The 56,035-nt window shown below is 59.5% G+C and carries 60 protein-coding genes (1 of these 60 only partly in view); 23 read left to right on the top strand and 37 right to left on the bottom strand.

Annotation, left to right across the window (positions count from 1 at the left end; genetic code table 11):
- The 4 genes in view from SLH47_RS18040 to SLH47_RS18025 are tightly spaced (each overlapping or abutting the next) and all read right to left on the bottom strand, a layout consistent with a single transcriptional unit that may run on beyond the window.
- On the bottom strand, positions 1–180 hold the start of the coding sequence (locus SLH47_RS18040) for a pyridoxamine 5'-phosphate oxidase family protein (protein ID WP_320241399.1). It extends 429 nt beyond the left edge of the window; 180 of the gene's 609 nt are visible here — the first part of the coding sequence; its start codon is at positions 178–180; the stop codon falls past the left edge of the window.
- A complete protein-coding gene (locus SLH47_RS18035) occupies positions 173–901 on the bottom strand; it encodes a lysophospholipid acyltransferase family protein (RefSeq protein WP_320241398.1) in 729 nt (242 codons plus the stop codon). Before SLH47_RS18035 ends, SLH47_RS18040 begins: the two co-directional genes overlap by 8 nt.
- Positions 898–1,791: a cell division protein FtsX gene (locus tag SLH47_RS18030; protein ID WP_320241396.1), complete on the bottom strand. Its 894-nt coding sequence runs from the start codon at positions 1,789–1,791 to the stop codon at positions 898–900. The genes SLH47_RS18035 and SLH47_RS18030 overlap by 4 nt, the downstream gene beginning before the upstream one ends.
- Entirely contained in the window at positions 1,788–2,462 is a 675-nt protein-coding gene (locus SLH47_RS18025; RefSeq protein WP_320241395.1) for a cell division ATP-binding protein FtsE, read from the bottom strand. Before SLH47_RS18025 ends, SLH47_RS18030 begins: the two co-directional genes overlap by 4 nt.
- 167 nt (positions 2,463–2,629) lie before the next feature.
- On the opposite strand from SLH47_RS18025, the gene SLH47_RS18020 reads away from it, so the two are divergent.
- Positions 2,630–3,421 (top strand): zinc-ribbon domain-containing protein, encoded by a 792-nt coding sequence (locus SLH47_RS18020; protein WP_320241393.1) that lies wholly within the window; start codon positions 2,630–2,632, stop codon positions 3,419–3,421.
- Between the two features lie 6 nt (positions 3,422–3,427).
- Here the strand turns inward: SLH47_RS18020 and SLH47_RS18015 are convergent, their stop codons facing one another.
- The 5 genes from SLH47_RS18015 to argH are packed head-to-tail and all read right to left on the bottom strand — an operon-like array spanning position 3,428 to position 9,335.
- Positions 3,428–6,052, bottom strand: coding sequence for a TIGR02302 family protein (locus SLH47_RS18015; protein WP_320241391.1), 2,625 nt, complete (start codon positions 6,050–6,052; stop codon positions 3,428–3,430).
- Between the two features lie 44 nt (positions 6,053–6,096).
- Positions 6,097–7,365, bottom strand: coding sequence for a diaminopimelate decarboxylase (gene lysA / locus SLH47_RS18010; RefSeq protein ID WP_320241389.1), 1,269 nt, complete (start codon positions 7,363–7,365; stop codon positions 6,097–6,099).
- Between the two features lie 60 nt (positions 7,366–7,425).
- Positions 7,426–7,761, bottom strand: coding sequence for a DUF2834 domain-containing protein (locus SLH47_RS18005; RefSeq protein ID WP_320241388.1), 336 nt, complete (start codon positions 7,759–7,761; stop codon positions 7,426–7,428).
- A complete protein-coding gene (locus tag SLH47_RS18000) occupies positions 7,761–7,934 on the bottom strand; it encodes a hypothetical protein (RefSeq protein WP_320241386.1) in 174 nt (57 codons plus the stop codon). Before SLH47_RS18000 ends, SLH47_RS18005 begins: the two co-directional genes overlap by 1 nt.
- 9 nt (positions 7,935–7,943) lie before the next feature.
- Positions 7,944–9,335 (bottom strand): argininosuccinate lyase, encoded by a 1,392-nt coding sequence (gene argH, locus SLH47_RS17995; RefSeq protein WP_320241384.1) that lies wholly within the window; start codon positions 9,333–9,335, stop codon positions 7,944–7,946.
- A gap of 14 nt (positions 9,336–9,349) precedes the next feature.
- Between argH and SLH47_RS17990 the strand changes: the two genes are divergently transcribed.
- The gene (locus tag SLH47_RS17990; protein WP_320241382.1) at positions 9,350–9,910 is read left to right on the top strand and encodes a TlpA disulfide reductase family protein; all 561 of its coding nucleotides are present in this window, start codon (positions 9,350–9,352) and stop codon (positions 9,908–9,910) included.
- A 13-nt stretch (positions 9,911–9,923) separates the two neighbouring features.
- Here the strand turns inward: SLH47_RS17990 and SLH47_RS17985 are convergent, their stop codons facing one another.
- Positions 9,924–10,493 (bottom strand): YqgE/AlgH family protein, encoded by a 570-nt coding sequence (locus tag SLH47_RS17985; protein ID WP_320241380.1) that lies wholly within the window; start codon positions 10,491–10,493, stop codon positions 9,924–9,926.
- A 104-nt stretch (positions 10,494–10,597) separates the two neighbouring features.
- On the opposite strand from SLH47_RS17985, the gene SLH47_RS17980 reads away from it, so the two are divergent.
- On the top strand, positions 10,598–11,398 hold the full coding sequence (locus SLH47_RS17980) for a protein-disulfide reductase DsbD domain-containing protein (RefSeq protein ID WP_320241378.1): 801 nt from the start codon (positions 10,598–10,600) through the stop codon (positions 11,396–11,398).
- Here SLH47_RS17980 and SLH47_RS17975 read toward each other — a convergent pair.
- From SLH47_RS17975 to SLH47_RS17955, 5 genes are all read right to left on the bottom strand, one after another.
- Positions 11,395–14,790, bottom strand: coding sequence for an efflux RND transporter permease subunit (locus SLH47_RS17975; RefSeq protein WP_320241376.1), 3,396 nt, complete (start codon positions 14,788–14,790; stop codon positions 11,395–11,397). The genes SLH47_RS17980 and SLH47_RS17975 overlap by 4 nt on opposite strands.
- Entirely contained in the window at positions 14,787–16,241 is a 1,455-nt protein-coding gene (locus SLH47_RS17970; RefSeq protein WP_320241374.1) for an efflux RND transporter periplasmic adaptor subunit, read from the bottom strand. The genes SLH47_RS17975 and SLH47_RS17970 overlap by 4 nt, the downstream gene beginning before the upstream one ends.
- Positions 16,242–16,313: 72 nt before the next feature.
- Positions 16,314–16,856, bottom strand: coding sequence for a molybdenum cofactor biosynthesis protein B (gene moaB / locus SLH47_RS17965; RefSeq protein ID WP_320241373.1), 543 nt, complete (start codon positions 16,854–16,856; stop codon positions 16,314–16,316).
- A 7-nt stretch (positions 16,857–16,863) separates the two neighbouring features.
- Positions 16,864–17,424: a hypothetical protein gene (locus SLH47_RS17960; protein ID WP_320241372.1), complete on the bottom strand. Its 561-nt coding sequence runs from the start codon at positions 17,422–17,424 to the stop codon at positions 16,864–16,866.
- A 2-nt stretch (positions 17,425–17,426) separates the two neighbouring features.
- Positions 17,427–18,212 (bottom strand): uracil-DNA glycosylase, encoded by a 786-nt coding sequence (locus SLH47_RS17955; protein WP_320241484.1) that lies wholly within the window; start codon positions 18,210–18,212, stop codon positions 17,427–17,429.
- 102 nt (positions 18,213–18,314) lie between these two features.
- On the opposite strand from SLH47_RS17955, the gene SLH47_RS17950 reads away from it, so the two are divergent.
- Genes SLH47_RS17950 through SLH47_RS17920 form a run of 7 tightly spaced genes read left to right on the top strand, consistent with a single transcriptional unit; the run spans position 18,315 to position 23,909 of the window.
- Positions 18,315–19,271: an aspartate carbamoyltransferase catalytic subunit gene (locus tag SLH47_RS17950; RefSeq protein WP_320241371.1), complete on the top strand. Its 957-nt coding sequence runs from the start codon at positions 18,315–18,317 to the stop codon at positions 19,269–19,271.
- Positions 19,268–19,846, top strand: coding sequence for a hypothetical protein (locus tag SLH47_RS17945; RefSeq protein ID WP_320241369.1), 579 nt, complete (start codon positions 19,268–19,270; stop codon positions 19,844–19,846). The genes SLH47_RS17950 and SLH47_RS17945 overlap by 4 nt, the downstream gene beginning before the upstream one ends.
- Positions 19,843–20,361: a hypothetical protein gene (locus tag SLH47_RS17940; RefSeq protein ID WP_320241367.1), complete on the top strand. Its 519-nt coding sequence runs from the start codon at positions 19,843–19,845 to the stop codon at positions 20,359–20,361. Before SLH47_RS17945 ends, SLH47_RS17940 begins: the two co-directional genes overlap by 4 nt.
- Positions 20,358–20,897: an aspartate carbamoyltransferase catalytic subunit gene (locus SLH47_RS17935; RefSeq protein WP_320241365.1), complete on the top strand. Its 540-nt coding sequence runs from the start codon at positions 20,358–20,360 to the stop codon at positions 20,895–20,897. Before SLH47_RS17940 ends, SLH47_RS17935 begins: the two co-directional genes overlap by 4 nt.
- Positions 20,894–22,174: a dihydroorotase gene (gene pyrC / locus SLH47_RS17930; protein ID WP_320241364.1), complete on the top strand. Its 1,281-nt coding sequence runs from the start codon at positions 20,894–20,896 to the stop codon at positions 22,172–22,174. The genes SLH47_RS17935 and pyrC overlap by 4 nt, the downstream gene beginning before the upstream one ends.
- Positions 22,175–22,179: 5 nt before the next feature.
- A complete protein-coding gene (gene plsY / locus SLH47_RS17925) occupies positions 22,180–22,788 on the top strand; it encodes a glycerol-3-phosphate 1-O-acyltransferase PlsY (RefSeq protein ID WP_413785655.1) in 609 nt (202 codons plus the stop codon).
- Complete coding sequence (locus SLH47_RS17920; protein ID WP_320241360.1) at positions 22,785–23,909, top strand: glycosyltransferase family 61 protein; 1,125 nt, start codon at positions 22,785–22,787, stop codon at positions 23,907–23,909. Before plsY ends, SLH47_RS17920 begins: the two co-directional genes overlap by 4 nt.
- Here SLH47_RS17920 and SLH47_RS17915 read toward each other — a convergent pair.
- From SLH47_RS17915 to SLH47_RS17885, 7 genes are all read right to left on the bottom strand, one after another.
- Entirely contained in the window at positions 23,901–24,647 is a 747-nt protein-coding gene (locus tag SLH47_RS17915; RefSeq protein WP_320241358.1) for a hypothetical protein, read from the bottom strand. The genes SLH47_RS17920 and SLH47_RS17915 overlap by 9 nt on opposite strands.
- An 80-nt stretch (positions 24,648–24,727) precedes the next feature.
- On the bottom strand, positions 24,728–26,098 hold the full coding sequence (locus SLH47_RS17910; protein WP_320241356.1) for a glutamate--cysteine ligase: 1,371 nt from the start codon (positions 26,096–26,098) through the stop codon (positions 24,728–24,730).
- A gap of 57 nt (positions 26,099–26,155) precedes the next feature.
- Positions 26,156–26,674 (bottom strand): hypothetical protein, encoded by a 519-nt coding sequence (locus tag SLH47_RS17905; RefSeq protein WP_320241354.1) that lies wholly within the window; start codon positions 26,672–26,674, stop codon positions 26,156–26,158.
- Positions 26,667–27,506, bottom strand: a complete 840-nt coding sequence (locus SLH47_RS17900; RefSeq protein ID WP_320241352.1) for a GNAT family N-acetyltransferase — start codon at positions 27,504–27,506, stop codon at positions 26,667–26,669. Before SLH47_RS17900 ends, SLH47_RS17905 begins: the two co-directional genes overlap by 8 nt.
- Complete coding sequence (locus SLH47_RS17895) at positions 27,503–28,330, bottom strand: GNAT family N-acetyltransferase (protein WP_320241350.1); 828 nt, start codon at positions 28,328–28,330, stop codon at positions 27,503–27,505. The genes SLH47_RS17900 and SLH47_RS17895 overlap by 4 nt, the downstream gene beginning before the upstream one ends.
- Positions 28,327–29,040 carry a hypothetical protein gene (locus SLH47_RS17890; RefSeq protein ID WP_320241348.1) on the bottom strand — a complete coding sequence of 238 codons (714 nt, stop codon included), beginning with the start codon at positions 29,038–29,040 and terminating at the stop codon, positions 28,327–28,329. Before SLH47_RS17890 ends, SLH47_RS17895 begins: the two co-directional genes overlap by 4 nt.
- Positions 29,037–29,762 carry a 16S rRNA (uracil(1498)-N(3))-methyltransferase gene (locus tag SLH47_RS17885; RefSeq protein WP_320241347.1) on the bottom strand — a complete coding sequence of 242 codons (726 nt, stop codon included), beginning with the start codon at positions 29,760–29,762 and terminating at the stop codon, positions 29,037–29,039. The genes SLH47_RS17890 and SLH47_RS17885 overlap by 4 nt, the downstream gene beginning before the upstream one ends.
- Before the next feature lie 11 nt (positions 29,763–29,773).
- Between SLH47_RS17885 and ubiA the strand changes: the two genes are divergently transcribed.
- The 3 genes from ubiA to SLH47_RS17870 are packed head-to-tail and all read left to right on the top strand — an operon-like array spanning position 29,774 to position 33,023.
- A complete protein-coding gene (gene ubiA / locus SLH47_RS17880) occupies positions 29,774–30,739 on the top strand; it encodes a 4-hydroxybenzoate octaprenyltransferase (RefSeq protein WP_320241345.1) in 966 nt (321 codons plus the stop codon).
- Between the two features lie 56 nt (positions 30,740–30,795).
- On the top strand, positions 30,796–32,682 hold the full coding sequence (locus SLH47_RS17875) for an OmpA family protein (protein ID WP_320241344.1): 1,887 nt from the start codon (positions 30,796–30,798) through the stop codon (positions 32,680–32,682).
- Positions 32,683–32,696: 14 nt separating this feature from the next.
- A complete protein-coding gene (locus SLH47_RS17870) occupies positions 32,697–33,023 on the top strand; it encodes a hypothetical protein (RefSeq protein ID WP_320241342.1) in 327 nt (108 codons plus the stop codon).
- A 169-nt stretch (positions 33,024–33,192) separates the two neighbouring features.
- Here the strand turns inward: SLH47_RS17870 and SLH47_RS17865 are convergent, their stop codons facing one another.
- The 7 genes from SLH47_RS17865 to SLH47_RS17835 form a co-directional block, all read right to left on the bottom strand.
- Positions 33,193–34,158, bottom strand: a complete 966-nt coding sequence (locus SLH47_RS17865; protein WP_320241341.1) for an oligopeptide/dipeptide ABC transporter ATP-binding protein — start codon at positions 34,156–34,158, stop codon at positions 33,193–33,195.
- Positions 34,159–35,133 carry an ABC transporter ATP-binding protein gene (locus tag SLH47_RS17860; RefSeq protein WP_320241339.1) on the bottom strand — a complete coding sequence of 325 codons (975 nt, stop codon included), beginning with the start codon at positions 35,131–35,133 and terminating at the stop codon, positions 34,159–34,161.
- Positions 35,130–35,432: a hypothetical protein gene (locus SLH47_RS17855; protein ID WP_320241338.1), complete on the bottom strand. Its 303-nt coding sequence runs from the start codon at positions 35,430–35,432 to the stop codon at positions 35,130–35,132. Before SLH47_RS17855 ends, SLH47_RS17860 begins: the two co-directional genes overlap by 4 nt.
- Positions 35,432–36,391 (bottom strand): ABC transporter permease, encoded by a 960-nt coding sequence (locus SLH47_RS17850; protein WP_320241336.1) that lies wholly within the window; start codon positions 36,389–36,391, stop codon positions 35,432–35,434. Before SLH47_RS17850 ends, SLH47_RS17855 begins: the two co-directional genes overlap by 1 nt.
- Entirely contained in the window at positions 36,391–37,371 is a 981-nt protein-coding gene (locus tag SLH47_RS17845) for an ABC transporter permease (RefSeq protein ID WP_320241335.1), read from the bottom strand. Before SLH47_RS17845 ends, SLH47_RS17850 begins: the two co-directional genes overlap by 1 nt.
- Positions 37,372–37,417: 46 nt before the next feature.
- Positions 37,418–38,983, bottom strand: coding sequence for an ABC transporter substrate-binding protein (locus SLH47_RS17840; RefSeq protein WP_320241333.1), 1,566 nt, complete (start codon positions 38,981–38,983; stop codon positions 37,418–37,420).
- 90 nt (positions 38,984–39,073) lie between these two features.
- Positions 39,074–40,654, bottom strand: a complete 1,581-nt coding sequence (locus SLH47_RS17835) for an ABC transporter substrate-binding protein (protein ID WP_320241331.1) — start codon at positions 40,652–40,654, stop codon at positions 39,074–39,076.
- Between the two features lie 208 nt (positions 40,655–40,862).
- Here SLH47_RS17835 and dapE point away from each other — a divergent pair, with 208 nt between their 5' ends.
- The 3 genes from dapE (at position 40,863) to rnr (ending at position 44,760) form a co-directional block, all read left to right on the top strand.
- Positions 40,863–42,008, top strand: a complete 1,146-nt coding sequence (gene dapE / locus SLH47_RS17830) for a succinyl-diaminopimelate desuccinylase (protein ID WP_320241329.1) — start codon at positions 40,863–40,865, stop codon at positions 42,006–42,008.
- Positions 42,005–42,418 carry a GNAT family N-acetyltransferase gene (locus SLH47_RS17825; protein ID WP_320241328.1) on the top strand — a complete coding sequence of 138 codons (414 nt, stop codon included), beginning with the start codon at positions 42,005–42,007 and terminating at the stop codon, positions 42,416–42,418. Before dapE ends, SLH47_RS17825 begins: the two co-directional genes overlap by 4 nt.
- An 86-nt stretch (positions 42,419–42,504) precedes the next feature.
- Complete coding sequence (gene rnr, locus SLH47_RS17820; protein ID WP_320241326.1) at positions 42,505–44,760, top strand: ribonuclease R; 2,256 nt, start codon at positions 42,505–42,507, stop codon at positions 44,758–44,760.
- A gap of 65 nt (positions 44,761–44,825) precedes the next feature.
- On the opposite strand, the gene SLH47_RS17815 is transcribed toward rnr, so the two are convergent.
- Positions 44,826–45,233 carry a DUF1801 domain-containing protein gene (locus SLH47_RS17815; protein ID WP_320241324.1) on the bottom strand — a complete coding sequence of 136 codons (408 nt, stop codon included), beginning with the start codon at positions 45,231–45,233 and terminating at the stop codon, positions 44,826–44,828.
- On the bottom strand, positions 45,230–45,922 hold the full coding sequence (locus SLH47_RS17810) for a glutathione S-transferase family protein (RefSeq protein ID WP_320241322.1): 693 nt from the start codon (positions 45,920–45,922) through the stop codon (positions 45,230–45,232). Before SLH47_RS17810 ends, SLH47_RS17815 begins: the two co-directional genes overlap by 4 nt.
- A 74-nt stretch (positions 45,923–45,996) precedes the next feature.
- Between SLH47_RS17810 and SLH47_RS17805 the strand changes: the two genes are divergently transcribed.
- Both SLH47_RS17805 and SLH47_RS17800 read left to right on the top strand, forming a co-directional pair.
- The gene (locus tag SLH47_RS17805; protein WP_320241320.1) at positions 45,997–46,731 is read left to right on the top strand and encodes a YafY family protein; all 735 of its coding nucleotides are present in this window, start codon (positions 45,997–45,999) and stop codon (positions 46,729–46,731) included.
- A 110-nt stretch (positions 46,732–46,841) separates the two neighbouring features.
- Positions 46,842–47,975 (top strand): lytic murein transglycosylase, encoded by a 1,134-nt coding sequence (locus tag SLH47_RS17800; RefSeq protein ID WP_320241482.1) that lies wholly within the window; start codon positions 46,842–46,844, stop codon positions 47,973–47,975.
- Here SLH47_RS17800 and SLH47_RS17795 read toward each other — a convergent pair.
- The 3 genes from SLH47_RS17795 to SLH47_RS17785 are packed head-to-tail and all read right to left on the bottom strand — an operon-like array spanning position 47,955 to position 49,542.
- A complete protein-coding gene (locus SLH47_RS17795; RefSeq protein ID WP_320241318.1) occupies positions 47,955–48,440 on the bottom strand; it encodes a hypothetical protein in 486 nt (161 codons plus the stop codon). The two genes, SLH47_RS17800 and SLH47_RS17795, sit on opposite strands and share 21 nt — an antisense overlap.
- A gap of 56 nt (positions 48,441–48,496) precedes the next feature.
- Positions 48,497–49,000, bottom strand: coding sequence for an RNA pyrophosphohydrolase (locus tag SLH47_RS17790; protein WP_320241317.1), 504 nt, complete (start codon positions 48,998–49,000; stop codon positions 48,497–48,499).
- A gap of 47 nt (positions 49,001–49,047) precedes the next feature.
- Positions 49,048–49,542 carry a L,D-transpeptidase family protein gene (locus tag SLH47_RS17785; protein WP_320241315.1) on the bottom strand — a complete coding sequence of 165 codons (495 nt, stop codon included), beginning with the start codon at positions 49,540–49,542 and terminating at the stop codon, positions 49,048–49,050.
- Positions 49,543–49,675: 133 nt separating this feature from the next.
- Between SLH47_RS17785 and SLH47_RS17780 the strand changes: the two genes are divergently transcribed.
- The gene (locus SLH47_RS17780) at positions 49,676–50,224 is read left to right on the top strand and encodes a pyridoxamine 5'-phosphate oxidase family protein (RefSeq protein WP_320241313.1); all 549 of its coding nucleotides are present in this window, start codon (positions 49,676–49,678) and stop codon (positions 50,222–50,224) included.
- Here SLH47_RS17780 and ribA read toward each other — a convergent pair.
- A complete protein-coding gene (gene ribA, locus SLH47_RS17775; RefSeq protein WP_320241481.1) occupies positions 50,221–51,297 on the bottom strand; it encodes a GTP cyclohydrolase II in 1,077 nt (358 codons plus the stop codon). The two genes, SLH47_RS17780 and ribA, sit on opposite strands and share 4 nt — an antisense overlap.
- 155 nt (positions 51,298–51,452) lie before the next feature.
- Here ribA and SLH47_RS17770 point away from each other — a divergent pair, with 155 nt between their 5' ends.
- The 3 genes from SLH47_RS17770 (at position 51,453) to SLH47_RS17760 (ending at position 53,375) form a co-directional block, all read left to right on the top strand.
- Positions 51,453–52,139, top strand: coding sequence for a response regulator transcription factor (locus tag SLH47_RS17770; protein ID WP_320241311.1), 687 nt, complete (start codon positions 51,453–51,455; stop codon positions 52,137–52,139).
- A 164-nt stretch (positions 52,140–52,303) separates the two neighbouring features.
- Positions 52,304–52,981, top strand: coding sequence for a hypothetical protein (locus SLH47_RS17765; protein WP_320241309.1), 678 nt, complete (start codon positions 52,304–52,306; stop codon positions 52,979–52,981).
- Between the two features lie 19 nt (positions 52,982–53,000).
- Positions 53,001–53,375 (top strand): rhodanese-like domain-containing protein, encoded by a 375-nt coding sequence (locus SLH47_RS17760; RefSeq protein ID WP_320241308.1) that lies wholly within the window; start codon positions 53,001–53,003, stop codon positions 53,373–53,375.
- Here SLH47_RS17760 and SLH47_RS17755 read toward each other — a convergent pair.
- The gene (locus SLH47_RS17755) at positions 53,372–54,496 is read right to left on the bottom strand and encodes a trans-sulfuration enzyme family protein (RefSeq protein ID WP_320241306.1); all 1,125 of its coding nucleotides are present in this window, start codon (positions 54,494–54,496) and stop codon (positions 53,372–53,374) included. The genes SLH47_RS17760 and SLH47_RS17755 overlap by 4 nt on opposite strands.
- A gap of 339 nt (positions 54,497–54,835) precedes the next feature.
- Here SLH47_RS17755 and SLH47_RS17750 point away from each other — a divergent pair, with 339 nt between their 5' ends.
- Positions 54,836–55,036, top strand: coding sequence for a hypothetical protein (locus SLH47_RS17750; protein WP_320241304.1), 201 nt, complete (start codon positions 54,836–54,838; stop codon positions 55,034–55,036).
- A gap of 103 nt (positions 55,037–55,139) precedes the next feature.
- Here the strand turns inward: SLH47_RS17750 and serB are convergent, their stop codons facing one another.
- Positions 55,140–56,015 carry a phosphoserine phosphatase SerB gene (gene serB / locus SLH47_RS17745; protein ID WP_320241302.1) on the bottom strand — a complete coding sequence of 292 codons (876 nt, stop codon included), beginning with the start codon at positions 56,013–56,015 and terminating at the stop codon, positions 55,140–55,142.
- Positions 56,016–56,035 lie beyond the last annotated feature (20 nt).

Genomic DNA, 56,035 nt, shown 5'->3' with positions numbered 1-56,035 from the left:
GCGCGGGCTGCCATCGGTGCCTTCGGGCCCGACGGTCGAGACCATGCAAAGGCGCGAGGCCATGATCCATTTGGCATAAAGCGGGGTCACGTGATCTGCGACTTTGATCAGTGATGCTTTGCCGGGTTGGCCGTAAAGCGCCTCTAGCGCTGCGATATCGGTGATCACGTGGTCATCCATGAAAGCCTGCCTCTTTGTTCAGCTTGTCTGATGCAGTTTCGATGTCGTGTTCGAGCCGCGACATGAACTCCTCAACCGCGAGCCCCGGTTCAATACGCGGCAGAAATTCGAAGATTGCCGTCCCTTGTTTGCGCATCACGCCGCGCTTGGGCCAATACACCCCCACATTCGTTGCCACCGGAACGACCGGTTGCCCGAGCTCCTTATAAAGCGCGCCGGTGCCAATCTTGTAAGGCGCCTTGACCCCCGGTGCGATACGCGTGCCTTGCGGGTAGATGATCAGCTGCCCAGGCAAGACGCGGCCCGCGCGGACATCCTCAACCATTTTGCGGATCGCCTGACCGCGCTTGCCCCGGTTGACGGGAATGCACCCAATCCGCAACCCGAATTGCCCGATGATTGGCGCATATTGCAGGATGGATTTCATGATGAACTTTCCGCGCGGAATTGCGCCATAGATCATCAGCACGTCCAGAAACGACTGGTGCTTGGGTGCGACCATCACCTCGTCTTTCGGCGGTTCACCACGGATTTCCACCTTCAGCCCGATCATCCAGGACGCGGTCCAGCGGATCCAGAAGCAATAGGCATGACAACCCGCTATCGCTCCTCTTGGCGAGATGATGGCGGGGATCAGATAGATCACCCCACAGACCAGCATCGCGACATACATCTGCCCATTGAAGATCAGCGACCGCACCCACTGCACCGGATTACTCATATCTGTTCCCTTAACCTTGCAAACGCGGCCGCCCTTGTCGCGATGAACGCGACGATAGCCGATAGGGGTGGAATAACCAGTGGCCACAACCAGCCAAAGCCCTGAAACCCGATATTGGTCATCAGCCCACCAACGTCCTGGCTGTCGGGCAACAATGATATCGCGATCAGACCAAGCAGAACTCCACCCGTCGCACCAAGGCCCGCGCGCAAGGTAAAGCGCCGCACGAAAGCGCGTGCGATGTAGACGTCACGCGCGCCGACAGCACGCAAAACCCGGATCACTTGCGCATTGGCGTTGAGCGAGGCCTGAGCGGCAAGCGAAATCATTGCGGCCACAACCCCGCCGATGAGCAGAACGATCAGCCAGCCAAGCCACCTGACCCGTGATGCAGCCTGCAGCAAAGGCGCGCGCCAGGCGCTGTGATCGTCAAGCACCGCGCCGGGAACCTGCCCGCTGAGCCGCGCGCGCAAACCGGCCGCGTCATAGCCTTCATCTGTGGCGATCACCTCGATCAATTGCGGAACAGGCAGAGTGTCAATCGGTAAGTCGGGGCCGAACCAGGGCTCCAGCAGGGCCTGTTGCTCATCAGCCGATAATGCTCGCGCAGAGGCGACGCCGGGCGTGGTTTGAAGAACCTCAAGTGCCTCGTCCAGCAATGCATTGGCAAGGGCAGGATCGGCAGGCAGGCGCAGCGTGGCTGATTGCGCGAGGTCCTGCGCCCAACGGTCGGCGACGCGACCGGCGCTGAGCGACAAGGCAAGCGCAATGACCGCCAGAAACGCCATCACGGCGGCCGCAAAGACTGTCAACCGCGCCGTCAGACCGGTCGGTGGCACGACCCGGTCCGCTTGCCGGTCGCCGACAATGAGGTCAAGCACGGCCCTCACAACGCGGTCCCCGCATGGGTCAGTTGCCCATCCCTCAGCCGCAAGACACGGGCGTTGACATCCGATTTCACCGACCGGATCAGATTCAGGTCATGGGTCGCGATCAGCACCGCCTTGCCCATCTTGTTCAACTCAACCAGCAAGGTCAGCAGACGCTGCGACATCTCCCAATCCACATTGCCGGTCGGTTCGTCGGCGATGATCACGTCGGGCGACATGATGACCGCACGCGCGAGCGCGGCGCGCTGACGCTCTCCACCCGAAAGCTCCGGCGGCAATTGCCCGGCTTGTGGGCCCAAACCGACCCAGGCCAGCAGTTCCTTCAGGTTCTCCACCGCTTCATGTGCACGACCTGCCACCGTCAGCGGCAATGCGATGTTTTCAGCAACGGACAAATGGTCCAGGAATTCGCAATTCTGATGCACAACACCGATCCGCCGCCGCGCGAGCGCAATCGCATCGCGATCAAGCGCCGCGATGTCCTGACCAAAAAGGCGCACCTGCCCGCCAAGCGCATAAAGATCGGCATAACAGAGCCGCAGCAGGGTCGTCTTACCGGCGCCGGAGGGTCCTGTCAGGAAGTGAAAAGACCCGGGCTGCAGGGCCAGTGAAAGCTGTGAAAAAAGCGCCGTGCCGCCATAGCCATAAGACACTTTATCTAGTTCGATCACGTGGCTTTCCTTTGCGCCTCAGCGCCCTTCTGCCCAAATCTGCCACAGGTTTCAATGATCCGACTTATGCCGATGACGCAAAAGCTTTGCGTTTGCGCCTGTGATTGCTAGATTGTCGGGGGCTACAATAATAAGATCATGCTGCCGGGCAGAAGGATGGAAGTACGATGAGGCTAGTTTGCCCTAATTGCGGTGCGCAATATGACATCGCGGATGACGCTATCCCCGAAGGTGGGCGCGATGTGCAATGTTCGAGCTGCGCACATACATGGTTCCAGACGGAAAAACCCGCAGCGGTCGGTCGCAAGCGCAGTGAGCTTTTGCTGAACACGCCAGTTGCGGAGCCACCCGTTCGCAAACCGCTCGATTCCGCTGTCAGCGATATTCTGCGCCAGGAGGCCGCGCATGAAAGTCAGGCACGCGCAGCAGAGGCTGGCGGTCCACCGCCGACGCAAGAGCAAAAGCGTCCGCCCGGCGTGAATGTCGAGGAAACACGTCGCCGCATTGCTGAGATGACGAGTGCCGAAGCGGCAAAACCCGCGCCGTCACCGGCGGCCGTTGCGGCGGCCTCAACAGGTGCTGTGGCCACAGCCGCACCAGCGGCAGCTGCGCAGAACGCGAATTTGCGCGCGGTGCCGACTATCGAAGAGATCAACGCTTCCTTGCGGGCTCGCGCCGAGGCCAGCGATACGTCCGGCCTCACCGAAGCCGAGCAATACGAAGCGGTGCAGCGTCGCGGTTTCCGGCGCGGCTTCTTCTTTGTGCTGGTTTTGCTGGCCATTGTTATGGCGCCCTACTTCTTTCAGGCGCAGATCAACGAGAGCCTGCCGCAGTTCAGCCAATACATGGTCCCTTACGTCGAGACGATTGATCAGATGCGGCTTTGGCTGAATGATCAGGTTCAGGCCCTAAGCGCCATGATTGGAGATCTGACAGGTGGTGACAGCGCCAGCGGCTAGGCCAACCTAAAACTGATCCAACAGACGCCGCAGGTAGTCGCGTTCTACCTGGGGTCGGTCTTGTTCGGCTGAGCGGCGGCGGATCTCGCCCAAAAGCTCTTCGGCGCGGCGGTTGATTTCTTCGCGGCCCAGCAATTGTTGGTCAGTGCCAAGCTGACCCGTGTTGCCCATCTCGCGGCCAAGCGGGTCACGCTGGCCAGGCACCGGGCGGCCTGATGCCTGCCCCTGCTCTGATCCCTGCCCGGGTTCCGCCTGCTGGTTTTGCGCCAGGGCACGGCCCAATTCGCGCATGCCGTTGCGCAGCGCGTCCATGGCTTCGGCCTGCCGGTCAATCGCTTCGGGCAGATCGCCGTCGCGCAGCGCATCTTCCGCGCCTTCCATCGCGCCTTCCGCCCGCTCAAGCGAACGGCGCGCGATATCGCCCGCCTCGCCATCAAGGTTGGGGAGGCCGTCACGCTGGCGCTGCAATTCCTCGCGCAGGGCGCGCTGACGGTCTGCGAGGCTGCGGGCATCCTGATCGCCCTCGCCACCGGCGCCATTGCCCACCTGTCCGCTTTGAGAATCCTCGCCGACGCCCTGGCCCTGCCCCTGCTGGCCACCCTGACCGGGTTGGCCCGGCTGCTGGCCTTGTTGGCCCTGCGGCTGGCCGGGTTGCTGGCCTTGCCCTTGCTGGCCCTGTTGTCCCGGCTGATCTTGCTGGCGTTGCTGGCCCTGTCCGGGATTGAATTGTTCCTGCAGATCGCGGAACGCATCATCGGACAATTGTTCCTGATCCCGCAAAGTCTCGGCCAAATCCTGCATGGATTGCTGGCCGGGTGTTTGCGGGCCGTCACCGCCTTCACCTTGGGTGACGCGCATGTTCTCCATCATCTGGTTGAGCTGTTCCATCAGCTCTTGCGCCTCGGCCATGCGGCCTTCCTGCATCAGCTCTTCGATGCGGTCCATCAGCGCCTGCAGCTCATCCATCGACATCTGCTGGCTGTTGCCGCTGTTATCGGCCTGATCGGTGCCGTCATTCGGTTCAGCCTCTTGCGCCAGCATGCGCATATATTCGTCGGTCGCCTCGCGCAGTTCCTGCATCAGTTCGGCGATTTCCTCGTCCGAGGCACCGTTGCGCATCGCCTCCGCCAGCCGCTCCTGCGCGCGGCGCAGGCGTTCGCGGGCATCGGCAAGCCGCCCGTCTTCCAACTGGATTGCGAGATCCCAAAGCGCCTCGACAATCTCGGCCTGTCCTTCATCGGTCAGACCAACATCGCGGAAGTTATCGAGCCGGCGGATGATGGTCCGCAGCCGCAGATAGGTTGTTTCATTCGAAAACAGCCCCTCGGGCCGGTGCGACACCGCCCGCAAAATCTGGCTCACCCGGCGCATATTGGCCTTTGACCACATCAGGTCGCGCCGCTGTTCGATCACAGCCCGCGCGAACGGTTGGAAAAAGCGGCGACCGGGCAGGATCAGCGGTTCAGGATCGGTCGCACCGGTCTGGCCAGCGGCGTCCGTCACCTCAAGCTGCAGCGTCACGGGCAGATTGGCGAGCGGGTGTTCGCTGAGATTCTCGATCAGAAACTCCTCGAATTCGGACCTGTCCCCGGTGAAAGGCATCGGCAAATCCAGAACGAGTGGCTCTACCGGATCAGGATCGATCACCAACCCATGCACGCGGTCAACGGCGGTCAGATCAAGGGCAATCGTCGCCGTCCCGCTTTCCACGCCATAATCATCCGATGCACTGAAAGGCTGAGACAATTCGCCCATCGCGTCGGCTTCGATTTCACCGGTGAGGTCGACTTCCGGTGGCATGTCTTCGATGGCAACGATGTTCCATTCGACGCCGTTTTCACCAACGACCGACAAAACGCCCGACTGGGTGATTGTGAATTCCTGCTGCGCATCGGATGCCGCGCCCAATTCCTCAACCCGGCCGGAGACGGTTTCGGCGACGGTCAGCGCGCCGACCTCGCCGTAGAGCCGCAAGGTGATCTGGCTGCCTTCGGGCACGCGCAATAGCCCTGCGGGCACATCGTTCAGGTAGATCGAAGGTCGGCCAGTATAAGCCGGTGGCTCGACCCAGCCTTCCCAGACAGGGCCTGTTGCCAGCGTCTGTTCACCGCCCGCCGCTATCTCGGCCACGGAGCCCACGCGCAGGAGCGAGCCAAAGAGCAAGGCGGTCACAAAGAACAGGAGCGCGACAAACCGCAAACCGTAAGGGTCACGGTCCGAGACGCGCAAATCCGGCTCGATTGCGCGCGCATCCTTCGTTCGCTCGGCCATGCGGGCCATATGGGTGCGCCAGACCGCTTCGGACGCGGCATCACCGCTGCCAATGGCCTGACTATCGGCGATGGCCGCGATGGGTCGGCCGGGCAATGCGGCATCAACCCGTGCGACAGCCTCCGCCTTGGTCGGGATCCGAAAGCGCCGCGCGCCCCAGATCAGCGCCGCGAGGGTCGCGATGACAGAGACAACCGCGCCACCCCAAAAAACCTCAAGCGGGACGAGATCCTGCCAGCCCATCATGAGCGGCGCGAGGATCAGGAAGATGACTGTCCAGAGCGGCCAGAATGACCGCACAACTTCTTCCGCGATCATGCCAGCGCGCGTCGCGGCGACCGGCAATTGAAGATGTCGCATCTGATCGGGATCGGCTGTCAGCGGTTCTCTCCGAAGTTATGCGACTACTCTAACCACGATGGCATCGTATCGCGCGCAATCATTTCTTCATAGGTAGGGCGTGGGCGGATAACTGCAAATTGATCTTGGTCCACAAGAACCTCTGGGATCAATGGCCTTGAATTGTATTCCGATGACATAACCGCGCCATAAGCCCCGGCAGAGCGGAACGCGACCAGATTGTCAGGCCCCACGGCGGGCATGACACGGCCCTTGGCAAAGGTATCACCGCTCTCACAAACCGGGCCGACGATATCATATGTTGCCGGTTCGGCACCCGGTGCAGGTTCGATCACTGGTACGATATCGTGCCATGCCTCGTACATAGCGGGCCGGATTAGATCATTCATCGCCCCGTCAAGGATCAGAAAGTCCCGATCCTCGCCAGATTTCACGTAAATCACCTTTGACACCATCAGACCCGCATTGCCCGAAATCAGGCGCCCCGGTTCGATCTCAATCTCACAGCCCAGATGCCCCACCGTGCGCTCGATCAACGCACCATAGTCCGTTGGGAGGGGTGGTGCGGCGTTTGAGCGCGCATAGGGAATGCCGAGCCCCCCACCCAGATCAAGGCGTGTGATCTCGTGGCCGTCGGCGCGCAATTGCTCCGTCAGTTCCGCGACTTTCAGATAAGCGGCCTCAAACGGGGCGAGTTCAGTCAGTTGCGATCCGATATGCACGTCGATCCCGACAACCTTCAGACCAGGCAGTTTCGCCGCCATCGCATAAACCTCACGCGCGCGGCTGATCGGGATACCAAACTTGTTTTCTGATTTGCCGGTCGCGATCTTTGCATGCGTCTTCGCATCAACGTCCGGGTTCACCCGTACGGTGATAGGTGCAACGAGGCCTATAGACTGCGACACCTGATCAAGCACGATCATCTCAGGCTCGCTCTCCACGTTGAACTGCCTGATGCCGCCTTCCAGCGCCATCCGCATCTCATCCGCGGTCTTGCCGACCCCGGAAAAGACGATCCGTTCACCAGGCACGCCTGCCGCCTTGGCACGCAGGTATTCCCCGCCCGAGACGACATCCATCCCCGCGCCCGCATTAGCGAGGACCTTGATAATCGCCTGGTTTGAAGCAGATTTCATCGCATAGCAGACCAGATGATCTGCAAAGCTAAGCGCCTCATCAAACAGTTTGAAATGCCGCGTCAGCGTAGCCGTCGAATAAACATAGAACGGAGTGCCGACCGTAGCCGCAATCTCTGCGATCGCTACATCCTCGGCAAAAAGCGCGCCGTTACGATAAAGAAAATGGTCCACGCCTGCGATCCTCGTCCAAAACCAGAGTTGGACATAGCAGATCGCTGACGCTGGCCAACCCTAAACGCGGACGGTGTGCCGGTCTTTGTAATAGACGACCCGCTCACGCAGGTAGAGATAAAGCGGCAATCCACAGCTGACGCCGATACAAAAGGTTGCGGGGATCGCAATCAGGCTCAGGTAGTTCTTTGTTTTGAAGGCCTCAAAAATGATCCAGATGGTAAGCGCGACAGCGGCAATTGTCAGATCCCAGACCAGCCCGCTTGTGGCGTTGTTCACATGCCATGCATCGACTATAGCCATGATGCTCCAGCCATTCTCCTGAAACCAGGAGATGAAGTAATACATCGGATGCACGGTGCCCCAGATGGCCAGCAAAAGGTAAACGATCCGCATCAGAGTCTCAGCCCCACTGAGACGGTGCCGTTTGAGGCGCCGATGCCCGCGGTCGTGTTGACGCCGTTTGAACCCACGCTGAGGCCGACATTTGCGTTGGGCTCAAGCGGCGGACCATTTGCACCACATGCGGCCAAAGCCGCAAGACCCAGTATCAAAACGATCTTTTTCATCTCGAAGCCTCATGCATTGAGTTTTTGTGACCAATGCGCGATCTGCGCGCGCACATTTGCCGGTGCGGTGCCGCCAAAACTTGTGCGTGAGGCCACGGAGTTTTCAACGCCCAGCACGTCAAAGACGTCCGCGCGGATGCCAGCATGCGTCTCTTGCATCTCTTCCAGCGTCAGATCCGGCAAGTCGCACCCTTTCTCCTCGGCCAAAGCCACAAGCGCACCGGTGATGTGATGCGCTTGGCGGAACGGTAACCCAAGTTCGCGCACCAGCCAATCGGCAAGGTCAGTGGCGGTTGAAAACCCGCTGGAGGCTGCGGCTTTCAGGTTTTCACGGTTTGCGGTCATGTCGCTGACCATGCCGGTCATGGCTGCAAGTGCGAGCATCAGGTTATCAGCCGCATCAAAGACCTGTTCCTTGTCTTCCTGCATATCTTTCGAATAGGTCAGCGGCAGGCCCTTCATCACCGTCATCAGCGCCACATTCGCGCCGAAAATGCGGCCGATCTTGGCGCGGATCAGCTCTGCCGCGTCCGGGTTACGCTTTTGCGGCATGATCGAGGAGCCAGTCGACCATTTGTCTGACATGGTCACAAACCGGAACTGGGCGCTCGACCAGATCACCAATTCTTCGGCCAGACGGCTCATATGCATCGCACAGATGCTGGCGGCGGCGAGGAATTCCAGCGCAAAGTCGCGGTCCGACACCGCGTCAAGCGAATTGGCCATGGGTGCGTCAAAGCCGAGCGCATTGGCTGTCATCTCACGATCAATCGGAAATGACGTACCCGCAAGCGCCGCCGCCCCCAAGGGCGACAGGTTCATCCGTTTGCGCGCATCTGCGAAACGTGACCGGTCACGGGCAAACATCTCGACATAGGCCAACATGTGATGACCCCAGGTCACCGGCTGCGCCGTCTGCAGATGGGTGAAACCCGGCATGACCCAGTCCGCACCCACCTCGGCCTGCGCGAGAAGCGCTTGGCAAAGCGCGCCGAGCGCCGCGTCAGCCGCATCGCATTGATCACGGACCCAGAGCCTGAAATCCACAGCCACCTGATCATTGCGCGACCGCGCCGTGTGCAACCGCCCCGCGGGCTCTCCGATCAGTTCCTTCAGCCGCGCCTCGACATTCATGTGAATGTCTTCCAAGGCGGCAGAAAACGGAAACTCCCCCGTTTCAATCTCTGACAAAACGGTGAGCAGACCTTCCCGGATCGCCTCGGCATCGTTATCGGTAATGATGCCTGTCGCGGCGAGCATAGCCGCATGGGCCCGTGAACCTGCGATGTCCTGCGGCGCAAGGCGGCGGTCGAACCCGATTGAGGCATTGATCGCCTCCATAATCGCATCGGGTCCGGCGGCAAAACGCCCGCCCCACATCGTGTTCGCGGATTTGGTCATTAAGGAAACAGCCTATGCGCAAGTTATTGTCAGCCCTGCTTTATACGGCCCTTCTCAGCGTTGCAAATCCGGGCGCAGCCGATATTGCGACCGCAGATGCCATGCGCGAAGGCGATATGCGCAAGCTGATCTTTCACCCAGAACCGATTGCCAGTTCAGATGTGCCGTTCATGAGCGAGGATGGTGTCGAAATGACGCTGGACGCCTATCAGGGCAAGCACGTGGTTCTGAACTTCTGGGCAACGTGGTGTGCGCCCTGTCGCCACGAGATGCCGCTTCTGTCCGATTTACAAACCCAACTTGGTGGAGACGATCTGGAGGTTGTGACGATTGCAACCGGACGTAACCCTTTGCCCGGCATGCAGCGTTTTTTTGAGGAAATCGGTGTCGACAACCTGCCGCTCCACACCGATGCGCGGCAAAGCCTTGCGCGCAGCCTCGGTGTGCTTGGCCTGCCGGTGACCATCGTTTTGGATCCCGAAGGCAACGAAATCGCGCGGATGCAGGGCGATGCGGATTGGGCCAGCGACAATGCCATTGCAATCATGCAAACGCTAATCGGCTCCGGCTCCTGACTGATCTTTGCGCTTAGGCCCGCCCCGCCGTTTCTGACAGCAACAGCGGATCAATCCCCATCATTTTCAGGGCACCCATCCATTTATGCTCATTTGCACGGCCAAAGATGATATCCTCGCGCGGGTCGCAAACGAGCCAGCCGTTTCGCGCGATCTCCCGATCCAGTTGCCCCGGCCCCCAACCGGCATAACCCAATGCAAGCATTGAGGTTTTCGGCCCCTTGCCCTGGGCGAGATCCTCCAGCACTTCCAAGGTCGCTGTCATGCCGACATGATCATCGACCTGCAATGTGCCATGGGCCGCAGCATAGTCGCTTGAATGCAGCACAAAGCCGCGCCCCAGCTCAACCGGCCCGCCAAAATGCACGCGGATGTCACGCGCATTTGGACCGCGCGTAATCTCAAGCTCTTCCAGCAGATTGCTAAAGTCGACATTTGTCTGCGGCTTGTTGACGATGAGGCCCATGCTGCCTTCCTCGTCATGGGCGCACATGTAGATCACGCTATGGGCAAAACGTCGATCGCCCATACCCGGCATCGCAACAAGGAGCTTGCCCGCAAGATGCACCGTTTCTTCTGCCATACCTTAATAATGTGGTCTGGGCTGGTGTGACGCAAGGGTCAACATTGCAAGGTCTGTCGTAAACGTGACTTCCCATTGCAGGCGCTTTGCATAAGTAACGTGTCATGCGCAAAACGACGCTCATATCACTCGCACTTGCGGCGTTACCCGTATTCGGCACGGCTGGCCCGTTTGATGATCTGGCCTCGGTCGAGATTCTGCCGGGCTGGCGGAATGCGGCAGGTGAGCATATGGCGGGCCTGCGCATCACGATGGATGAAGGTTGGAAAACCTATTGGCGCGCGCCGGGTGACGGCGGCATCCCGCCTCAGTTTTCGCTCACCGGATCGGAAAACATTACCGGCTTCACGCCGCATTGGCCGGTGCCTGAACTCTTCTATCAGAACGACATGTACTCGGTTGGATATGAGAATTCCGTCGTCTTCCCCTTGCGGCTCTACAGTGTTGATCCAGAAGCGCCGATGCGGATCAGCGGCCAGATCCATATCGGGGTTTGCGAGGAAATCTGCATCCCCGTCACGTTGGATTTTGACGAACTGCTGCCAGTCGAGGGCGAGCGCGATGCAGCAATCACCGCCGCCTTGATCAACCGTCCCCTCACGGCAGATGAGGCGAATGTCGGCACTGTGATCTGCCGGATCGATCCGATTAGCGATGGCTTGCAGGTCACCACGGTGATTGACGTCCCGCCAATGGCTGCCAAGGAATTTGTGGTTGTCGAGGCCGGCGATGCCCATGTCTGGGTCTCCGAAGCGGATATCGCCCGCGATGGCAACAGGCTCAGCGCGACTGTCGATATGGTGCATCACACCGGAGAGGCATTTGCGCTGGATCGGACAGCGGTGCGGATCACCGTGCTGGGTGACAATCAGGCCATCGATATTCAGGGCTGCGCTGCGGGCTAGGCCCGTGCGCGACCAAGGCCCTGCGCGATCCCCGCGACGACATAGATTGCCAGCAGCCACACCGCGAGACCACCCAGGAAAATCACAAAGGCCGGGGCAAAGCCATTTGCAAGTGCTGGCAGCAGCGCAACAACGCCGGTCAACGGCGCGCCTGTGAAGATTACGGGCCCAACGGTTGCTGCAAAGAGACCAACGGCCCCTAGTGCCCCGATACCTGCTGGCAAAAGCATCGCCGCACGGCGTCCGCGCAAGGCGCGCTTGGCGGCCTGAACCTGCCGATGCACATCCTGCTGCATCGCCATGACCGAAGGCACAACCAGCAAGACCAGCAACATGCCAAAGCCCAGGCCGAAGACCAGCGTCACAACCGTTGGTTTGAGGAACTCGGCCTGGTTCGAGCCTTCGTACAGAAGCGGCATGAGACCCAGCACCGTTGTCAAAGTCGTCAGCATCACCGGTCGCAGTCGGTCCACCGCCCCGTCGATAATCGCGGGCACCAGGCCGCGATCCTGCGCATATTCATCCACCGTCGTGACCAGCACGATGCTGTCGTTGATGATAATCCCAACCATCCCGATCAGACCGACCACTGTGAACATGCTGAGCGGAATCTCCCAGACATAATGGCCATAAATCGTGCCAACCAAGGCAAAGGGAATGATCGACATGACGACAACGGGCCGGGTCCAGCTGCTGAAAATCCACGAGAGGGTCAAATAAATCCCCAGCAGCACAAGGATCAGCCCGGTGCGCGCATCGTTGAGGAAACGCTGCTCCTGTTCGCTTTGCCCCGAAAGCTGCGTTTCAATCGCAAAATCGCTTTCGATACCGGGCAGGATATCTTCATTGATAGCAAGTTGGATTTCAGTGGCCCGCGCCGCGTCTTCGTCATCAAGATCGCCAATGACTGAAATCAGCTGGATGCCATTTTCCCGCCGCACGGTGGAAAAACCTGTGCGGCTTTGCACGGTGACAACATCGGCGAGCGGGACATAGGCGCCTTGCGGTGTTCTGATCTGGGTCCGGTCCAGGAAGTCCGCTGACAGCTCGCCCGCCGGCAATTCCACCCGGATCGTGCCGGACCGTGCGCCAACTGGAAAACTCGCGGCCTCAATCCCGCCGAGGCGATTGCGCAGGACACGGCCCAGCGCATCAATCCCCAGCCCCAGTGCCTCGCCCTGCGGGGTCAGTTCGAGGATCAGCTCTTCCTTGTCATAGGCGAGCGTGTCTTCAAGCCCGGAGATCTCGGGGAACTGGGCCAGCCGGGTCTTAAGCGCCTCTGCGGCTGCCTTCAGCGTCTCGCTATCAGCGCCGAACATCTGAATATCCAGGCTGTCCCCGCCCGGCCCCGTCCCCCAAGAGCGGAAGCTGACGGTTTCGGCCATGGGGTGTTGCACAATCGTGTCCTGCAGGGCGCTGACAAAGGCAAAGCTGGTATAGGGGCGGCTATCGGCGTCGATCAGCTCGATGGTGATCGCGCCAAGCTGGTCGGCATCCTTGGTATCCGTACCTGCAATAGCGCGACCAGAATTCCCGCCAATCTCGGCGATCACGAATTTCAGCGGGTTCAGCCCGTGTTCCGCTTCATATTCCGCGCCCAAAGCCTCTGCCGCGCGCTGCATCTCGCGCATCATGTCCAGCGTGTCATCGCGGGTGGCACCAGGCAGCATCGCGAAGTTGCCGGTCACCTGCGCCTGTTCGGGCGCGTTAAAGAAGCGCCAGCTGACCTCACGCTCGATAAAGAGCGTGACTTGCGTAGCCAGCGCCACAAGCGCCAGCGCCACGACCGGATAGCGCGCAATGATGACGATATGCATGAAAGGACGGAAGACTTTTTCCTTAAACCAGTCAAAGCCCCGGTTAACCGTGCGCGAGGGCCAATCGTACCAGTGTTCCTTGGCCGAATGCGCCATCGAATGGGCCAGGTGATTGGGCAGGATCACAAAGCACTCCAAGAGGCTTGCGGCCAGCACGACGATCACGGTGAAGGGGATATCGGCGATCAGATCGCCAAAGCGCCCGCCAATCGCGACAAGGCCGAAGAAGGCAATGATTGTCGTGATCGTCGCTGAAAAGACGGGGCTGAACATCCGTTGCGCGGCCCGTTCTGCCGCGACGGTCGGGTCTTCGCCCAGATGCCTGACCCGGAAATCCGCATGTTCGCCCACCACAATCGCATCGTCGACCACGATGCCCAGCGTGATGATCAGCGCAAAAAGCGAGATCATGTTGATCGTGATACCCACTGCATACATCAGCGCAATGGCCGCCAGCATCGCCGCCGGGATGCCAAAGGCGACCCAGAACGCGGTGCGCGCATTCAGGAACAGAAACAACAGGCCCACGACGAGCATCAGCCCCGTCAGACCGTTATCCAGCAGGATGTTCAGACGGCCCGTGATGAATTCGGCGCGCGCATTGGTCAGCGTGATCGTCACGCCTTCGGGCAGCGTCGCGGTCAGTTCATCCGCGACCCGTTCCACCGTTTCCTGCATGCCAATCGCATCACCGGTAGCCGAGCGTTGGACGCGCAATTTGACGGCGGAGTCTTCTCCCACGAAGTAAGCACGTGCCCGATCCGTGCCTTCAACCCGGACGGTGGCCACATCAGCAACCGTCAGTTTTGAGCCATCGGGGTTGGAGCGCAGGACAATCGCGCCAATCTCTTCGGCGCTACGCTTTGCGACGCCAGTCCGCACCCTTGCGTTGGATGAGACATCACCGGCGGGGTCGGCCTGCGCCTCTTCACCGATCCGTTGGGCGATGTCCGAGAGGCCGATGTCATGTTCGATCAGTGAAAGTGACGGGACCTCAACAATGGTTGACGGGGCTGCGACACCCTGAACAGTCACCTGCGTCACGCCTTCAGTGAAGAGCCGCGTCGACAACTCGTCGGCAAACCGACCCAGTTGATCCACCCCAACGGGGCCGGTGATGACCACATCGGTCACCCGGTCCGACCAGCCACCGCGACGCACGGAAGGGTCTTCGGCATCCTCCGGCAAGCTCTCCGCGCTATCGAGGGCGAGTTGCACGTCCTCTGCCGCGCGATCAATGTCGTAGCCCGGCTCAAATTCCAGCCGGATAGACGCGCGCCCTTCGCGGGATGTGGAGGTTGAAGAGGTGACACCCTCGACAGCCAATAGCACGGGTTCAAGCACCTGAACGATGGCCTCGTCCACATCCTCGGCCCCAGCACCATCCCACGTGACCGAGACGGTCAGATCATCCACGACCACATCAGGGAAGAACTGCGCACGCATATTCGGAAAGGCGAGCAAACCCGCCGTCAGCATCAGGACAAGCAGCAGGTTCGCGGCCGTCTTGTGCCGCGTGAAATAGGACAGGATGCCGCCCGCCCGAGCGTTCAGCTTGTCGCCACCGGTGATCATCCGCTGCCCATGCGGCTTTCGAGCCGTGCGACGGTCTCAGAAGAGACCTCGTCTTGCTCCAACTGACCGATGATGCGGGCCTTCACGTCATCGGGCATCCGGCCTTCGGTGACAAAGGCGATCAGCTTGGCACGGCGTTCGGGATCAAGCGTGATCATTTCCGCTGTTTGCGGCGCGGCACCGCCCGGCTGGATCGGGCGGACCCTGATGCCTGCACCCAAGAGCGGTGAGCGTTCTGCAACAATCGTGGCACCGGCCAGATCGCCGACACGAATGATGACATCATCGCCCTGCCGCCGTAGAAGTTCCACCTGCCCAAGCTCCAGACGCCCCTCTTCGCCCACAACAAGAACCGTCTCATCTGGTGCCAGTGCTGTGGCAGGCACCATGGCGACATTGCGCAATTCGGGCTCGTCAATCCGCACAGTCACAAAGTCACCGGGACGAAATCCGGGTGCGGCATCCAAACGCGCAAAGAGCAGACGACCAGTCTGCCCCTCACCCACCGTGGCACCTTCACGAATGATGGTACCCGTCGCCGTGAGGTTCACACCCGATACGTCCAAGGCTACCCGCACAGGCGCATTGAGCAACTGGCCGCCGGTATCCAGAAGCCGCGCATATTGCGAGGTCGAGACGCGAAAGCTGACCTCAAGCTGTGTTGGATCGACCAATTGCGCAAAACGCTCATTGGCGGTCACGCGCCCGCCGGGGCTGATTGTTACATCCGACAGGACACCGTCGAAAGCTGCAAAAACCTGGGTATCGTCCACATCACGCTCGGCCTCGGAAAGACTGATCTCGGCCCGTGCAAGGCGGGTGCGGGCCTGATCAATGCGCGCCTCGGCAGATGCCACAGCCTGACGACGGGTCAAAACCGAAGCGTCCGCCGATGAGGCTGCCAATTCCGCGTCCTCCACCGCTGCCGCCGTGCCCACACCACGTGTCTGCAAGTCGCGTGCCCGCGTCAGGGCCTGCGCGCGCAGATTTGCCTGCGCCCGAGCAGCGGCAAGTTCATCGCGTTCCAACAAAAGCGAGCGTTCAGCATCGCGCAACTCCGCCTGCGCGTCCTGCAAGTCGGCACGGGTGCGGTCGAGCGCTGCCTCGGCCTCGACCGGATCGATCCGCAGCAAAAGCTGGCCTTGCGTCACCGCGCCACCTTCAACGAGCAGATCGCTTGCGTCGAGTACAGTGCCGCCAGTGGCGCTGCGCAAATCCAGCGTGCGCTGGCTGCGCAACTCACCGAAAACCGTCAGTTCCGGCGTCAGCGTTTGCGGCTCCAGTGTCACCACATTCACCGACAAAACACGCTCACGCTGCGGGAAACTGCGCGGCTCTTCATTCATGCGCGCGACAAGAGCCTCGCGGACCATGTTGCCTGCGAATGCAATCAGCGCGAAAGTCACGCTGAGAAGGAATATGCCCGTCAGACTTCTGCGCAAAAACCGCATGTTACCTTCCTTGCTTGGCTGGCCTAGAATTAGGCGCTGGCTCGCTGCATTCCACTCTAACGCACGCGCACGTTACTTCCGTCGCAGATGTTCATCCAATCGCGGCATGATTTCCACAAAATTGCAGGGCCTGTGGCGATAATCGAGTTGGCGAGCCAAAATCTCGTCCCAGGCATCCTTGCAAGCACCCGGAGAACCGGGCAGCGCGAAGAGGTATGTTCCCCCTGCGACACCCGCTGTTGCCCGGCTTTGGACCGCGGAGGTACCGATTTTTTTCATGCTCACGATGGTGAAGATGGTGCCGAATGCATCGATCTCCTTTTCATAGACGTCGCGATGCGCCTCAACGGTGACATCACGGCCCGTAAGGCCAGTTCCACCCGTCGAAATCACCACGTCCACGCCATCATCGGCGCACCATGCGCGGAGCTGTGCTGCGATCTCGGCCCGCTCATCATGGATGATCTTGCGGTCTGCCACCTTGTGTCCCCCAGCTTCGATCCGATCAACAAGCGTCTGGCCCGACTTGTCGTCGGCAAGCTGCCGCGTATCGCTGACGGTCAGAACGGCGATGCGGACGGGCACGAACTCAAGCGTTTCGTCAATGCGGCTCATCTGATCCTCACAGGCAGGGATTCGCGACAGGAAGGCGCGGGATCGACATCATGCCGTCAATCTCATCGTTGGTATCCGCGACAAAGAGGCGATCCGAGAAATCGGTGACAACCGACGGATCACTGCAAAAGGGGCGGGCCAGGTCAATCTCGGACGCGACCAGCGCGTCATAGCGGCGGGTCACTTCGGCCAGATCGACAGGCGGAAACGCATTCTCAGCATAAAAGGCAAGCGCCCGCGTGCGATAATCGTCACTGATGGCTTGCTGCTCATCGGGCAGTGTGACTTCGCAAGCCAGAAGGGCGCTTTCCAAAGAGGCGAGCACGCTGACAAAGCAACCCACCGCGCCGTGACCGCTTTGATCAAGGCCCATAAAGGTCACATCATCCTCGTTGCCGCGCAGGATCGCGATATCGCCGACCTGCAAAAGATCGCGATCAGCGTCAGCCGCCTCGACCGCATCTGCGTTTTCGGCAAACAACCGGTCGTAGTCGATCAGACCCAAGGGATCTGCCCCTGCCGGTGCGGGCAGTAACATCACAAGCGCGGCAACCCATTTCGTGTTCATATTCATCCCCGCAAACGCGCCTTCAGCGCTAGTAAATCGGCCCAGGCCTCACGCTTGGCAATAGGATTCCGCAACAGGTAGGCGGGGTGGAACATCGGCAGGCAAGGTTTGCCCAGCACTTCGACCCACTCACCGCGCATGCGGGTAATGCCCGTGCGGCCCAACAGCGCCTGACAAGGCGTATTGCCCATCAGCACCAGGATGTCCGGCGCGGCCAGGGCGATGTGCCGTTCAAGAAACGGCAACATCATCGCGATCTCAGCTTTCTCGGGTGTTCGGTTCGACGGAGGGCGCCATGGCAGCACATTGGTGATGTAGACAGCCCGCGTCGCATCGTCATGCGCCCGACCCAGGTCAATCGCCTCCAGCATGCGATCCAGCAACTGACCTGCCCGCCCAACAAAAGGTTTGCCGGCCCGATCCTCGTCCCGTCCCGGCGCCTCGCCCACGATCATCACGCGCGCAGCGGCCTGACCATCGCTGAACACAAAACTGCGTGCGCCGCGCTTCAGCTCGCAATGCTCAAAACCTTGCATTGCAGCGGCCAAACTTTCCAAGTCCGCTGCGCCCGCTGCGAGACGCCTTGCTTCCGCCACCGCGTCGACCTCAGTAGGCTCTGCCAAGGGCGGCGGGCCGTCAGGCCCAACAACCGGCACCTTTGGCTTCGGCTTGGCCGCATCCAGCGCATAGCGATCCACAGGCGTGTCCTGCACCGCGTCCGTCACACCTAATTCCACCTGCCATTGAAGTGCAGCGCGGTCGGCCCAATATGTCTCAACCGAATCCATCGCGCTCAGGTTATGCCGGATCGGCGGCAATGTGCACTCCCCCGCCATTGAAGCGTCGAAAGCGGCTATCTATAAGGGCAAAAGATCAGTGGACGAGGCCCCATGACATTTCGCGCGCATCACCTTCTGGGCATCGAAAAGCTGCACCCTGCTGAGATCACAACGCTCCTCGACCTCGCCGACAGCTATGCCGAGCATAACCGCAAAGGCGTGGCCCATCGCGACGTCCTGGCGGGTCTCACCCAGATCAACATGTTTTTTGAGAACTCCACCCGCACCCAGGCGAGTTTTGAGCTGGCGGGAAAACGACTTGGCGCGGATGTGATGAATATGGGCATGCAGGCCTCGTCCATCAAAAAGGGCGAGACGCTGATTGACACGGCGCTGACGCTGAATGCGATGCATCCTGACCTTCTGGTGGTGCGTCACCCGCAATCGGGTGCTGTCGATCTGTTGGCACAGAAAGTGAATTGTGCAGTGCTGAATGCCGGTGATGGCCGCCACGAACACCCGACCCAAGCCCTGCTGGATGCGTTGACAATCCGCCGCGCAAAGGGGCGGCTGCACCGGCTTTCCATCGCGATTTGCGGCGATATCGCCCATTCGCGCGTCGCACGCTCAAACATCCTGCTTCTGGGCAAGCTCGAAAACCGCATCCGTCTGATCGGCCCGCCCACGCTCATGCCGTCCGGCGTGGCTGAATTCGGGGTTGAAGTTTTTGAGGATATGGAAAAAGGGCTGCAGGAGGTCGATGTCGTCATGATGCTGCGCCTTCAGAAAGAGCGGATGGATGGCGGCTTCATCCCGTCCGAGCGGGAGTATTTCCACCGCTACGGCCTAGACGCCGACAAGCTGCGCCATGCCAAACCGGATGCCATCGTCATGCATCCGGGGCCGATGAACCGCGGGGTTGAGATTGATGGCACCATCGCCGATGACATCAACCGCTCTGTCATTCAGGAGCAGGTGGAGATGGGCGTCGCCGTCCGCATGGCCGCGATGGACCTCTTGGCACAGAACCTGCGCGCGCGCCGCAAACCGCAAGAGGTCATGGCGTGATCACCCGTTTCTTCCCGCCAGTAAAACAAGAGAATTGGCAGGATTACTTCGATACTGATGAGGAATTGCTCTGGCAGGGCGCCCCGGAACCCGGCGCACAGAGTTTGCCCAGGACACTTTTCATGAGCATTTTCGGCCTGCCTTTCCTTGCAGCAGGTCTGTGGATGGCATTTGACGGATTTGACAGCAAGCTGCCGTTCGACGGCTTTGTCCACGTCTTCTTTGGCGTGCTGATGGTGCTCTTTGCGATTCCATTCATTGTCGTCGGTGCAAGCATTACGTTTGGCGTTTGGCTGTATGCCAAGCATAGCCATCACTATATTCGTTATGCTCTGACCAACAAACGCGCCTACGTCGCCAAGTCTTTCTACCGACACACGCTCCAGATCTATCAGATCATGCCCGACGACGCGATCACCCTCGAACAGGGGAGATACGACAACGTGAAGTTCAAGACCATCTACACTAAGGACAGTGACGGGGAAACGCGACGTGATATCGGTTTTGACGGGATCAGCGGCGGGCGCGAGGTTTACGGGTTAATTGGCCAGATCCAGCGCGAGGGCCCGGCATGATTGAGATCCCGGCAGACGATCACGGGCAAATCCGCGTCTTTGCGACAACCGATGCGCTGCCAGACGCAGTACGCGACAAGACGCCAGAGGGTCTGATCGCGATTTTTGGCGTGCCTCTTGATGGCACCTATGTCGATATCGTGAAAATCAGCGATTTGGGGGACATGACGCTTAGCGCCTATATCACCGAAGGCTATGACATGAAGGCCGACGCTGTGGACAAGGCGGCGGTGGATCAGATCAGAGGGACCGCGGTACTGGTACTGTCGCGGGCGACCGGTGGGCAGGCTGTCACGCTCAAGCCCGGACATGGGCTGCGCCATGTGACCACCTACAGCCCTGTGGCTCGGATCACCCCGCTCGAAGCCTTGCCCGATAAGTCCGCACGGGATCAGGTGCCGACATCCCCGGCCAAGCCGCAGAAATCTGACGCACGGATTGGAGGGATGGTCGCGATGTATGCACTTCTTTTCATGTTCGCGCTGGTGGGCCTGATGATCTGGGTCGGCGGATGAGCGACACCTCGCATCACGATCAGACCGGGTGGGAGGGTATTCTTGACCACGATGAAACCATCATCTGGCAGGGGCGCCCCGATGGCGGATTTCACCTGACCCCCGGCATGCCCTTTACGATCATCTTCGCGCTATTCTTTTCGGGTTTCGCGCTTTTCTGGATGATCATGGCCGCACGCGCCGGCGGTCTGTTCTGGACATTCGGATTGATCCACTTTGGAGTGGGTCTGGCCCTGCTTTTTGGCACGACAATGGGCCCCTCATTTGTGCGGCGACGCACATGGTACACGCTGACCAACCAGCCTGCCTTCATCGCCAAGAATCTGCCCATCGCAGGGCGCAGTCTGAAATCCTATCCGATCACGTCCGATATGGCGATCACGCTGACCGAGGGCAGAAAGCAAAGCATCTATTTCGCGAGCAAACGCGACCGGAATGACGACAGCGCGGGGGATCGCAAGATCGGGTTTGAGCAAATCAGCGATGCGCGCGACGTGTTAAAGCTGATCCGCGCCATTCAGAAAGACAAATCATGACAACCACCTTCTTTGCCAATGCCCGTCTGATTGACCCCGTGGCGCTGACCGACGCCATCGGCGCGCTGATGGTCGACGGTGACAAGATCGTGGCCATCGGAGAAGAGATTCAACCGCCCAAAGACGCCTATATCGTCGATTGCGGTGGTCATTGCCTGGCGCCCGGGATCATCGATATCGGCGTAAAGGTCTCCGAGCCAGGCGAGCGGCACAAGGAATCCTTTCGCTCTGCCGGGATGGCGGCTGCTGCGGGTGGCGTGACCACCATCGTCACCCGTCCGGATACGCTGCCTGCCATCGACACGCCCGAAACGCTGGAATTTGTCGAACGTCGCGCGCAGCTAGACGCACCCGTGCATGTCCTGCCCATGGCCGCTTTGACCAAGGGGCGCGCCGGGCGCGAAATGACAGAGATCGGTTTTCTGCAGGATGCGGGCGCTGTCGCCTTCACCGATTGCGACCGGGTGGTCACGGATACCAAAGTGTTCAGCCGTGCGCTGACCTATGCGCGCTCGCTTGATGCGCTGGTGATCGGGCATGTGCAAGAACCGGGGCTTTCGGAAGGCGCCGCTGTCACCTCTGGCAAGTTCGCCTCACTGCGCGGTTTGCCCGGTGTCTCACCCCTTGCGGAAAGGATGGCGCTTGACCGCGATATCAGCCTCTTGGAGATGACCGGCGCGCGCTATCACGTGGACCAGATCACCACGGCCCGCGCCCTGCCCGCACTTGAAAGGGCCAAGCGGAACGGGCTGCAGATCACCGCCGGGATCGGGGTGCATCACCTGACGCTGAACGAATTGGACGTGGCCGATTACCGGACGTTCTTTAAGCTCAAACCCCCATTGCGCAGCGAAGACGACCGCCTTGCCGTGGTCACCGCCGTGGCCGAGGGGCTGATCGACATCATCTCTTCAATGCACACGCCTCAGGACGAGGAAAGCAAACGCCTGCCCTTTGAAGAGGCCGCAAGCGGAGCGGTTGGCCTCGAAACGCTGCTGCCCGCCGCCTTGCGCCTCTACCATAGCGAGGCGATCGATCTGCCCCGCCTTTTCCGGGCGCTCTCACGCAACCCTGCAAGGCTGCTGGGGCTGCCTGCCGGGCGGCTGAGCGAAGGGGCGCCCGCCGACCTTGTTCTTTTTGATCCGGATGCGCCGTTCCAACTCGACCGGACACAGCTCTTGTCAAAATCGAAAAATACCCCCTTTGACGGCGCACGGATGCAGGGCAAAGTTCTGGGCACGTGGGTGGCGGGAGCGCGGATTTGGGGACAGCCATGATTTTTCTGCCGGATATCAGCCTGGACACCGCGATGCTGTGGGGCGGGGTGGGTTACCTCATGGGATCAATCCCAAGCGGGGTCTTAATTGCCCGTGCCATGGGACTTGGCAATCTGCGCGAGATCGGTTCAGGCAATATTGGTGCGACGAATGTGTTGCGGACCGGAAACAAAAAAGCCGCCGCGCTGACACTGCTCTTTGACGCGCTCAAAGGCGTTCTGGCCGTCCTACTCGCACGCTACTTTGCGGATAATGGCGCAGCCCAGGTCGCGGCAGTCGCGGCCCTTTTGGGGCATTGCTTTCCGATTTGGCTGAAGTTCAAGGGCGGCAAAGGGGTCGCCACCTACTTTGGCGTGATCTTTGCCCTTGCCTGGCCCCTCGGGATTGTTGCGGCCATCATCTGGCTCAGCGTTGCCGCAATCAGCCGGTATTCATCGATGGCGGCGCTTGTTGTCGCGGGCTGGTTGCCGCTTGTGATGATGTTTGCGGGCTATGCCAGCTACTTCCTGATGGGCGTGGTCCTAGGCCTGCTGGTCTACCTGCGTCATTGGGGCAATATCCAGCGACTGCGCGAGGGAACCGAGACAAAGATCGGGGCCAAGTCCACGTCATGACATCGTTCTTGGCCCCGGATGTCATCGGCCCTACTTCCGGCACCTTGCTGCACGGAAAACGCATCAACATGTGCGCGGCTGAATTCGGCATCTATCTTGATGATGGAAAACCGCTTGCGCACAGCGATTTGGGCTCAAAGGCGCTCACCACCGTTTTTGGAGAACCGCCAAACGCGGAAACGAAGGTTGATACAGTGTCTGAGCCTTGTTTCTTTGCCGGACTGACATTGCGAGAATTTGGGCATACGCTGATCAATGCCACTGGTCGGCTTTGGGCGCTCGACAGCGTACCAGATGATGTCATGTTGATATTCACCCCCAAAAAGCGACCTTCCAAGCATTTCTATCCCTTTGTTCAGCCGGTTCTGGATCTGCTAGGCATAAAAAACCCGTGGCGGATCATCCGAGAACCAACACGATTTGAAGAGATTTACACCGCCAGCGATCAGTTCGGAGAACGCTATGACGGGCGCGGCAGCCCCGTCTTTTATGATTGGTTCGACGGGCGCCTTCCGACAAGACACCAACCGGAGGCCGGCAGAAAGCTTTATGTCAGCCGCAGCGGGCTGGGCGCGGGCGCCGGGCGCTATGCATGTGAGGACTATCTTGAAGAGCTGTTGGCGGTTGAGGGCTATCGGATGTATCATCCTGAGAAAGATGACTTGCCAACGCAGATCTCAACCTATCAGAAAGCAGAACATCTGATCTTCGCCGAAGGCTCTGCGCTGCATCTCTTTGCTATGGTGCGCCAACCCTCCCAGAAAGTGAGCGTCATCCAAAGACGTGCAGCACTGCCGCCGCTTATTCAGGTGCAGATGAATGACCGCCCCGGCCCTGACGTCTTGGAAGTAAATGCGATCCGGGAGATATTCTGGCCGCCAATCCGCGCAGACCATATGTCGGTCTGTTTGTTGGATTTCTCGCAACTGGGTGCCGCACTTACTGCCGGTGGGTTCATCAGTAGCCGGAACGGTTGGCAAAATCCTGATAATGACGCCGAGACCGCATCACTCAACGCCGGGATCAAGGCATCTGAAAAGATGCTAAATGCGCACGAGCGGCGCGCATTTCTGAAAGAGTACCGGGCCAAAGTCCGCGCAAAGAATGCAAAATCAGGGTGAAACAAATATCGGCGTATCGGCGTCTTGCGGGTCAAGCCGCACTTTGTCGAATAGCGCAAACCGGTTATAAAACAGCTCTTTAACGTTTGTGTACGCAAAGCTGTCATAGAATTTCGCAACGCCATAATCTGCGAGTGTCAGGTCCTGCCATGCCGCGACGATGTCGTCATAATTGTCCCGCAATACGCGGCTTTGGGGATCAAGATTGCTGATCAGGACAAGCCCGGTTGGCTGGCATCCCAGCACCGTGATCACAAGATCGGGACGGTATTGCTGCAGGATCGGCAGCAGTTTCCAGACATCACCGGTCCAGGCTCGTCGCGGAGCATTTTCGACATCGCGCGTCGTCATCTCATGATCGTAAGGGCAGCAATCATGCATGGCGATGACCGCGCCATCGCGCGAATTGGCCTCGGCATTCATGAAATCACGCAGGAGATACTCCATCAAGTGCATGCCGTCTAGAAAGCTGAAACTCAGCTTGATGCCCAATGACTTCAGGACATTGCTAGCGAAGAAATCATCGCTTTTCTGCTGAAATGCCATGAAGGCCGATTTCTGGCCGATAACGTTGTTCTCTATCCTGAAGAACGGATCGACACCGATGGTCTTGCCCCTGACATTCTGCATGCTGCGTCCGGTGCGGCAGCCGATCTCAAGATACCAATCGAAGAGCACCGCCGCATGCAGCCGACGCATGAACCTCAGATAAGGCAGATCGTTGGGCTTGTTGAACAAAGGCCGCTCCTCGTATCAGACATCAAGGCGCCGCGGGCATTTCCCCTGCATCCGGTGCCTGAGGTTAAATGCCAAAAGCCTTAATAGCTATAGTCCTGGTAAATCCGCTTCAGGTCCCCGCCCCAGTCGCCGTGATAATGGGCGAGAAGTTCGTCCGCAGGTGTCTGGCCGCTTTCAATCGTTTCTTTGAGCGCGTTCAGGAAATGCGTCTCATCCGGCACCAGCCCGCCCGCGCCTGCGATGGCGCGCGCTTTCAGCCCGGCCTCTGAGATCGCGACGACTTGGCGGGCAAGGTCGTGCATGCTGATCCCGTCGACCTGCGCCTGCAACCCATCCACAGACGCACCGACCCGCAGCGCCTCGCGCTGTTCGGCTGTCCAGCCTTTGCAAAGGTCCCAGGCCGCATCGAGTGCTGTCTGGTCATACATCAGCCCCACCCAGAAGGCGGGTAGTGCGCACAGACGGCGCCACGGCCCGCCATCAGCACCGCGCATCTCGATGAACTGCTTCACACGCGCCTCGGGGAACACCGTCGTCAGATGGTCGGCCCAGTCCGACAAAAGCGGCTTCTCGCCAGGTAGCGCAGGCAATTCGCCTTTTAGAAAATCCCTGAACGACATGCCCAGGGCGTCGATGTATTTCCCATCGCGGTAGACAAAGTACATGGGCACGTCGAGCACCCATTCCACCCAAGCCTCAAACCCAAATCCATGCTTAAACACGAATGGCAGCATGCCCGTGCGCGACGCATCCAGATCGCGCCAGATGCGGCTGCGCCAGGATTTGTGGCCGTTCACCTTACCCTCAAAAAACGGCGAATTGGCAAAGAGTGCGACGGCCACAGGCTGCAAGGCCAATGCCACGCGCATCTTCTGCACCATGTCCGCCTCGGAACTGAAATCGAGGTTGACCTGCACCGTACAGGTTCGGCGCATCATCGCCGTGCCCATCGTGCCGACCTTTTCCATGTAATCGTTCATCAGCTTATAGCGGCCCTTGGGCATCAAGGGCATCTGCTCATGCGTCCATTCCGGTGCGGCACCAAGCCCAATGAACTTCACGCCGATCTCGTCAGAGACTGCCTTAACCTCGGCCAAATGCGTGTTCACTTCATCACAGGTCTGGTGGATGTTCTCCAAGGGGGCGCCAGAAAGCTCCAGCGCTCCGCCGGGCTCCAGGCTGACATTAGCACCATCCTTGGTCAGGCCGATGATTTTGCCATCTTCGGCGACCCGCTCCCAGCCAAAGCGGCTTTCGAGCCCTTCAAGCACCGCCTTGATCGAACGCTCACCTTCGTAAGGGAGAGGCTTGAGCGTATCCTGACAATAGCCGAATTTCTCGTGCTCGGTGCCAATGCGCCAATCGGCTTTGGGCTTGCAGCCTTTTGAGAGCAATTCGACCAACTGCTCATAGCGTTCGATCGGGCCACCGCCGGACTGAGGGATAGACATTGCGCGTGGCTCCGTAGCTGCGTTTGGTCAGACCTTTGACCTGCCCCAAGGGTGCCGCTAATGCAAGAGCGGCTTGGTCCGCGACCACACGGTCACCCGCACATCAGGTGTGTGCGACAGCACGTCCAGCACGGCTTCGGTCTTGATCCCCGGCAAGGCGGAGAACACGTCAAAAAGGCTCTCGGCCCCTTTGGCATTGATCGGAATGGCAATCCGCTGCCCCTCTATCCCCGTCAGGATCCAGCTGGGGTCCGGGTGGCTGCTAGGATCAAGCTCCAGCTTGGTCAGATCGGCGACATCGATCACGCCACCATCAAGCGGGCCGAAATAGGCTAGCCGCCTTTCGCGGACCTGAACGACACCCGGGCCGTCTCCCCCTTGCGCAAAACGCGCCCGCTGAAATCCGGCGACAGCCCAGCCGAGCCCGATGGCGATGAAGATGTAGCCGAGCCAGACGGTGATCCCAACGCCATCCAGCGCCCAATAAAGCCCCAAGGACGCAACAGCGAGGGCGATAATGACCTCGCGCCAGCGCCTGAAGAACGCGCGCGCTTCGGGACGTAGGAAATCAGCCATGGACCAACTGCGGCTCCTCAAACATCAGGATCGTGAAGGTTCCGATGCGCCGAAACCCAATGGCCTCATAGGCCTTGGAGGCCTGCACCGAGGCGGCGAACAGAATGGCGTGTTTCACGCCCAAGCTACGCACCTCTTCCAGATGCAGTGCAACGGCGCGCCTTGCCAGACCACGGGACCGATGTTCCGGCGGCGTGTAGACACCCCCGATCTGTACCGCCTCCGGCAGGGTTGCATTGAAACCAGTCATCCCGACCGGTTCATCATTCTCATAAAGAACGCGGTGTGAATCGAGGTCGATATAACTATCGATGTTTTTCGTGGCCGTCTCTTGGGTATCTTCGCCCGGCATCGGTAGGACTTCTTCCAGATAGGCCCGCCGCCAACCCACGACCAAATCGTATGGCGCGTCAGAGAAGCGCCTCAGGGACAAACCGCTGACATCCGGCATGATCAGATCCCTCAAGGGCAATTCGTAGTGTGGCTCTTCGGCATTGAGCGCTGGATCGGGCGGCAGGCCGAGTGCGGCGTGCAGTGCGGAAACCTGGCGGCCCTCGCCCAGAATGCCTTTCACATGCGTTCCGGTCAGCACAACCTTGATATCGCCCCAGGGCTCTGTCGGGCATTGCGGAAACACCACGCCCTCTTCCGTGATGCTCAGCACATCTGTCAGCGCACCGTCTTGCCAGCGACACCAGCAGCGCATGGCACGCGGATGCCCGCCCGCCATGCCGTAGCGGCGTAAGTTCGACAGTGGAAACATCGACGCGGCGATATGTTTGGTCAGGAAAGCCTCGATTGCAGGGCGGTCGGCCTCGGTCGCAAGCATCATGTCGCGGCCTCCTTGAACAGGATCAATGTCCAGGTCCCGACCTTTTCGAAACCTAAGGCCTGATAGGCGCGGGCGGCCGCCGGGCTTGCGGAAAAGAGAGTTGCCTGGCTCACGCCCTGCTTTGCGGCCTCCGCCAGATGAAGCGCCACCGCCCGCCGCGCATACCCGCGATTGCGCAGCTCCGGCGGTGTATACACTCCGCCCAGTTGCACAATCTCAGGCAGTCGGGCGTTAAAGCCAGTCATCGCAAGCGGTGTCTGCCCATCCATCAGCACTTTGTGGCTTTCATTTGCAAGGTAGCGATCATAGGTCCGCTCCACCCGCGCATCGAGACCCGCCAACGGTGCGTTCAGCGTGTTGCGATCATAGTCCCATATCCAGGACTTAATCAGATCCGCAGGCGCCTCTGACAGTGGCCGCAACTGCCCTGTCCCTGCGGGCACCGACAGATTGCTGAGATCAAGCAGAAATTGCGGCTCGTCGGCATTAAAACTGCGGGGAAGGTCGGTGAGGCCCTGCCGTTCCAAACCCCGCACACACGCGACGGGCCCCACCATCCCGCTCAACTTCCGTCCTTTGATCTGAGCGGCAGCATCAGCAAAATCGCCCGACGGCAAAAGCGGCATGACCATGCCGCCATCCGTCAAGGTCAGCACATCTGTGATCTGCCCTGCCTGACGCGCGATCCAGAAGCTGACGGCGTAGTCGTGGCCCCCGGCCATGCCGTGCTCCGCCAAATTGCTGAGTGGAAACATCGCCTGATGCAAACGCGCGCGCAGAAATGTCTCGATCTCCGATCGGTCAGCTTCGGTTGCGGGGGTCACCTTGTGCGCTCCTGATCCAACGGGTGCCAGTTTGGCTGGTCATCCGCTTCGGCATCGGTGCTGTAAGGGGCGGGTTCAAACCGCGGTTCCATCTCCGTGAAATCGCGGATCAGAACGCGCTCGCCAGCTTCCAGACGATAGAGACAGCCCGCTTGCGTCTCGTACCGATCCATCGCGGTGTCACGCGGTGGCTTAGCGCCCTCCAAAAGCTGATCCCGCAACGCCCGGCTCAGCGGTGCCGGTTGACCGTTCAAGAGGCGTAGCCCGCTGCGGCAATCCTTGGTCCCCTCGCCCTTGACGACCTGCGACAGGTCACCTTTGCGCCCCACGATGTCATCCACCGGATCACCGTGAATACGATAGAGCGTGCTATCCAGAAAATAGCCTCCGCTTTGCCAGCCAGATCCGTTCGGAAACAGGGCCAGCGCCGTAAAGTAGGGCGCACGGCTCAGCACGGTGTAATGGCTGGTTGCAGGCGTGTGTGGATAGGCGTCAGCGACCGTGTAGATCAGATGCTGGCCATCCGGGGAAAGCCGGCATTCCTCGGCGAAGACCGACTTTTTCAACCACTGCCCTTCGGTGAAAGTATCCGTCGCCCGATCCCAAGCGATCAAGTTATACATCTTCTTTGCCGACCTACGCAGGATGATCGCTCTGTCATTCTCGGTGGCGAAAAGAAGATAGAGGCGCAGGATCGGCGGCGTGCTCATTGCCAATCACCGAAAGCCTGTTGCCAGAGCGTCAATGCTGCCACCGCCGCCGTATCAGCCCGCAGGATGCGCGGACCGAGCGAGACGGCATGGGCAAAAGTCGCCGTCTGCAGCATCTCCCGCTCCGCCGGCGAAAACCCGCCCTCCGGCCCGATCAGGATCGCGCAAGGCGCAGCGAGAACGCTCGGCAGAGCGGCAGAGCGGCCCGCCATTCCCTCATCACAGAACATCAGATGGCGCCCTGCAGGCCACTCGGCCAAAACTCTTTCAAGCTTCGCCAGATCATCGACAGGCGGCACATATGTCCCGCCGCATTGCTCCGCCGCTTCGACGGCATGCGCCTGCAATTTGTCCATTCGGATACGGTTGGCGCTTTGGGTATAGGCGGATTGCACCGGCATGATCCGTGCCGCTCCCATCTCGACGGCCTTTTCGACGATGAATGCCGTGCGTTCCTTGCGAATAGGCGCAAACAACAACCAAAGATCGGGCGGCATTTGCAAAGGCGCCGTTTGCGCAGAGCATACCAGCACCCCGCCTTTCTTGCCCGCCTCCACAACCTCGGCGTCCCATTCGCCGTCCACACTGTTGATCAGCGACACGACATCCCCCGCCGCCAACCGCATCACACCAAAGAGATAATGCGCTTGTTCCCGCGACAGCGGAACTGATTGCCCTTCCCCTAAAGGGTGCTCTACATAAAGCCGAACCTTGGATGCCATGGGCGGACCATATGACCGAGAATGCCGAAGCGCCAGAGCCGTCAGATGCCGTCGCGGATGCCGTGGCAGGCAACTGGGTCGACCGCTTTGCCCCCCTCGCGACGCGGCCCTTTCTGCGGCTCAGCCGCGCGGACCGTCCCATTGGTACGTGGCTGCTCCTAACACCTTGCCTATGGGGCCTGTCACTCGCAATTCTGGCAACCGATACTGCGACAACCAATGACATCTGGATCGCTTTGGGCTGCGGCCTTGGCGCGTTCTTGATGCGCGGCGCCGGCTGCACTTGGAACGACATCACAGACAGGGACATCGATGGCGCGGTTGAGCGCACAAGATCGCGGCCCATTCCCGCTGGCCAAGCTACCGTCCGGCAGGCCCTGATCTGGATGGTCGCGCAATCCATCCTTGCGTTTTTCATTCTGATCACGTTCAGCCCTGCTGCGATCATCCTGGGCGTCGTGGCCCTGATCCCCGTGGCCATCTATCCATTCGCAAAGCGGTTCACGTGGTGGCCGCAAGCCTTTCTGGGCCTCGCGTTCAATTGGGGCGCGTTGCTAGCCTGGGCCGCCCATACCAACAGCATCGGACCTGTGCCGATCGTGCTCTACCTCGCGGGCATCGCCTGGACGCTATTTTACGACACGATCTACGCCCATCAAGATGCCGAGGACGACGCGCTGATCGGCGTAAAATCCACAGCACGCCTCTTTGGTGACAGATCACGCGACTGGCTGCGGCTGTTTCTGACCATCACCGTGGTTCTGTTCGGGCTTGCGGTTGTGCTCGCCGTCCACGAACGCTCCATCCTGTCGCTGGTCATCGCCATCGGCGGACCATGGGCCATGGGCTGGCACTTGACCTGGCAACTGGCAAAGTTCAACCCCGACGACAATGACAGCCTGCTCCGCATATTCCAGTCAAACCGTGACGCGGGGCTGATCCCCTTGCCGTTTTTCGCGCTTGCCTATTTCGTGTGATTGAACCCCGGCGCTGACGGGCCTATGCAGGGCGAACCCAAATAACGTGGAATGGCATGCGTCTTTCAGCACTACTTGTTCGCCTGATCGTCTTTGTCGGTGCCGCTTTCGTCTCTGTCGCGGCTGCACGGACAACTGTCACCGTGGTCGAGGAACGCTCTGTTCTTGCGGTTCAGGAAACCCTTGTAGATCAAGGATATGAATGGGCGACCGTGCTGGGCGACGGGCTACAGGTGATCCTTGAGGGCGAAGCGCCGACCGAAGCGGTGCGGTTTCGCGCCATCTCTGCGGCCGGCGGCATGGTCGATGCCAGCCGGGTGATCGATAACCTCTCTGTCACCGAATCAGAGGTGATCGCGCCACCTGAATTCGCCATAGAAATCCTGCGCAACAACAGCGGCGTCTCCATCATCGGACTGATCCCCGCAACAACCGATCGCGAAGCGCTTGCCGACCGCATTCAAGACATTGCCGATGGCCAGCCTGTCACCGACCTGCTTGAAGTCGGGAATTATCCGACACCGGAAACATGGCGCGCATCGCTCAGCTACGCCCTGCGTGCGCTTGAGATGCTGCCGAAATCCAAAATATCCGTCAAAGCCAACACCGTGACGATCAGCGCGATTTCAGAAAGCCCCGCGGAAAAGCGCGAGTTGGAGGCGGCGCTGGCCCGCAACATGCCCGAAAACGTCTCAACTGCAGTCGAGATCAGCGCGCCCCGACCCGTCATCTCTCCGTTTACGGCGCGTTTCATCATCGACGAAGATGGCGCGCGTTTTGATGCCTGCGCAGCTGACACGGCTGAGGCGGTTGAGATGATCATGGCGGCTGCAAACGACGTCGGATTTGAAGGTGACGCAAATTGCACGATGGCTCTCGGTGCCCCGTCGCGCACGTGGGGTGAGGCTGTCGCGCGTGCCATCGCAACCTTGGGTCCGTTACAAGGTGGGACCGTCACGATTGCCGACACCGATATCACGCTCATCGCCCCGATAGGCACAGGCCAGCGCACCTTCGACAATGCTGTTGGCGAACTTGAAAACGCCTTGCCGGAGGCATTTGCCCTGACCGCAGAGCTCCCGGAACTCCCCGATGAAAGCGACGAAGAGGCACCGCAATTCACCGCCACGCTCAGCCCCGAAGGTGTGGTGCAGGTGCGTGGCCGCGTGCCGGATGATGTGACGAACACGGTCGTCAAGAACTTTGCCAATGCGCGGTTCAGCGGTCGTGACATCACCATGGGCACCCGCGTTGTCGACGGGCTGCCATCAGGCTGGTCGATCCGTGTTCTTGCGGGCATCGAGGCTTTGTCTGAGCTTTCGAATGGTGCTGTGGTCGTGACACCCGACACGTTCGAAGTGCGTGGCAATACCGGAAACGAAGAGGCGAGCGCCGAAATCTCGCGCCTGCTCATCGAAAAACTCGGGCAAGGCGCGGACTTCGAGATCAGTGTGACTTATGTCGAAGAACTTGATCCGATTGCAGGTTTGCCCACGCCTGAAGAATGCATCGAACAGATCAAGGTGGTGACGGAAAACCGCAAGATCACGTTTGACCCCGGTTCGGCGGATTTGACAGCAGCAACGCAGCCTGTGGTCGATGATATCGCTGAGATCCTGCAGCGATGTGGCGACCTGCGCATCCGCGTGGCAGGCTATACCGACAGCCAGGGGCGCGAGGTGATGAACCAGCAATTGTCGCAAGACCGTGCCAATGCCGTTCTGACCGCACTACGCGCGCGCCGCGTGCCTGTATCCACCTTTGAGGCGATCGGTTATGGTGAGGAAAATCCGATTGCGGATAACGACACCGAGGAAGGGCGCGAGGCCAACCGGCGCATCGAATTCAGTCTGATCGTACCGGAACCCGCGCCTGAGGATACCAATGCGCTTGATGAGCTGGCTGAGGAAGCCGCCGACACCGAAGCGACGGACAGCGAGTAACAAAGGCCAAGACGTTGAACAGAACCGAATTCATCATTGCAACCGCTGTGATCCTTTTTGTGGCCTTCATGCTGGGCTGGTTTGCCAGTTGGCTGGTCAACCGGTTCACGCGCGTGACCAAGGCCGAGGTCGGTGAGTTGGACAAGATGGCGCAGGCCCTGCACGAAGCCGAAGAGACCCGCGATCAGGCAATCACCTATCTGCAACAGCGCGAAGCCGAGATGACCAATCAGCTCAGCCAGACCGAAGCGGAACTACGGGCCGCCATGGATGGCTTGCGCGAAGCACGACGCGAAGCGGAAGAGCTGCGCGCCTATGTGGAGCAGCAGCGCGCGGGTTAAGAGCTGGTCTCGTAGCCCGACTACTTCGGTTCTTTCACACAGACTAATGCGCAAACTTCGTTTGCGCAGCGCCCGAACCGCCCCCAACGGGGCGGGCGCTTCCCGCCCACCCCTCGGTTCGTGCGCGGTTTGTTGCAAGCGTCATCGAATGAGATGAACAGGTCGCGCCCTAAGCCTCCGCCAAGTGACACGCCACGCGGGTTTCACCCAGCGTCCGCATCTCGGGTCGCTCTTTCTTGCAGATATCCGTGGCAATCGGGCAGCGCGGGTGGAACGCACAGCCCGGTGGCGGGTTGATCGGATCGGGGATTTCTCCTTCGGGCAGTTCCGCCTCGCGCCCGAAACCGTCCATCTTGGGCGCGGCCTCCAGCAGCATCTTCGTGTATGGGTGGCGCGGATTGTCGAAAAGGTCGTCCGGCGCGGCCTCTTCGACCAGCCGCCCCAGATAGAGCACGCCGATCCGGTCCGACATATGCCGCACCACTGTCAAATCGTGGCTGATGAGCACGTATGTCAGCCCGAAATTTTCCTTCAGGTCGCTCATAAGGTTCAGCACCTGCGCCTGCACCGACACATCCAGCGCCGATGTTGGCTCATCACAGACGATCAGTTTTGGTTCGGACGACAAAGCCCGTGCAATGCAAATCCGCTGCCTTTGCCCCCCGGAAAACTCATGCGGGAACTTTCCCGCATCAAGCGCTGACAATCCCACTTGCTCCAGCAGTTTCTCAGCCAATCCCGTCGCATCGCCCCCCCGCGCGACGACTGGTTCCACAATAATATCCCGCACCCGCCAGCGCGGGTTCAATGAGGCAAACGGATCCTGAAAAATCATCTGAATGTCTGAGCGGACAGCATCCACCTTTTCCGCATCCGTCTCGGTGGCGAGGTTCACGCCTTCGATCTCGACCGTCCCACCTGACGGGTTGAGCAGCCCGACCAGCATCCGCCCGATTGTAGATTTCCCAGACCCGCTTTCGCCGACCAACCCATAGGTCGTCCGCTCTTCCACCTCAAAATCCACGTCAGAGACGGCGGTCAGAAACGCCTTCTCCCGCCGCTCGATCACCCGGTTCAGCCAAGGTTTGGACACGTCAAAGACCCGTGTCAGGTTCTTCACGGAAATCAGCGCCATTCAAGAAACCTTTTCAGCAACCAGCGGAAACCAGCATGCGGCATGGGTGTCCGAGATTTTGGGGGCCGGGGCAGCGCGGCACTTGGCTTGCGCATATGTGCAGCGCGGGTGAAAGGCGCAGCCCTCGGGCACTTTATCCAGTCGCGGCATCGCGCCTTCGATCTGGTGCAGCCGCGCCTTGCCTGCCGAGGCCAGCGGGGTCGAGGCCATCAGCCCGGCGGTATAGGGATGCTGCGGCTGGGTCAGCACATCGCGCACCTTACCCAGTTCGGCCAATCGCCCGGCATACATCACCGCCACCCGGTCCGCCGCCTCTGCGATCACCCCCATATCATGGGTAATCAGCATTACCGCAGTACCGCGCTCCCGACAAAGCCGCTTCAGCAGGGCAATGATCTGCGCCTGCACGGAGACATCAAGCGCCGTGGTGGGCTCATCCGCGATGATCAGCGACGGTTCGGCGCAGAGGGCCAGCGCAATCACTACCCGCTGGCGCATCCCGCCGCTGAATTCATGTGGATAGCTGTCGATCCGCTCGGCAGCACCGGGAATGCCGACCTCTTCCAAAGCGGCCACAGCGCGCTTCTCAGCCTCCGAGCGGCTGATCGGCAGATGAGTCTGCATTGTCTCGGTCAACTGATCCCCGATAGAGAGCAGCGGGTTGAGCGAGGTCAGCGGGTCCTGAAACACCATCCCGATATCCTTGCCCCGCAGGCGCCGCATCGCCTCTCCCTGCAAGGCATCGATGCGGGTGCCATTCAGCCAGATTTCCCCCTTCGCAATCCGCGCGGGCGGGTTCAAAAGCCCAATGACAGCATTCCCCGCCATCGACTTTCCCGCGCCACTTTCGCCCACAACGCCGAGGATTTCGCCGGCCTGGATGTTATAGCTGACACCATCCACGGGTTTCACAACGCCGGTGCGGGTCGGGATTTCGACGGACAGGTTGCGGATGGAGAGGACTACGTTTGTCATTCGCCAAATATCTCTTCCACCGCTTTGTCGACTGCAGCGGCACTTTGATAAAACTCTGTGTAAGGCCACGGAGGAGTGGTTTCTTTAAGCCATGTCAAATGTACTACGGCAAATGGCTTGTTCGGATCGCCGGTGCCGATCACAAAATCGTCCCTTCCCTCAACGTGAGCGAGAACATCCAGTGTGCCCGAATAAGGTATCATTACATGGCCTGGTGGTAGCTCTCGCAACAACTCGTCCCTGAAGCGCGTGCGTTCGCTTTCACAAAGCTCAACGATCTGTTTGTGACTGAAGCTCATTACCGCAACCTCGGGTTCAGCGCGTCGCGCAGCCAATCGCCGAGCAGGTTCACGCTCAGCGCGAGCATCAACAGCGTTACGGCCGGGAACAACAGGATCCACCATTCACCCGAAAAGAGGAAGCCCTGCCCGATGCGGATCAGCGTGCCGAGGCTCGGCTGGGTTGGCGGCGCACCGACGCCCAGGAAACTGAGGGTGGCCTCGGCAATGATCGCAAGCGCCAGTGAAATCGTTGCGATGACAAGCACCGGCGACAGGACGTTGGGCAGGATGTGTCGTAGCATGATCGCTGTCGGTTTGCGCCCGATCAGGCGCGCGGCCTCGACATACTCCTTGCGCTTTTCAACGAGCGTCGCACCCCGCACGACGCGCGCGAACTGCACCCAATCGCTCAGCCCGATGGCAATGATCAGCACCCAAATCGCCATCTGGTCGCGGTATTCAACAGGGGTGAACCCCTTCGCAATCCCGAAGATCAGCATCGCCACCAGGATCGATGGAAAGGTCAGCTGCACGTCCGCCGTGCGCATAATGATCGTATCCAGCCAGCCGCCGAAATAGCCCGAGATGAGCCCCAGCGTGATCCCGAGGATCATCGCAAAGAGCACCGCAGCAACGCCCACGAAAAGCGATATCCGCATACCGTAAAGGATCGTTGAGAACACATCGCGACCCTGATCGTCGGTGCCCATCAGGAAGCTCTCGCCCGTGAACGCGTTGGGTGCCATCGGGGCCGTAAAGCCGTTCATCAGGTTCAGCGAGGCTGGGTCAAACGGGTTTGTAGGGGCGATCAGCGGAGCGAAAATCGCTGACAAGACGAGGATCGCGACCACGATGGTCGAGACCACAGCGACCGGTGAGCGCCGGAACGAATAGTAAATGTCGCTGTCCAGAAACACGCGAAAGCGCGATTTCTGGACGGGTTTGGCGGGTGTCAACTGTTCGGATAGATCGGTCATCAATGGCCCCCGGGCCGGTCAACCCGCAGACGCGGATCAATGAAGAAGTAAAGGATATCCACGATCAGGTTGATCGCGACGAACATGACCGAAATCAGCATCAGATACGCGGCCATCACGGGGATATCGACAAACTGGATCGCGTTGATGAACAGAAGGCCCACGCCGGGCCATTGGAACACCGTCTCGGTAATGATCGCAAAGGCGATGATCGCGCCCAGTTGCAGGCCGATCACTGTGATCACCGGCACCATTGTGTTTTTCAGCGCATGGCGGAAATTGATCGCGCGTTCCTTCAGGCCGCGGGCGCGGGCGAAGCGGATGTAATCCTGTCGTAGTACCTCCAACATCTCGGACCGAACCAGCCGCATGATCAGCGTCATCTGGTAAAGACCCAGCGTGATGGCGGGCAGGATCAGCGCCTGCAGGCCGGAGGAGGTGAGGAACCCGGTGCTCCACCCGCCGATATCCACGGTCTCTCCCCTTCCGAAACTGGGCAGCCAGCCGAGTTCAACCGAGAAGATATAGATCAGCAGAATCCCGATCAGGAAGGTGGGTAATGACACCCCGATCAGCGAGGCGGACATGATGAAATTGGCCGTGAAACCGTTGCGGCGGATCGCGGTAAAGACGCCAAGTGCGATGCCAAAGATCACCGCCAGAATGGCCGAGACGGCGGCGAGTTCCAGCGTGGCAGGCGCGCGTTCCAGCAGAATTTCGGCGACAGGCCGCCCTTGCCGGTAGCTCACGCCGAAATTGCCCTGCACCGCCCCTTCGAGGAACCGGTAGTATTGAACGGCAAAGCCTTGATCGAGGCCAAGCTGCTCGCGCAGCCGCTCAATATCTTCTGCCGTCCGTTCCTGCCCCAGCATGTTGTCGATTGGGTCACCGACAAAGCGGAACATCGAAAACGCGACCAGCCCCACGATGAGCAGGACCAGGGCCGATTGCCCAATGCGCCGGATGATGTATGCGAGCATGCCGCCCCCAGGTTATGCGGTTGGGGGCCGTAGCCCCCGCCCGCGCTTAGTTCACGGTGGCCCAGCGCAGCAGGAAGAAGTTATCCGGGCGCTGTGTCAGTGCGATATTGCTGCGTGTTCCCCAGACCAGAGGCTGCACGTAAAGCGGGACATAGGCCATCTCGTCCTGCAGGATCTGGGCAACCTCATCCAGCATACCCTGACGGATGCCGTCATCCAGTTCCGACTGGATCATTGGCAGCAATTCATCGACGCGGGCGTTTGAATATCCGCCAAAATTCCAGCTGCCCAACCGCTTTTCCTCGTTCGGCGTAGAGGCAAGGAAGCGGATCGGATGTTCCGCGTCGAACGTGCCCGGCGACCATCCCAACAGGTACATATCATAGTTATCTGCCCGCAATTCGGGCCAGTAATTCTGCACCGGCATCGCATCCAGCGTCGCGCGCAGGCCGACCTGGGCCAGCATGCCAGTCACCGCCTGACAGACAGCCTCATCATTCAGATACCGGTCATTGGGGCATTTCAACCCGAATGAGAACCCATCGGGATAGCCTGCTTCGGCCAAGAGCGACCGGGCCAGATCGGGATCAAAGGGAGGGCGTGCCGCTTGCGCCTCGGAAAAGCCTTGCATGGCGGGGCTGACGAGTTGTGCCACCTCTTCGGCATTGCCGCGCATGATGGTTTGCAGGATGGCGGGCACATTCACCGCATGCGCTACTGCCTGCCGCACGCGTGGATCGGCGAATGGGTTGGTGTCGGTCACGTCGGACGAGAATTTCAGCGCCTCCGCCTCATGCGGGAAGCCCAGCATGATTACGCGCGCTTCGATCCCCTGGATGACCTCCACATCCGCGTCCTGCTGGAGGCGTGCAACGTCCTGAATCGGGACGGGATTGATCATATCCACATCGCCAGACAACAGGGCCGCGACCGCAGTTGCTGGGTTCTGGATCGGGGTCAGTTCGGCGCGGGTGATGTTGTGTTCAACCTCACCCCACCAGCCGTCAAACGGCTCCAACACGGTGCGCAGACCCGGCTCACGCGCGGTGACGCGGAAGGCGCCGGTGCCGTTCGTGTTCAATGTCGCGTAATTTCCCGCTTCCTTGTCGGGCAAGGTTGCGTTGTTCGCTGCGGCCCAGCCGCTATCCATGATCATCCAGTTGGCGATGGAGCCCGGAAAGATCGGGTTTGGCGCGCTGGTCATTATGTCGATGGTGTAGTCATCAACGACCACGACCTCTGAGACAGGCGCGAACCAGCTGCGCGTGTCAGAGCCTTCATCCGACGCGCGCTGATAGGAAAACAGCACGTCCTCAGCCGTGAACGCGCTGCCATCATGGAACGTCACGCCTTCACGCAAGGTGAAGCGCCAACCTTCCCCATCGCCAATCGGCTCCCACGATGTGGCGAGGGACGGCTCGATGGTCATGTCCTTCCCGCGCCGCACAAGCCCCTCATAGACGTTGTTCAGAAATCCCAGCACCGGGGCAGAGTTGACCGCATGCGGGTCCATCGTTTGCGGGTCGGTGGTCTGGGCCCAGGTGAATTCTTCGGCCCATGCGGCAGGGGCCAGTGCCGCGACAAGGGCTGCAAGACAGAGCGAACGTGACATGGTGTTTCCTTTGCTAAAGCGGCGATGCCGCGCGGGGTCCGCGCGACACGCCAATACGGCGAAATGAACTCTGATGGGGCAGATGTGCCCCTAGTTCAAAGTGAAATACTTCACCTTCGGCTGGTCTTCGGGGTCCACTTCGATCCCGAATCCTTCTGCCATCCCCCAGTTCAGCACTTGGTGGTGGACGGGGATGTAAAGCTGTTCGTCCTGCACAACGCGCCAGATCGCAGCGATATCCGCATTGCGAGCATCCAGATCCGTGTTTGAGGCAAGTGACGCGATTTTCGCGTCCAGCTCATCATTGTCATATCCGGTGCCGTTCCAAGTGCCGATATCGCTTTCGCGGCCATGGACAAGGAAGTTGAACACATATTCCGAATCGTAGGTCGGCACACCCCAGCCCAGCATGTAGAAATCGGTGTTGCCATCGGTGATCAGCGGGAAGTGCTGCGCTTTGGGCTTGGCATCCAGGTTCACCGTGATGCCGATCTGGCCCAGCATGCCGACAGCAGCCTGACAGATGCCCTCGTCATTGATGTAGCGGTCATTCGGGCAGTCGAGCCGGATGGAGAAACCATCGGCGTAGCCGGCTTCGGCCAAGAGCTCTTTGGCGCCTTCGACATCCGTGGTCGATTCCGCATCCATCTCGGCCGTCCAACCGTTGACGAATGGCGGCGCGATCATGCCCGCAGGCTGGCTTTGCCCACGCATCACGACCTGCTGGATCGCCTCACGGTTAATCGCCATCGACATCGCCCGGCGCACACGCAGATCGGCAAGCGGGTTGGCCCCATCGATATTGTCAGCCTCGATATCATCGGCGCCCTGGTTCATCCCGAAGAAGATTACCCGGTTCTGCGGAGTCTGCTTGACGACCAGACCCTCGGCAGCATTTACGCGGTCAAGGTCTTGCACCGGCATGTCCTGCAGGAAATCCACCTCACCCGACAGCATGGCAGCCACGCGGGTCGCGGCGTTCTGGATCGGGGTATAGACGATTTCGGTCACTTCCATGGGGAACTCATCAATGCCCCAATAGTTCTCATTACGGACCATCACCGTGCGCACATCGGGCTCACGGCTTTGCAGCACGTATGGGCCTGTGCCGTTGGCGTTGGTGGTTGCGTATGTGATCTCACCGCCCTCAAAGTCCTGCACGGCGACAGTGTTGTTCGCCTCGGTCCAGTCCTTGTCCATGATGAAAAGGTTGGTCAGGTTGGATGGCAGGATCGGGTTGGGCCCGTCTGTCACCATCTCGACCGTGAAATCGTCAACCGCGCGGACCTCAACAATCGATCCAATCAGCTCTTTCATGTCCGAGTTGGGCTGTTGCGCGCGCTCAAAGCTGAAGACGACGTCTTCTGCAGTGAAGGCCGCGCCATCATGGAAGGTCACACCTTCGCGCAAGTTAAAGACCCAGACATTCGGGTCATCGGCTGATGGTGCCCAATCGGTCGCCAATGTCGGGACAAATGCGCCGGTCACATCGCGGATGATCAGCGGTTCGTACATCTGGTGGCGGATCGTGTGGGTCGGGCCTTCGTTCTGCGAATGCGGATCAAGCGTCAGCGCGTCGCCGGACCGCGCCCAGCGCAAGGTCTCAGCGCTCACAGGTGCCGTGGTCGCCAGCAAAACTGCCGTGACCGTCAGTGCCGTTGTCGGTTTCATATCATGTTCCCTGTTGTTGTCTTTCTGGCGCGTAAGGTTGCGGTAACCGCGGGCAATTGCAAGGGGTGGACTGCGGTTCTGCAGCAATCAATGCCGTCAAAAGTGGCAATCGCCTGAACGCGCGGCAGGAATGGTGTTGCGCCACTTGAAAGCGAAATTGCATCCCCCCGCCCTTCCCGCTAGCCATGGCGGAAAGAAGGAATGACCGATGACCCCCATTGACCCCGTGGCCCTGACCGCCGATCTGGTACGCTGCCCCTCCATCACGCCTGCCGAAGGTGGCGCATTGGTGCTGCTGGAGGACGTGCTGACCAAGGCCGGTTTCACCTGCACAAGGGTGGATCGCGGCGGGATTGCGAACCTTTTCGCGCGCTGGGGTCGACAGGGGGCGAACCGAACCTTCGGGTTCAATGGTCATACCGATGTCGTGCCTTTGGGCGATGAAAGCGCATGGACGATGCCGCCTTTCGGCGCCGAGATCAAAGATGGTTATCTATACGGGCGTGGCGCGACGGATATGAAATCAGGCGTGGCCGCCTTTGCCGCAGCCGCAATTGATTTCGTGGCCGAGACTCCGCCAGATGGCGCGGTCATTCTGGCCATCACGGGCGACGAAGAGGCGGACGCCCTTGATGGCACCACCGCATTGCTCGACTGGATGGCTGCCAATAATGAGGCGATGTCGGTCTGCCTTGTGGGCGAACCCACCAGCCCCAACGAGATGGGCGAAGCCATGAAGATCGGGCGGCGCGGATCGATGACGGCGTTTTTCACGATCACCGGGGTGCAGGGCCATTCCGCCTATCCGCACCGCGCCAAAAACCCGATGCCCGCCATGGCGCGGCTGATGGATGTGTTGTCGTCGCAAGAGCTCGATCAGGGCACCGATCACTTTGATCCATCGTCCTTGCAGGTTCTGACGATTGATACCGGAAATCCCGCCACTAACGTGATCCCCGCTCAAACCCGTGCGACGGTCAATATTCGCTTCAACGACCAACATTCCGGGGCAAGCCTGACCGCCTGGATGCAAGAGGAAGCGGACAAGGTCGCCGCCGACTTCGGCGTCCGGGTCGAGATGCGAGTGAAGATATCGGGCGAAAGCTTTTTGACACCTCCGGGCGACCTGTCAGACTTGGTGGCAAGCGCCGTGGAAGCCGAAACCGGACGCAAGCCGGAGCTTTCGACCTCCGGCGGCACCTCCGACGCAAGGTTCGTCAAGGATCATTGCCCCGTCGTCGAATTCGGGTTGGTCGGCAAAACCATGCACCAGGTGGATGAACGGGTCGCGCTAGATCATGTCCATCAGTTGAAAGCGATCTATAAGCGCATTCTGGCAGAGTATTTCGCATGATCGAGGTCGTGGACGACTATACCCACTGCATCGCCCTGCGCCGCAAGGTGTTTATCGACGAACAGGGTATCGCCGAGGCCGATGAAATAGATGATTTGGACGATCAGGCGATTCATCTTTTGGCGATAGTGGATGGGCGGCCTGTGGGCACCGCCCGCCTTCTTATCGATGGGGAGATCGGCAAGATCGGGCGGATTTGCGTTGCAACCGATCAGCGCGGCACGGGCCTGGGCAAGGCGCTGGTGACGGCCGGGATCGATCAGTTGCGCACAGTGCCCGGCGTGACGACGGCCAAGCTGGGCGCGCAAGACCACGCAATCGGGTTTTACGCGAAACTCGGGTTTCAACCAGTCGGCGATTTCTACGACGACGCAGGCATTCCGCATCAAGATATGGTTCTCGCGCTGTAGGAAGACTTTTGCAAAAAGTCTTCGTAAAAGCCTTTGCAGGCTTTTGACCAATTCCTTCAAAGGAATTGGCGTGCTAGGCGGGGGTCATGACACGGATCCCCTCAAAATCCGAAATCCTGTCCTGGATCTCGGAAAATCCCACAAAAACGGCAAAACGCGATATCGCCAAGGCCTTTGGCATCAAGGGGGCTGCGCGGATTGATCTCAAGCGCCTGTTGCGCGAGTTGCAGGATGAGGGTCGGCTAGCCAAGCGGCGCAGCTCTTACCGCGATGCCGAAGAATTACCGCCCGTCGCCGTCCTGGAAATTGTCGAGGCCGACGCTGACGGCGATCTTTTCGCCCGCCCTTTGGAATGGAAAGGCTCTGGGGCAGAGCCACGCATTCTGATGCTGTTGCGATCCAGCGATCCGGCTTTGGGTCCCGGTGACCGCATCCTGGGACGTCTGACCGTCGATAAGACCGAAAGCCACACCCACACCGCCCGCATGATCCGCCGGATCGGGACCAACCCCCAACGCATCCTGGGCGTGTTTCGCGCTGGGTCAGAAGGCGGTCGGGTCATGCCGATTGACAAGGGATCGGACAAGCAGTGGACCATTGCCACTGGTGCGACCAACGGTGCGAAAGACGGCGAATTGGTTGAGGCAGAACAGGCCGGACCCAAGGGCCGCGTGGGCCTGCCCAAGGCCCGCATCATTGCGCGTCTGGGCGACCCAACAGAACCACGCGCGGTCTCCCTGATCGCCATTCATCAGCACGGCATCCCCGATCACTTCCCCGATGAGGTTGTGGCGGAGGCCGACGACGCCAAACCCGTCGCTTTGGGCAAGCGTAAAGACCTGCGGCACCTGCCGCTTATCACCATTGATCCCTGGGATGCGCGGGATCACGACGATGCCTGTTATGTTGAGGCCGACCCTGACGCTAAAAACAAGGACGGTTTCATCATCTGGGTCGCCATTGCGGACGTGGCGCATTACGTCACGCCCGGATCGGGACTGGATCGCGAGGCGCGTAAGCGCGGCAATTCCACCTATTTCCCGGATCGCGTGGTGCCGATGCTGCCGGATCGGCTGTCCGGTGACCTTTGTTCGCTTCATGAAGGGGTCGAGCGGCCTTGTCTCGCCGTGGCCATGCGCATCGACGCGGCGGGCAACAAGATCGACCACGCCTTCCATCGCGGGCTGATGAAGTCCGTCGCGTCGCTGAATTACAGGGAGGTGCAGGCTGCGGTCGATGGCGACCCGAATGACAGGGTGGCACCGCTGATGGATGATATCATTCATCCGCTCTACGCCGCCTATGCGGCACTGATGAAGGCCCGTGCCGCCCGCCAACCGCTAGAACTGGACCTGCCGGAGCGTGAGATTGTGCTCGATGAGGGCGGTCAGGTCACATCCGTCAAGTACAAGGACAGGCTCGACGCGCACCGGCTGATCGAAGAATTTATGGTGCTGGCGAACGTCGCCGCGGCCGAAACGCTCATCGCGAAACGGTCCCCGCTTCTGTTCCGGGTCCACGAGGAACCCAGCCCCGAGAAGTTGGAGGCGTTGCGCGAAGTGGCGCAGGCCTCGGGCCTTGTCCTCGCCAAAGGTCAAGTCCTGAAAACCGCACATCTGAACCGGCTGCTGACCAGTGCCGCTGAAACCGAGAATGATGAGTTGATTAACATAGCCACGCTGCGGTCGATGACGCAGGCCTATTACAACCCTGAAAACTTTGGGCATTTTGGACTGGCCTTGCGAGCTTACGCTCATTTCACCTCGCCCATTCGCCGCTATGCGGATCTGATCGTGCACCGTGCATTGATCGCCGCCCATGGTTGGGACGCGGATGGGCTCAGCGATTGGGACAAGGAAAACCTACGCGAGACGGCCAAGCTGATCAGCGACACAGAACGCCGGTCCATGGCCGCAGAGCGCGACACAACCGACCGTTATCTGGCCGCTTTTCTCGCCGACCGCGTTGGCGCGGAACTGACCGGGCGTATCAGCGGGATCGCGAAATTCGGCGTTTTCGTCCGGCTGGACGAAACGGGTGCCGACGGGATGATTCCGATCCGTACGTTGGGACGCGAGTATTTTGATTACGACCCCGAGAGCCAAACGCTGATGGGGGCCGAGACAGGCATGATCATCGGGCTTGGCCAACGTGTGACCGTCAAACTGGCCGAAGCCGCGCCTGTCACGGGTAGTTTGATCCTAGAACTTCTGACGCTGGAAGACCGCGCCATCCCTCGCGGACCGTCGCGCGGCCGCGGCAAACCCGCGCGCCGCAAAGTCGGCTCAGCCCGCAAAAAAGCCGCAAAAACAGCGCGTAAGGTCAAAAGACGCCGCAGATAACACCTCTGCCTTATTCCGGCACCGCGCCCGACATGCTGCTGCCGCAATCCTGTCCGAGCCTGCCATCAGGGGCGTTTGAGATGATAGGTCAAGGCATGGTAAATCAGAAGACGCAGCCGCAATGGTACGATGTCGTCGGGGGTTGTGAAGATTACCGCGCGGTTCCCCTCGATCTGATCGGTTCCGGGAAAGGTACTGGCATAGGTGCTGATGATATCCGTCGCACAATGCGCGAAAAGAGCCGCACCACCATTCTTCGCCATCCCGATCCGAAGAGTTGACCCTGATTTCGTCTCGGGCGTCAGATAGGATGGCTGACCCCATTTGAGCGTTTCTTCAATCTTGCCAACTTCTGGCGTGTCCCAGGCGACGCTGAAGATCAGATCGCGCAGGATCATCCCCATCTCATACCCATCCGGTGGAAACGCCTCAAAAGCGGCTTTGACCTGATCGTTCGCAAAGGGCCGTATCATAAGGGTTTCATCCTGTTTTCGACGCGTGCGGCATAGTTGGAAAGTACATCATCATTCGCCACCCGTTCACTGAACGGCGTCGGCAGGGGTGATGCAAGGGCCGCGCAAAGCATCGCGGCGACCGAATAATCGGGCAGGCTGATCTCATCACCCATCAGATAGGCATGATCACCCAGCCGTGCCGCGATGGCCGCGAGGTCCGGTTCAATGCGTTGAAGCCGCTCGGCCTGACTGAACCGGCCAAGGCCTTGGGTCTTCAGACCTTTCAAAAGGGCCTTTCGGAGACTGCCCGTGATCGGTCTGCGCAGAAACGCGGGGATTTCGGCAAAGTAATTCTCGCGAATGATCGGCCAGATATCGTCATTGCCCCACCGATCAAGAACGACGTGGAAATACATGTGCTCTTCAGCCATCCGAATGAAGGCATGGCCGGTGGCCCGATCCGTCACATCGCCCCAGAAATCCGCGCCCTGCTTTTCGAGGTTAGCCTGGATGTTGTGACTATCGCCGATGATGCCCGACGGCGTACGGATCGCCGGTAGCTTGGCATAGGGAAACTTGCGCGGGTCGTTGCTGTCTTCGCGCTGCCAGTCAACGCCAGCCGCTTGTAGCAGCCACATCGCCTTGACGCAGAAAGGGCTGAAACTGAGTTGGCCAAAACCGGCCTGATAGGTGATGAGTGTGATCATGAAGGGCTCCTGTTCTTTGCGCCCTTATGGCAGGAGGTGCTGTCAATTTTTGGCAGGAGTGGTATCGTCAGCCCATGTCCCGTACCGCACGTCTTTTCCAACTCATGCAATCACTGCGCCGCCATGCACCGCCTGTGACGGCCCAGCAACTGGCGGACGACACTGGTGTTTCGCTCCGCACGCTTTATCGCGACATTGAGGCTTTGCGCGGTCTTGGCGCGATCATCGATGGCACGGCAGGTTACGGCTATGCCCTGACCGAAGATGCCGCCCTGCCGCCCATGATGTTCGATGACGAAGAGATTGAGGCAATTGTGCTGGGCCTGCGCGAGGTGCAGGCGGTTGCTGATCCGCAATTGGCCGGAGCCGCGCAAAACGCTTTGGCCAAGCTACAGGCCCGTCTGCCGGGCGCACAGGCGCATCGGCTGCAATATGCGGTCCTTTACGCCGACCGCATCGTGCGCCCGCCGATGCCAACTGTCGATGTGCGTGCCTTGCGGCAGGCCACATGGGACGAACGCACGATTGAGATGGCCTATGTTGATGCCAATGGCAGTGCGACGACCCGACGGGTTGATCCGCTCAGCATCGTGTTCCTCAAAGAGACCCATAACCTGATCGCGTGGTGTCATTTGCGGCAGGCCTATCGCAACTTCCGGCTCGACCGGATGAAGGATTTGCGCATTACCGATGACAGCTTTCGCCCCCGCCGCGTGCCGATGCTGCGCCAGGCGATTGAGGTTCTGTCGGATTGTTGGCCGGAGCCGACCGCGATGGTCCCAAAAAGCCACGCATTGGCAGAGAGTTGATTTCGCCCCATCCCGATTTGCGCTATCTTGCGCAAAAATAACAATGGAGGCGGATCGTGGATCGCAGGCAGTTCATCGGGACCAGTTTTTCAGCCTTGGCATGCGGCACGATGGCCCATGCGCAGGCAAGCGGCTTTAACAATTGGGTCGCGGGTTTTCGCAACCGCGCGCGCGCGGCAGGGATCAGTGATCGCACGTTTCAGGCGGCTTTTGCCGACGCGCGCTATCTGCCAGACAGTATCGAGCGTGACCGCAACCAGGCGGAATTCGTGCGCCCGCTCGCCGATTATATGTCGACCGCCGTCTCAGACGCGCGGGTCAGCAACGGGCGCCAACTGGTACGCCAATACGCGCGGCTTCTGGCGCGAATTGAGGCTACCTATGATGTGGAGCCGCATATCGTCACGGCCGTCTGGGGCATGGAAAGCAATTATGGCCAGCGTCGGGGCAGCACGCCGCTGATCTCGACCCTTGCGACGCTCGCCTATGATGGGCGGCGCGGGCAGTTCTTTGAGGATCAGTTGATCGCCGCCCTGCGTATTCTGCAAAACGGCGATGTGGCACCCCAGAACATGACCGGATCATGGGCCGGGGCGATGGGGCATACGCAGTTTATTCCCACCTCTTATGAGGCTTATGCCGTTGATTTCACCGGCGATGGTCGCCGCGATATCTGGGCTGACGATCCCAGCGATGCGCTCGCATCCACCGCTGCCTATTTCCGCCGCTTTGGCTGGCGCAAGGGGCAGCCCTGGGGCGTTGAGGTGCGTTTGCCGAACGGCTTTGACTATGGCCAAACGGGGCGCACTGTCACCCGCAGCCCTGCCGCTTGGGGTCAGGTTGGCGTGCTTGGTGTGGATGGACAGGTTGTGCCCAATTACGGCGAAGCAACGCTCATCACGCCGACAGGTGCAGGTGGCCCCGCATTTCTGGTGTTCCGCAACTATGACGTGATCTCACGCTACAACAACGCGCAGGCCTATATCATGGGTGTCGGCCATCTGGGTGACCGGATTCGTGGTATGGGCCCGTTGCAAACGGCGTTCCCTGCGAATGAACGGCGCTTGCGTCGGGCGGAGCGGCGTGAGTTGCAAGAGCGCCTCACCAATGCCGGTTTTTCGACGCAAGGTGTCGACGGGCGGATCGGGCCAAACACCCGCGCGGCGATCAGAGCTTATCAGCGCAGCGTCGGCCTGCCCCCTGACGGGCACCCGTCCTTGTCGCTATTGCAAAGGCTGCGGTGAACAGGGTCCGCCCTGCATGCAGGACACCAGCATATCCAGCACCTCCTGCGACGGGTCAGCGAAAATCCGACCTCCGCAGGGCTCGGCGCGCATGGTCACGGGCGGCTCCTTCGCTTCTACAAAGTAAATCGCATCGCCGCCGCTGCGTGCGCCGCCACACCATGAGCCGAGGCACGAGACCTCAAGCGTCACAGGGCTGATGTAGTCAGAGGTAAACCCCTGTCGCGTCAGTCCTTTGCCACGAAACTGCGCCGGGATTGGATCGGGCGCAGCCGTTGGGAGCGCCGATACGCCGGGCGGCAGAAGCGCTTCATCAAACGTCATCTCGCCATAGAGCACAAAGTAGTTCTCGGGCGCTGCAGCAAGTTCCTTGAACGTCATGATCGGATCGGGCCGAATGCAGCTCAGCGCGCTAGCTTGTCCCCCGACAAAGGCCAAAATGGTCGCAAATACGACGTGTTTCATCATACGTTCTACCTTATTCGCCAAAACCACACTGAACGATCAGAGCAAGGCTAAGCCTACAATTTTGAGCGGAACTCGGCGAGCACCTTTGCGTAAACTTCGCGTTTGAACGCGACGATACCATCGACCAGTTCATCGGGATGCATCCACTTCCACGCCGAGAATTCAGGGTGTGCAGTCTGCAGATCAATCTCGTCCGCCGTGCCGTGGTAACGCATCAGGAACCACTTCTGCTCTTGCCCGCGATAGCGGCCTTTCCAGATGTTGGGGACAAGCTGGTGCGGGATGTCATAGCGGATGAGTTCTGCGCTCTCTGCCTCTAACGTCACGAGGTTGGGCGTGATGGAAGTTTCTTCTTCCAACTCGCGATAAGCCGCATCGATGGTCTTCTCGCCCTTATCGAGACCCCCTTGCGGCATCTGCCAGGCTTCGGTGTCGCGGTCGATCCGCTGCCCGACAAAAATGTGCCCGCGCGGATTGGCGAGCATCACGCCAACGCAAGGGCGGTAGGGAAGTTGGGCAATTTCGTCAGGGGTCATGATCAGGCCTTGGTGTGTCATCGGCTTACCTCTTCTTTCGAGGTAAGGGGTGGCATAGGAGCTAGAGGTTATCCGATAACAATTCGTGTCTCGTAGCGTATGTGACGTGCGACCCATCTCAGATGGTCGCGCCTGAGCGCGATACAACCTGCCGTTGGGCGGCCCGGTCCGCGCCACTGATGCAAGAAGATGGCAGAGCCGCGTCCCTTGACCGCGTAAGGCCAGTTCCAGTCGGTCAGAATGACCAGATCATACATTGGGCCGGACCGGCGCAAACGCTCATGATTATAAGGGTGTGGGGCACGCACCATCATGTTGTAATCGGGGTCGCGCACATCGTCAGACCAGAGGTCAAATGGCCCGATTGGCAGCGCCCAATCGGTGGGTTTTGCCATCCGATCCGGGCGGTAAAGCATGCCGACAATACGGTGTATCCCGCGGGGTGTGGCCCCATCCCCTTCGGCCTTTTTGGCCGTCACTCCGCCCCGCCCAATGGTGCGGGGAAACCGCCGATTGCAGAACCGCAGGTGGGTTGGGGTCAGAACAAGGTCGGTCGATTTCATAGCACAGATAAACCATAGTTTATGTCTTCATGGCGAATCACTTGTGCGATTACAACGGGTTATGAATCTTGCGATCTTGGTTCCAAAGATTAGTTGTTCATGTTATGTTCCAGAGATAGGGCTGAGGATCATCATGGCAATCGGATCAAAACTGAACACCACGTTGCGCGGCTTTATCGAAAGGCAGCATCTGTTCTTTGTGGCCACCGCAGCCGTCGAGGGCCGGGTCAATGTCTCGCCCAAGGGGATGGATTCCCTGCGCATCATTGATGACAATCGCATCGTCTGGCTAAACCTGACCGGAAGCGGCAATGAAACCGCCGCGCATTTGCGCGATACAAACCGTATGACCCTGATGTTCTGCGCATTCGAAGGCGACGCGTTGATCTTGCGGGTCTATGGCCATGCAAAAACACTGCATCCTCGCGATCCCGGCTGGGATGAGGCCGTGACTCAGTTCCCACCAATGGCGGGTAGCCGCCAGATCTTCGACATGACAATTGATATGGTCCAGACGTCGTGCGGTACCGGCGTGCCGCTGATGAGGTTCGAAAAGCAACGTGGGCCAGAGGAGCTGCTGCCCTATTACGCCGATATGGGTGAAGACGGTGTGCAGGATTACTGGCGGCGCAAAAATATCGAAAGCATTGATGGTCAAGCGACGGGGATTTTTGGCGATTAAAGCAAATGCCCAGACTTCGCGGCCTTCGTCGCCAGATATGCATGGTTATGCCGGTTCTCACCAACCTTCAGCGGCACCCGTTCCGTCACGCTGATGCCGCAGCTTTCCATCCGGGCGACCTTGGCGGGGTTGTTGGTGAGTAAGCGCACTGATGAAAAGCCCATGCGTTTCAGGATCTCCGCACCGATCCGGAAATCGCGTTCGTCATCCTCAAACCCCAGCCGGTGGTTGGCCTCGACCGTGTCAAAGCCCTGATCCTGCAGCGAATAGGCCCGCATCTTGTTGGCAAGGCCAATCCCGCGCCCCTCCTGATTGAGATAAAGCAAGACGCCCGCGCCCTCTGTCCCCATCTGGCCCAAAGCGCCGCGCAATTGCGGGCCGCAATCGCATTTGAGCGATCCAAGCAGATCACCTGTGAAACAGGCCGAATGCAGTCGCGACAAAACGGGCGTCGCCCGGTCCGGCTGGCCGATTTCAACCGCATAATGCTCCTCAGCGCCATCATCGGGACGGAAAATATGCAGGCGCCCCGCCTCGGACACATCCAGCGGCAATCGGGCGCTGATGATGGGGTTAAGCGGGCTCAGCTCGGTCGCCAAGGCTCCCTCTGCCGGGACGAGCGTGAGGTTGTGTTCATTGGCGAAACTGGTCGCATCGCTCAACTCAAGCACCAAAGCGGCGGGCAACAGCCGCGCCGCCTTGCACAGCGCAATTGCGGCACGGTGCAGATCAGCCCCCCCCTCACGCGCGGTTCGCAGCGGGCCTTTCATCGGGGAGCGGAGGTCGTCAGCCGGGTCCGCAATTGATTGCACCCATGAAAGCGTCGCGTCACCCGGCAGAACCACACGCGCAAGATCACCATCGTATGCCCGCGCCTTGAGCGTCTGCGCACGCCACGCTGTTATTGCCAAAACGGGTGCCCCACCCAAAAGCTGTAGGTCGGCCAGCCTTGCCGCATCAAGCGTTTCAACCGCCAGCACCAGAGCACCACCCTCCAGCACAATCGGCACACCCATGCGCAAATCGGCCCGCGCGCGCGCCAGTCGTTCGGTAATGTCGGGGGAGAAACCCATCGCCTGCCACCTCATTTGTTTCATCTCATAGCCGTTTCAGCCGCAAAGTGAAACAAAAGCACGGCAAATCACACGTCCGTGTGAAAGATTGGAATAGCGGCTTGTTTGAAACGTAAGCAGGACACAAATCTAGCTACGAACCGAAGGAGGATGTCATGGGACAACTCAAAAAGATATTGCTCGTCGATGACGATGATGACCTGCGCGAGGCGCTGGGTGAACAGCTTTTGATGACCGAAGATTTTGACGTCTTCGAGGCCGATGACGGCGCCAGCGCGATGGTGAAAGCCAAAGAAGGCCTGTACGACCTGATGATCCTCGATGTGGGTCTGCCTGATACGGATGGCCGCGAATTGTGCCGTCTGATGCGCAAGCAAGGCGTGAAATGCCCGATTCTCATGCTGACAGCACAGGACAGCGACGCTGACACAATTCTGGGCCTTGATGCGGGCGCAAACGACTATATCAGCAAGCCGTTCAAGTTTCCCGTGCTTCTGGCGCGCATCCGCAGCCAGTTGCGGACCCACGAACAATCCGAGGACGCGGTGTTCCAGCTTGGGCCGTATACGTTCAAGCCAGCCCAAAAAATCCTTGTAACAGAAGACGATAAGAAGGTGCGGCTGACCGAAAAGGAAACAAACATCCTGAAATTCCTTTATCGTTCAACCGAAGGTGTGGTCGCCCGTGACGTCCTTTTGCACGAGGTTTGGGGCTATAATGCCGGTGTGACCACGCACACATTGGAGACACATATTTACCGTCTTCGCCAAAAAATAGAACCAGATCCGTCCAATGCCCGCCTTCTTGTGACCGAATCCGGTGGCTATAGATTAGTGGCGTAGTACTCCAAGTCCGGTGATAGGGATCACTCCCGTTCCTTGTCATCGGACGCACGAAATCCCGCCGGAGATCGGGTTACATCTCCACCTCCCTGTTGGACTTGCCCGGACCTTGTGTCCGGGCTTTTTTTCATGACCTTCCGCGGTGGCTGAAGTACAGTCCAATCATGCCCAACCACGCCCCAGAAGTGACTTTGACGCTAGCGGAAGCTGTCCCGAAACGGCCCGGCATGTATTTTGGCCCGCTCGATTGGCGCGGAGTGCTGAAATGCATAGACATCGCCATTCATTCGTTGTGCAGCTGCCTTTATAACCCCCATAACAGCAATGGGCGCATGAAGGTGCTATTTCACGATCACGCGTTCTTCACGATGCGTGTCGACGGTCAGTGCATCGACATCATGATCGAGTACTGGCCAAAAGAAGCAGATATCATTGCCGAAAGGCTTGCGGCTTTTCCAAAGATGCCGACCGCAAGCCCATTCTTTGCCGATTGGGAGCCGGAAGCACTGGTTGCGATCAGTGATAGCATCGAGCTGGTCCATTCTCATCCAAAGGGCGAGACGATCTATTTCGCGAAGGGTGACATAAAGGGGAACCAGGCCGCGTTTCGCGATGATGACCCCTATCACGCGATCTCACTCAGCTTCGAACTCAGCTCAGCGATTGACGCATCTGACCTTGATTTGCGGGTGCTCCTTGGGTTTGAAATTCGCGCATTGTCGCGCTGGGGTGGTCTTGTCACCCGCACAACAAATGGATTTTCCGGTAGTGTCGATGATGCCGCTGCCCACTTCCAGCGACCGACCGGCTATCGCAATGTCTCAGGGCGCGAAAACCGCTAAAATTCCAGGAGGAACAGACGTGAAATCAGCAAAAGACTTTATGGATGAGGCGAATGCCATTGTGCCGCGATTGGGCGCGGAAGAGGCGATTGAAAAATACAATGCCGGTGGCGGCGTCTTTGTGGACGTGCGTGATAGTGCCTCTATCGCCAAAACCGGCACAATTGCCGGGGCGCATCGCATTGCCCGCGGTATGCTGGAATTCGTGGCCGATCCCAGCACCGATTTCCACAACGAGGCGCTGACGCCAGACGCCGATATCTATCTGATCTGTGGGGCGGGCGGACAGGCGGCACTTGCGGGCAAGACACTCAAGGATATGGGCTTTGCACACGTGACCAATATTGGCGGCATCGGCGCCTGGAAAGAGGCTGGCGGCGCGATGGAAGACTAGCTGGCGAGAGCCTGGGTCCAGTCAGCCACCAGATCATCAATATGCTCGATCCCGACGGACACCCGGATCAGGTTTTCGGGGATGCCGGTATCGGGCTCAATCGTGTGGCGGTGTTCTACAAGGCTTTCGACACCGCCCAGCGAGGTAGCCCGCAAAAAGAGGTTGAGCTTGCCGATAACGGCAAGCGCCTCGTTCCGGCCGCCTGCAACCAGCACCGATAACAGGCTGCCGAAACCACCATTCATCTGTTGTCGGGCTACGCCATGACCCGGATGGTGCGGCAGGCCAGGGTAAAGGACGTCATCAATACGGGGGTGGGCATGCAGGAACGTGGCGAGAGCCAGCGCGTTCTGTGACATCCGCTCGACCCGCAAAGGCAGCGTACGCATCGCCCGGGTCAAAAGCCATGCCTCGAAGGGACCCAAAACGGCCCCTGCCATCTTGCGATCCGCACAAATGGCCTGCCACATGGCAGTGCCCGGATCACGGGTCGACAACACCCCGGCCAGAACGTCCGAATGGCCGTTGATCGCCTTGGTGGCCGAATGCATCGCAATATCCGCCCCGAAGGCGAGCGCCTTTGTCAAAACCGGTGTCGCAGCCGTCCCGTCGACGACGAGCAGACCATCTATGATAGATCTTAGGGCCGCGATATCGACGGTTTTCAGCCAGGGGTTTGATGGCGTCTCGATAAACACCAGATTAGCCTTGATCGCCTTGCAAGCCTGCGGCAGTTCTTCGGCATCGACTTCATGCAGTTTGACATCGCGCCGCTGGCAAAAGTCGCGCACCCATACTGTGGTTCCCCAGTAGATACCTGACTGAAGGATGACCTCTGCATTGTTCGGAAGCGTCCGAAACACTGCGGCAATTGCGGCCATGCCGGATGGAAACAAAAGCGTCTCCTCCGCACCCTCAAGGGCCTGCAAAACCTTTTCCGCCTGCCGTACGTTATCGGAATTGTCGCGCGAATAGGTATTGTCAGCGCGCAGCAAATTGTAATCGGCGTCGCGCATGAATGTGGTTGACGGCTGCAGCGCAGGCACAACGCCACCTGATTGCGCATCGATTGCGCCGGCAGCGTGGGCTGCAATTGTTGCGGGCTTGTCGGAATGGTTCATGCACGCTTTGTGACGTCGCGCCTGATCAGGATGCAAGCCCTCAAATCACGATTTTGGTGTCAAACATCACATGACAGCTTTGTGGGACTGGCGCATATTGCCACAATTGTTAATATACGGTTAACGCTGGGTCAGCAGGATGGTTGACGGAAGCATGATCAGAACCGCCTTACTTTTCGCGACCGGAGTTCCATGGGGGTGGATCCGAAGATGAATCAACGGTCTGTTAAGACTTTAGGGGTACCCACGGCGCCAACGCACGCTATGGTGGTATTTACCTGTATTTTTGTACAATTACACAGATTTGCCCCATTCGGGTCCAGATAGTCATAGATGATAATGCTGAAAGGTAATGAGGATAATATGATGGTTTCAAGAACGCGGCGTACCGCAGCAGACGATGCTGCAGAAGCGTTTTATGGTCAGAACGAACAGGCTTTTATGGAGCAGGTGCGACAGATTTGCAGCGCAGATCCGCGACTCATCAAAGTGTTCAAAATGACCCGTGATACCTACCAGCAGGCAACGCGCCCGAACTAAACCCAGCGCCTGTCGCATTTCGGCAACGCTTGGCGAGCGCCGCGTTGCATAAGGCACCCCGACATCGGCCTGCTACGCTCCAATTACTGGCTGCGACCCTTGTTCAGGTAACAAATTCATCCCGACCATAGCCCTGCAAATAAAGCAGTGCTGTCAGGTCACCATGATTAATGCGCACATCGCACCTTTCCTGAACCGATGGCTTGGCATGTAATGCAACCCCGGTGCCTGCACGACCCAGCATCCCAAGATCGTTGGCACCGTCACCTACTGCAATCACACCCGCCTCTGTGATCTTCAGTCGGGCTGTGATTTCAATCAACGCCTCCACCTTAGCCTGCTTCCCCAGGATTGGTCGCGCCACCTCGCCCGTCAGCTTGCCGTTTGCCGCTATCAGCGTATTTGCGCGGTTCTCGTCAAAGCCAAGTGCCGCTGCAACGCGCGACGTAAAGGCCGTAAAACCGCCCGAGACCAGCGCGGCATAGGCGCCATGCGCCTTCATGGTGTTCACCAGCTCATACCCGCCGGGCATGTAGGTGATCCGTTGATCCAGAACCTGTTCAATGACCGTCTCGGGCAGATCTGCCAAGAGGCCGACCCGTTCGATCAACGCCGCTTCGAAGTCCAGCTCGCCGTTCATGGCCCTTGCCGTGATGTCAGCGACGCGTGCGCCTACGCCAGCCTCGGCTGCCAATTCATCAATGCATTCCTGTCGGATCATGGTGCTATCCATATCGGCCAGCAGCATTTTCTTGCGGCGATTTTCGGCAGGTTGTACAAGCACATCAACGCAGGCCTGCTGCAGGTCTGCCCACACGTCCCATTGATTGTCAGGCGCTTGAGGAATGGCGAACTCTGCCGCCTCATCAATCGCGAGCCACCTGATATCACCACCGCCCCATGCATTGCGCAGGCTTTCGACAAGCGCAGCATCCAGCGTGCGCTCTGTGGGCGTGGTTAACAGGGTGACGATGAACATGCGCGGTTTCCTATCGGCGT

The organism is Cognatiyoonia sp. IB215182, from assembly GCF_033963905.1.
Lineage (GTDB): Bacteria > Pseudomonadota > Alphaproteobacteria > Rhodobacterales > Rhodobacteraceae > Yoonia.
Note: the sequence above shows the minus strand (reverse complement) of the source record. Positions and strands in the feature narration are given on the sequence as shown.

Coding starts and splice junctions, on each gene's coding strand:
- SLH47_RS18035 (WP_320241398.1), bottom strand. CDS start 901: ATGAGTAATCCGGTGCAGTGGGTGCGGTCGCTGATCTTCAATGGGCAG.
- SLH47_RS18020 (WP_320241393.1), top strand. CDS start 2,630: ATGAGGCTAGTTTGCCCTAATTGCGGTGCGCAATATGACATCGCGGAT.
- SLH47_RS18015 (WP_320241391.1), bottom strand. CDS start 6,052: ATGCGACATCTTCAATTGCCGGTCGCCGCGACGCGCGCTGGCATGATC.
- SLH47_RS18005 (WP_320241388.1), bottom strand. CDS start 7,761: ATGCGGATCGTTTACCTTTTGCTGGCCATCTGGGGCACCGTGCATCCG.
- SLH47_RS18000 (WP_320241386.1), bottom strand. CDS start 7,934: ATGAAAAAGATCGTTTTGATACTGGGTCTTGCGGCTTTGGCCGCATGT.
- argH (WP_320241384.1), bottom strand. CDS start 9,335: ATGACCAAATCCGCGAACACGATGTGGGGCGGGCGTTTTGCCGCCGGA.
- SLH47_RS17990 (WP_320241382.1), top strand. CDS start 9,350: ATGCGCAAGTTATTGTCAGCCCTGCTTTATACGGCCCTTCTCAGCGTT.
- SLH47_RS17985 (WP_320241380.1), bottom strand. CDS start 10,493: ATGGCAGAAGAAACGGTGCATCTTGCGGGCAAGCTCCTTGTTGCGATG.
- SLH47_RS17980 (WP_320241378.1), top strand. CDS start 10,598: ATGCGCAAAACGACGCTCATATCACTCGCACTTGCGGCGTTACCCGTA.
- SLH47_RS17975 (WP_320241376.1), bottom strand. CDS start 14,790: ATGATCACCGGTGGCGACAAGCTGAACGCTCGGGCGGGCGGCATCCTG.
- SLH47_RS17970 (WP_320241374.1), bottom strand. CDS start 16,241: ATGCGGTTTTTGCGCAGAAGTCTGACGGGCATATTCCTTCTCAGCGTG.
- moaB (WP_320241373.1), bottom strand. CDS start 16,856: ATGAGCCGCATTGACGAAACGCTTGAGTTCGTGCCCGTCCGCATCGCC.
- SLH47_RS17960 (WP_320241372.1), bottom strand. CDS start 17,424: ATGAACACGAAATGGGTTGCCGCGCTTGTGATGTTACTGCCCGCACCG.
- SLH47_RS17955 (WP_320241484.1), bottom strand. CDS start 18,212: ATGGATTCGGTTGAGACATATTGGGCCGACCGCGCTGCACTTCAATGG.
- SLH47_RS17950 (WP_320241371.1), top strand. CDS start 18,315: ATGACATTTCGCGCGCATCACCTTCTGGGCATCGAAAAGCTGCACCCT.
- SLH47_RS17940 (WP_320241367.1), top strand. CDS start 19,843: ATGATTGAGATCCCGGCAGACGATCACGGGCAAATCCGCGTCTTTGCG.
- SLH47_RS17935 (WP_320241365.1), top strand. CDS start 20,358: ATGAGCGACACCTCGCATCACGATCAGACCGGGTGGGAGGGTATTCTT.
- pyrC (WP_320241364.1), top strand. CDS start 20,894: ATGACAACCACCTTCTTTGCCAATGCCCGTCTGATTGACCCCGTGGCG.
- SLH47_RS17920 (WP_320241360.1), top strand. CDS start 22,785: ATGACATCGTTCTTGGCCCCGGATGTCATCGGCCCTACTTCCGGCACC.
- SLH47_RS17910 (WP_320241356.1), bottom strand. CDS start 26,098: ATGTCTATCCCTCAGTCCGGCGGTGGCCCGATCGAACGCTATGAGCAG.
- SLH47_RS17905 (WP_320241354.1), bottom strand. CDS start 26,674: ATGGCTGATTTCCTACGTCCCGAAGCGCGCGCGTTCTTCAGGCGCTGG.
- SLH47_RS17900 (WP_320241352.1), bottom strand. CDS start 27,506: ATGATGCTTGCGACCGAGGCCGACCGCCCTGCAATCGAGGCTTTCCTG.
- SLH47_RS17890 (WP_320241348.1), bottom strand. CDS start 29,040: ATGAGCACGCCGCCGATCCTGCGCCTCTATCTTCTTTTCGCCACCGAG.
- SLH47_RS17885 (WP_320241347.1), bottom strand. CDS start 29,762: ATGGCATCCAAGGTTCGGCTTTATGTAGAGCACCCTTTAGGGGAAGGG.
- ubiA (WP_320241345.1), top strand. CDS start 29,774: ATGACCGAGAATGCCGAAGCGCCAGAGCCGTCAGATGCCGTCGCGGAT.
- SLH47_RS17875 (WP_320241344.1), top strand. CDS start 30,796: ATGCGTCTTTCAGCACTACTTGTTCGCCTGATCGTCTTTGTCGGTGCC.
- SLH47_RS17865 (WP_320241341.1), bottom strand. CDS start 34,158: ATGGCGCTGATTTCCGTGAAGAACCTGACACGGGTCTTTGACGTGTCC.
- SLH47_RS17860 (WP_320241339.1), bottom strand. CDS start 35,133: ATGACAAACGTAGTCCTCTCCATCCGCAACCTGTCCGTCGAAATCCCG.
- SLH47_RS17855 (WP_320241338.1), bottom strand. CDS start 35,432: ATGAGCTTCAGTCACAAACAGATCGTTGAGCTTTGTGAAAGCGAACGC.
- SLH47_RS17850 (WP_320241336.1), bottom strand. CDS start 36,391: ATGACCGATCTATCCGAACAGTTGACACCCGCCAAACCCGTCCAGAAA.
- SLH47_RS17845 (WP_320241335.1), bottom strand. CDS start 37,371: ATGCTCGCATACATCATCCGGCGCATTGGGCAATCGGCCCTGGTCCTG.
- SLH47_RS17840 (WP_320241333.1), bottom strand. CDS start 38,983: ATGTCACGTTCGCTCTGTCTTGCAGCCCTTGTCGCGGCACTGGCCCCT.
- SLH47_RS17835 (WP_320241331.1), bottom strand. CDS start 40,654: ATGAAACCGACAACGGCACTGACGGTCACGGCAGTTTTGCTGGCGACC.
- dapE (WP_320241329.1), top strand. CDS start 40,863: ATGACCCCCATTGACCCCGTGGCCCTGACCGCCGATCTGGTACGCTGC.
- SLH47_RS17825 (WP_320241328.1), top strand. CDS start 42,005: ATGATCGAGGTCGTGGACGACTATACCCACTGCATCGCCCTGCGCCGC.
- rnr (WP_320241326.1), top strand. CDS start 42,505: ATGACACGGATCCCCTCAAAATCCGAAATCCTGTCCTGGATCTCGGAA.
- SLH47_RS17815 (WP_320241324.1), bottom strand. CDS start 45,233: ATGATACGGCCCTTTGCGAACGATCAGGTCAAAGCCGCTTTTGAGGCG.
- SLH47_RS17810 (WP_320241322.1), bottom strand. CDS start 45,922: ATGATCACACTCATCACCTATCAGGCCGGTTTTGGCCAACTCAGTTTC.
- SLH47_RS17805 (WP_320241320.1), top strand. CDS start 45,997: ATGTCCCGTACCGCACGTCTTTTCCAACTCATGCAATCACTGCGCCGC.
- SLH47_RS17800 (WP_320241482.1), top strand. CDS start 46,842: ATGGCCCATGCGCAGGCAAGCGGCTTTAACAATTGGGTCGCGGGTTTT.
- SLH47_RS17795 (WP_320241318.1), bottom strand. CDS start 48,440: ATGAAACACGTCGTATTTGCGACCATTTTGGCCTTTGTCGGGGGACAA.
- SLH47_RS17790 (WP_320241317.1), bottom strand. CDS start 49,000: ATGACACACCAAGGCCTGATCATGACCCCTGACGAAATTGCCCAACTT.
- SLH47_RS17785 (WP_320241315.1), bottom strand. CDS start 49,542: ATGAAATCGACCGACCTTGTTCTGACCCCAACCCACCTGCGGTTCTGC.
- SLH47_RS17780 (WP_320241313.1), top strand. CDS start 49,676: ATGGCAATCGGATCAAAACTGAACACCACGTTGCGCGGCTTTATCGAA.
- ribA (WP_320241481.1), bottom strand. CDS start 51,297: ATGGGTTTCTCCCCCGACATTACCGAACGACTGGCGCGCGCGCGGGCC.
- SLH47_RS17770 (WP_320241311.1), top strand. CDS start 51,453: ATGGGACAACTCAAAAAGATATTGCTCGTCGATGACGATGATGACCTG.
- SLH47_RS17765 (WP_320241309.1), top strand. CDS start 52,304: ATGCCCAACCACGCCCCAGAAGTGACTTTGACGCTAGCGGAAGCTGTC.
- SLH47_RS17755 (WP_320241306.1), bottom strand. CDS start 54,496: ATGAACCATTCCGACAAGCCCGCAACAATTGCAGCCCACGCTGCCGGC.
- SLH47_RS17750 (WP_320241304.1), top strand. CDS start 54,836: ATGCTGAAAGGTAATGAGGATAATATGATGGTTTCAAGAACGCGGCGT.
- serB (WP_320241302.1), bottom strand. CDS start 56,015: ATGTTCATCGTCACCCTGTTAACCACGCCCACAGAGCGCACGCTGGAT.